This window comes from Bacillus sp. ISL-55, from assembly GCF_018613155.1.
Taxonomy (GTDB): Bacteria; Bacillota; Bacilli; order Bacillales; family Cytobacillaceae; genus Mesobacillus.
The window spans coordinates 1-49,634 of sequence record NZ_JAGGQU010000035.1 but is presented as its reverse complement, the minus strand read 5'-3'; the positions used below and the strand labels follow the sequence as shown (position 1 = coordinate 49,634).

At 34.7% G+C, this 49,634-nt stretch carries 46 protein-coding genes; 40 read left to right on the top strand and 6 right to left on the bottom strand.

Annotation, left to right across the window (positions count from 1 at the left end):
* Window positions 1-65 precede the first annotated feature (65 nt).
* The 3 genes from istB to J7E32_RS16700 all read right to left on the bottom strand — a co-directional run bounded on the left by istB (window position 66) and on the right by J7E32_RS16700 (window position 2,850).
* Window positions 66-785 carry an IS21-like element helper ATPase IstB gene (gene istB / locus J7E32_RS16710; RefSeq protein ID WP_214909521.1) on the bottom strand — a complete coding sequence of 240 codons (720 nt, stop codon included), beginning with the start codon at window positions 783-785 and terminating at the stop codon, window positions 66-68.
* Window positions 785-2,287 (bottom strand): IS21 family transposase, encoded by a 1,503-nt coding sequence (istA, locus tag J7E32_RS16705; protein ID WP_214909514.1) that lies wholly within the window; start codon window positions 2,285-2,287, stop codon window positions 785-787. Before istA ends, istB begins: the two co-directional genes overlap by 1 nt.
* Window positions 2,288-2,508: 221 nt before the next feature.
* The gene (locus J7E32_RS16700) at window positions 2,509-2,850 is read right to left on the bottom strand and encodes a YolD-like family protein (protein WP_214909512.1); all 342 of its coding nucleotides are present in this window, start codon (window positions 2,848-2,850) and stop codon (window positions 2,509-2,511) included.
* A gap of 242 nt (window positions 2,851-3,092) precedes the next feature.
* Between J7E32_RS16700 and J7E32_RS16695 the strand changes: the two genes are divergently transcribed.
* The 16 genes from J7E32_RS16695 to J7E32_RS16620 all read left to right on the top strand — a co-directional run bounded on the left by J7E32_RS16695 (window position 3,093) and on the right by J7E32_RS16620 (window position 22,328).
* Entirely contained in the window at window positions 3,093-4,601 is a 1,509-nt protein-coding gene (locus J7E32_RS16695; RefSeq protein ID WP_214909511.1) for a zinc-ribbon domain-containing protein, read from the top strand.
* Window positions 4,602-4,658: 57 nt separating this feature from the next.
* Window positions 4,659-4,949 (top strand): MazG nucleotide pyrophosphohydrolase domain-containing protein, encoded by a 291-nt coding sequence (locus J7E32_RS16690; protein ID WP_214909510.1) that lies wholly within the window; start codon window positions 4,659-4,661, stop codon window positions 4,947-4,949.
* Window positions 4,950-4,971: 22 nt separating this feature from the next.
* Window positions 4,972-5,487 (top strand): NUDIX domain-containing protein, encoded by a 516-nt coding sequence (locus tag J7E32_RS16685; RefSeq protein ID WP_214909508.1) that lies wholly within the window; start codon window positions 4,972-4,974, stop codon window positions 5,485-5,487.
* Between the two features lie 42 nt (window positions 5,488-5,529).
* Entirely contained in the window at window positions 5,530-5,868 is a 339-nt protein-coding gene (locus J7E32_RS16680; protein WP_214909506.1) for an ASCH domain-containing protein, read from the top strand.
* Window positions 5,869-5,996: 128 nt separating this feature from the next.
* Entirely contained in the window at window positions 5,997-6,731 is a 735-nt protein-coding gene (locus J7E32_RS16675; RefSeq protein ID WP_214909498.1) for a hypothetical protein, read from the top strand.
* A 1,029-nt stretch (window positions 6,732-7,760) separates the two neighbouring features.
* On the top strand, window positions 7,761-8,516 hold the full coding sequence (locus tag J7E32_RS16670; RefSeq protein WP_214909496.1) for an HNH endonuclease: 756 nt from the start codon (window positions 7,761-7,763) through the stop codon (window positions 8,514-8,516).
* A gap of 122 nt (window positions 8,517-8,638) precedes the next feature.
* Window positions 8,639-8,782: a hypothetical protein gene (locus tag J7E32_RS16665; RefSeq protein WP_214909488.1), complete on the top strand. Its 144-nt coding sequence runs from the start codon at window positions 8,639-8,641 to the stop codon at window positions 8,780-8,782.
* A gap of 211 nt (window positions 8,783-8,993) precedes the next feature.
* On the top strand, window positions 8,994-9,230 hold the full coding sequence (locus tag J7E32_RS16660) for a hypothetical protein (RefSeq protein ID WP_214909486.1): 237 nt from the start codon (window positions 8,994-8,996) through the stop codon (window positions 9,228-9,230).
* A 196-nt stretch (window positions 9,231-9,426) separates the two neighbouring features.
* Window positions 9,427-10,563, top strand: coding sequence for a PD-(D/E)XK nuclease family protein (locus tag J7E32_RS16655; protein WP_214909484.1), 1,137 nt, complete (start codon window positions 9,427-9,429; stop codon window positions 10,561-10,563).
* A gap of 380 nt (window positions 10,564-10,943) precedes the next feature.
* Window positions 10,944-11,420: a helix-turn-helix domain-containing protein gene (locus J7E32_RS16650; protein ID WP_214909482.1), complete on the top strand. Its 477-nt coding sequence runs from the start codon at window positions 10,944-10,946 to the stop codon at window positions 11,418-11,420.
* Window positions 11,421-11,483: 63 nt separating this feature from the next.
* Window positions 11,484-12,425 (top strand): hypothetical protein, encoded by a 942-nt coding sequence (locus J7E32_RS16645; RefSeq protein ID WP_214909480.1) that lies wholly within the window; start codon window positions 11,484-11,486, stop codon window positions 12,423-12,425.
* Between the two features lie 195 nt (window positions 12,426-12,620).
* Window positions 12,621-12,860 carry a TIGR04540 family protein gene (locus tag J7E32_RS16640; protein ID WP_214909478.1) on the top strand — a complete coding sequence of 80 codons (240 nt, stop codon included), beginning with the start codon at window positions 12,621-12,623 and terminating at the stop codon, window positions 12,858-12,860.
* A 143-nt stretch (window positions 12,861-13,003) separates the two neighbouring features.
* Window positions 13,004-16,102 carry a DUF499 domain-containing protein gene (locus J7E32_RS16635; protein WP_214909476.1) on the top strand — a complete coding sequence of 1,033 codons (3,099 nt, stop codon included), beginning with the start codon at window positions 13,004-13,006 and terminating at the stop codon, window positions 16,100-16,102.
* A gap of 12 nt (window positions 16,103-16,114) precedes the next feature.
* The gene (locus tag J7E32_RS16630; RefSeq protein ID WP_214909474.1) at window positions 16,115-16,672 is read left to right on the top strand and encodes a DUF3780 domain-containing protein; all 558 of its coding nucleotides are present in this window, start codon (window positions 16,115-16,117) and stop codon (window positions 16,670-16,672) included.
* A gap of 15 nt (window positions 16,673-16,687) precedes the next feature.
* Window positions 16,688-19,612 (top strand): anti-phage-associated DUF1156 domain-containing protein, encoded by a 2,925-nt coding sequence (locus tag J7E32_RS16625; RefSeq protein ID WP_214909472.1) that lies wholly within the window; start codon window positions 16,688-16,690, stop codon window positions 19,610-19,612.
* Window positions 19,599-22,328 (top strand): phospholipase D-like domain-containing anti-phage protein, encoded by a 2,730-nt coding sequence (locus J7E32_RS16620; RefSeq protein WP_214909470.1) that lies wholly within the window; start codon window positions 19,599-19,601, stop codon window positions 22,326-22,328. The genes J7E32_RS16625 and J7E32_RS16620 overlap by 14 nt, the downstream gene beginning before the upstream one ends.
* A 54-nt stretch (window positions 22,329-22,382) precedes the next feature.
* On the opposite strand, the gene J7E32_RS16615 is transcribed toward J7E32_RS16620, so the two are convergent.
* The gene (locus J7E32_RS16615) at window positions 22,383-22,661 is read right to left on the bottom strand and encodes a hypothetical protein (protein ID WP_214909469.1); all 279 of its coding nucleotides are present in this window, start codon (window positions 22,659-22,661) and stop codon (window positions 22,383-22,385) included.
* Window positions 22,645-23,634: a ParM/StbA family protein gene (locus J7E32_RS16610; RefSeq protein ID WP_214909460.1), complete on the bottom strand. Its 990-nt coding sequence runs from the start codon at window positions 23,632-23,634 to the stop codon at window positions 22,645-22,647. The genes J7E32_RS16615 and J7E32_RS16610 overlap by 17 nt, the downstream gene beginning before the upstream one ends.
* A gap of 1,329 nt (window positions 23,635-24,963) precedes the next feature.
* On the opposite strand from J7E32_RS16610, the gene J7E32_RS16605 reads away from it, so the two are divergent.
* The 6 genes from J7E32_RS16605 (at window position 24,964) to J7E32_RS16580 (ending at window position 30,201) form a co-directional block, all read left to right on the top strand.
* Entirely contained in the window at window positions 24,964-26,220 is a 1,257-nt protein-coding gene (locus J7E32_RS16605; protein ID WP_214909458.1) for a hypothetical protein, read from the top strand.
* A gap of 280 nt (window positions 26,221-26,500) precedes the next feature.
* A complete protein-coding gene (locus J7E32_RS16600) occupies window positions 26,501-26,833 on the top strand; it encodes a hypothetical protein (protein ID WP_214909456.1) in 333 nt (110 codons plus the stop codon).
* Between the two features lie 17 nt (window positions 26,834-26,850).
* Window positions 26,851-27,612, top strand: a complete 762-nt coding sequence (locus J7E32_RS16595) for a hypothetical protein (protein WP_214909454.1) — start codon at window positions 26,851-26,853, stop codon at window positions 27,610-27,612.
* A 16-nt stretch (window positions 27,613-27,628) separates the two neighbouring features.
* Window positions 27,629-28,405, top strand: coding sequence for a four helix bundle protein (locus J7E32_RS16590; RefSeq protein ID WP_214909452.1), 777 nt, complete (start codon window positions 27,629-27,631; stop codon window positions 28,403-28,405).
* A 153-nt stretch (window positions 28,406-28,558) separates the two neighbouring features.
* Window positions 28,559-29,344: a four helix bundle protein gene (locus tag J7E32_RS16585; RefSeq protein WP_214909450.1), complete on the top strand. Its 786-nt coding sequence runs from the start codon at window positions 28,559-28,561 to the stop codon at window positions 29,342-29,344.
* Window positions 29,344-30,201 carry a hypothetical protein gene (locus J7E32_RS16580; protein WP_214909448.1) on the top strand — a complete coding sequence of 286 codons (858 nt, stop codon included), beginning with the start codon at window positions 29,344-29,346 and terminating at the stop codon, window positions 30,199-30,201. The genes J7E32_RS16585 and J7E32_RS16580 overlap by 1 nt, the downstream gene beginning before the upstream one ends.
* A 143-nt stretch (window positions 30,202-30,344) precedes the next feature.
* On the opposite strand, the gene J7E32_RS16575 is transcribed toward J7E32_RS16580, so the two are convergent.
* Window positions 30,345-30,863, bottom strand: coding sequence for a helix-turn-helix domain-containing protein (locus J7E32_RS16575; protein ID WP_214909446.1), 519 nt, complete (start codon window positions 30,861-30,863; stop codon window positions 30,345-30,347).
* A 135-nt stretch (window positions 30,864-30,998) separates the two neighbouring features.
* Between J7E32_RS16575 and J7E32_RS16570 the strand changes: the two genes are divergently transcribed.
* The 18 genes from J7E32_RS16570 (at window position 30,999) to J7E32_RS16485 (ending at window position 49,332) form a co-directional block, all read left to right on the top strand.
* The gene (locus tag J7E32_RS16570) at window positions 30,999-31,439 is read left to right on the top strand and encodes a hypothetical protein (protein WP_214909444.1); all 441 of its coding nucleotides are present in this window, start codon (window positions 30,999-31,001) and stop codon (window positions 31,437-31,439) included.
* Window position 31,440: 1 nt separating this feature from the next.
* Window positions 31,441-31,806: a hypothetical protein gene (locus tag J7E32_RS16565; RefSeq protein WP_214909442.1), complete on the top strand. Its 366-nt coding sequence runs from the start codon at window positions 31,441-31,443 to the stop codon at window positions 31,804-31,806.
* 32 nt (window positions 31,807-31,838) lie between these two features.
* Window positions 31,839-32,138, top strand: a complete 300-nt coding sequence (locus J7E32_RS16560; protein WP_214909440.1) for a hypothetical protein — start codon at window positions 31,839-31,841, stop codon at window positions 32,136-32,138.
* 322 nt (window positions 32,139-32,460) lie between these two features.
* Entirely contained in the window at window positions 32,461-33,048 is a 588-nt protein-coding gene (locus tag J7E32_RS16555; protein ID WP_353654062.1) for a recombinase family protein, read from the top strand.
* Between the two features lie 299 nt (window positions 33,049-33,347).
* Window positions 33,348-34,223, top strand: a complete 876-nt coding sequence (locus J7E32_RS16550; RefSeq protein WP_214909438.1) for a TnsA endonuclease C-terminal domain-containing protein — start codon at window positions 33,348-33,350, stop codon at window positions 34,221-34,223.
* Window positions 34,192-36,315, top strand: coding sequence for a Mu transposase C-terminal domain-containing protein (locus tag J7E32_RS16545; protein WP_214909436.1), 2,124 nt, complete (start codon window positions 34,192-34,194; stop codon window positions 36,313-36,315). Before J7E32_RS16550 ends, J7E32_RS16545 begins: the two co-directional genes overlap by 32 nt.
* Window positions 36,308-37,903 (top strand): ATP-binding protein, encoded by a 1,596-nt coding sequence (locus tag J7E32_RS16540; protein ID WP_214909434.1) that lies wholly within the window; start codon window positions 36,308-36,310, stop codon window positions 37,901-37,903. Before J7E32_RS16545 ends, J7E32_RS16540 begins: the two co-directional genes overlap by 8 nt.
* A complete protein-coding gene (locus tag J7E32_RS16535) occupies window positions 37,904-39,742 on the top strand; it encodes a TnsD family Tn7-like transposition protein (RefSeq protein WP_214909433.1) in 1,839 nt (612 codons plus the stop codon).
* A gap of 158 nt (window positions 39,743-39,900) precedes the next feature.
* Complete coding sequence (locus J7E32_RS16530) at window positions 39,901-41,799, top strand: KAP family P-loop NTPase fold protein (RefSeq protein ID WP_214909431.1); 1,899 nt, start codon at window positions 39,901-39,903, stop codon at window positions 41,797-41,799.
* Window positions 41,800-41,816: 17 nt separating this feature from the next.
* The gene (locus tag J7E32_RS16525; protein ID WP_214909429.1) at window positions 41,817-42,536 is read left to right on the top strand and encodes a hypothetical protein; all 720 of its coding nucleotides are present in this window, start codon (window positions 41,817-41,819) and stop codon (window positions 42,534-42,536) included.
* Window positions 42,533-43,945 carry a Qat anti-phage system QueC-like protein QatC gene (gene qatC, locus J7E32_RS16520; RefSeq protein WP_214909427.1) on the top strand — a complete coding sequence of 471 codons (1,413 nt, stop codon included), beginning with the start codon at window positions 42,533-42,535 and terminating at the stop codon, window positions 43,943-43,945. The genes J7E32_RS16525 and qatC overlap by 4 nt, the downstream gene beginning before the upstream one ends.
* Window positions 43,929-44,666, top strand: coding sequence for a TatD family hydrolase (locus tag J7E32_RS16515; protein ID WP_214909425.1), 738 nt, complete (start codon window positions 43,929-43,931; stop codon window positions 44,664-44,666). The genes qatC and J7E32_RS16515 overlap by 17 nt, the downstream gene beginning before the upstream one ends.
* 8 nt (window positions 44,667-44,674) lie before the next feature.
* Window positions 44,675-45,244 (top strand): histidine phosphatase family protein, encoded by a 570-nt coding sequence (locus J7E32_RS16510; RefSeq protein WP_214909524.1) that lies wholly within the window; start codon window positions 44,675-44,677, stop codon window positions 45,242-45,244.
* Window positions 45,245-45,650: 406 nt separating this feature from the next.
* Window positions 45,651-47,003: a hypothetical protein gene (locus J7E32_RS16505; RefSeq protein ID WP_214909424.1), complete on the top strand. Its 1,353-nt coding sequence runs from the start codon at window positions 45,651-45,653 to the stop codon at window positions 47,001-47,003.
* Window positions 47,004-47,162: 159 nt separating this feature from the next.
* Complete coding sequence (locus J7E32_RS16500) at window positions 47,163-47,486, top strand: hypothetical protein (protein ID WP_286183352.1); 324 nt, start codon at window positions 47,163-47,165, stop codon at window positions 47,484-47,486.
* Between the two features lie 152 nt (window positions 47,487-47,638).
* On the top strand, window positions 47,639-47,827 hold the full coding sequence (locus J7E32_RS16495) for a hypothetical protein (RefSeq protein ID WP_214909420.1): 189 nt from the start codon (window positions 47,639-47,641) through the stop codon (window positions 47,825-47,827).
* Window positions 47,828-48,055: 228 nt separating this feature from the next.
* The gene (locus J7E32_RS16490; RefSeq protein WP_214909418.1) at window positions 48,056-48,280 is read left to right on the top strand and encodes a hypothetical protein; all 225 of its coding nucleotides are present in this window, start codon (window positions 48,056-48,058) and stop codon (window positions 48,278-48,280) included.
* Window positions 48,281-48,474: 194 nt separating this feature from the next.
* Window positions 48,475-49,332, top strand: a complete 858-nt coding sequence (locus tag J7E32_RS16485; RefSeq protein ID WP_214909523.1) for an MBL fold metallo-hydrolase — start codon at window positions 48,475-48,477, stop codon at window positions 49,330-49,332.
* Window positions 49,333-49,634: the final 302 nt, after the last annotated feature.

Below are 49,634 nucleotides of genomic sequence, written 5' to 3'. Positions count from 1 at the left end.
TGTATTTGGCAAGCAAAAAATGCATGAAACGGCAGTTAAAAATGTAGCCACCTGCCAACCGTATTCTAATTTTGTAATAATGACTCCTTATAGCGATGACTATCGCCATTAAATACCACCAGATGAGAGTGATGGATCAGTCGGTCAATGACTGCTTCCGTTAGTATGGGATCTCCAAAGACATGGTTCCACTGACCGAACTGAAGATTGGTCGTAATAATAATACTCTTGGACTCATAACACATCGAAATAACTTGGAATAATAGTTCTCCACCTTGCTTGTGCAGTGGAATATACCCCAGTTCATCAAGGATTAATAGATCCAGCTTTTCTATTTGCTTGAACAATTTCGGCAAAGTACCCTTTTCATTTGCCTCTAGAAGCCGGTTTACTAACCCTGCCACTGTGTAGAACTTAACTGATTTGCCAAACCTATGTATGGCATTCAAACCAATTAAGGTCGCTAGATAGGTCTTTCCAACGCCTACCCCTCCGTAAAATATCGCATTCTCTTGTCTTTCCATGAACTCTCCATTTAATAGGGATTCCTTTGTCAATCCTGCTGGAACCTGGACCTCACCCCAATCAAACGGTTTTCCTTTCACTTTTGGGAGGGTGGCCTGTGTTAAAAGGAGATTCATCCTTCGCTCTTCACGCTGCTGGATTTCAGCTTGAAAAAGCTTAAGTAGATATTCTTGATTACTCGTAGCTTCCACTTCATCAAAGTGCTCCTTGATCCAGCTCAACTTCAGTTTTTTTGCATAAGACTTAATTAGGTCATTCATTATGATTCCACTCCCTTATGGAGCTTGTCATAATGTCCTAGTCCTCGTGTCGCATCTGGGAGTTGAGGCAAAGACGACCTCGGCTTTATGTCACTTCGGATTCCACGTCCATTAATAAGTTGATAGAATACTTGTTTAATCGCATCCACGGAGGGATGCCCACGTTCAGAGGCCATGACCAGTGCTTTAGTAATCATGATGAAATCATGGTCCTTTAAGATCGTTGATAATAGTTTCAGTGCCTCCGGCTTTTCTGCCACTGTACATGCTTCAAAATAGTTCTTCCATTCTTCCGGAAGTTGGTCATAAAACCCTGTATATTTAAGTGCCGTAGGCCGTTTGGCCATCAGGTTCAGATACGGCTGCCATTTCATGGACTTTCTATACTGGCCATAAAGCCGGGAATGACTGACGACAAGCTGGTGATTATCATTCAAGATATCCACCTTGTCATATGAAATTTTCACCAGTACCTTGCTTTGCGCATATCGGGGAGAAGTGGAGTACAGATTAAGATCCAACTTGATATATCCATACTTATCAGCTTTCAGGGTTTCATACCTGACACACTCGTACTCTTTAGACGGTAATAAGAGGAAGGCAGACTTATCCTCTTCAAAGAGTTCTGAAATCATCTTCTCCTTCTGGTAATGCTTCCTATCACGGTCTTTCTCTGCCATAGCCCATAATTCCTTATTTAGCTCGTCCAGGTTGATGACATGAAGTCCTGGGAGGAGGAAATTATTTCTGATATACTTGACCATTGCTTCCACATGGCCCTTTTCATTACCACTATTAGGATTGCAGAATTCACACTCGAAACCGTAGTGAAGGACGAAGTTCTGGAACTCGTCCGTTAGTTGCCGTTCACCATTTGGCAAGACTTTCTTAACGGCAGGAGTGAGGTTATCAAACCTAATAGCCTTGGGTACTCCACCCATATGGTGAAATACTCTTTTCATCCCCTCAAGGAAACACTCCTTATTTTGGGATGGGAAAGCCTGAAAATAAAAGCCGTTACTGGAAGGGAAGGACATCACTAGGAACGGTAATACAATTTCTTCTCCTCCATAGATAAATGGAGCTTCACCAAAATCCACTTGGGCGGTTCCTGGAATGGATTTGAGTGGAAGAGCAGCCTCATCCGTCTCGTTGAGGAAGTCTTTTTTCCTTGTGGAAACATAGTCCCTGACCGTTCGGTCGGATCCTTTAAATCCATGATGATCTTTCAATAGTTCCCACATTCTCTTGGCTGTTCTACGAAACTTCTTTTTCTTTTTCAGATCCTCCCTAATCCATTCATCTAGTATGGCTTTCACTGGATCTAATACAGGTGCTGTTCTTGTCTGTTTCTTTTTAGGCTTTTCGTTGAAATCTTCCAAGTCCGCGTATTTCTTAATCGTCCTTGAATCTTTCCCCATTCTTTTAGCTACATCTGCATACCCGCAGCCTTTATTGTTAACTTCATGTCTGATATACTTAATCTCGGCCACAGCCAACATCTCCTTAATACCTCCTGCACGTTTTGTACCCAACAGGAAGTGTATGTGTGTTTTGGAATGTTGACAAGTGGCCTTTTTTAATTTGTGCAGGCCCCTCGGGGCCTGCACAAATTAAATGCCATAACCTACATTTTTATGTTGCCATAAACAGTCATCTACAGGACAATTAGAGGACAATATTGGGACAATGTTATTTTGTTAATAACTTTACCAAGACTATATTAGATATCTTCCACTTCTACACCAACAATTTCATTAAAGTTGATTCTAACAATCCCACGATTCTCTACTTCTAAGTAAACATTTCTGCTTTTTTCATCAAGTCTATGCAATAACCCCTTATAATCTGAGAAAATGCCTTCCCGCCAAACTTTTAATTTTAAAGGAACAACATACTCCATTGAGAAGAGCATATCTCTCTCAAATTCCTCAAATTGGTATTCATCCAGAATAGGCTTGCTTTCTCTTCGAGAGTCTTCCATGAAATCTCTTAGCATTGTAACTTGTTCAGGCATGAAAAATGCTGAATTCCATTTGAGTTTGCCACGATCACGTAACGCCACTATATCACCTCTTGTTTATTATAGAACAAATGTTCCTGTTTATACATATTGATGGTTGATTAAAAAGTTACGCCTACATCGAGTGTCTTCTCTGTTAAAATAGATATAAATTAATGGATATAATTTGAAAAAACAAGTTAGTAGCATGAAGAATAAGAGCTACGTTGGAATTACATCGTAGCCTGTCACTATCTTAATGACATTAGAGTAAAAATTATGGTGTAAATATTGGAGAATTATATATGAAAAATATAAGAGGTTTCATTGCAGATGAACGACCAGAACTTCTTGAAGAGTGGCATACAATAGAAAATAAGGAGAATACTCCACTTAATGTAAGCTCTGGCTCGGACAAGAGTATCGTTTGGTGTTGTAAAGAATGTGAGCATGTTTGGAAAACACAAGCAAAAAGTAGGGCCATTAAGAATACTGGATGTCCGAAATGTCATGAAAGATATAATGTTGGGTTTCCAGAACTGGCTATTTATTTTTATATAAAACAACTTTTTACCGATGCAAAGTTAAATGCCCAAATTGAGGGAATAGGAAACTACAAATCCGTAGATGTTTTCATCCCTTCTCTGAATCTCGTCATTGAATATGATGGTGGACATACCCATAGGGAAAGAATAGTGACCGATAGGGAAAAGAGTCGATTATTAGTAGAAAAAGGATATCGCTTAATGCGTATTAGAGATAATGGATTACCACCTCTTGATATTGAGGGAGTCCAGGAATACCTCTATGAACGTTCTTCGAATAAAACGATTGGTAACATGATAAAACACCTATTATCTATGATTGATAAACAAAATAATGGATTTACAAATGAAATTAATAGATTCATAAATAAGGTCAATGTTGATATTGACAATATCCCTATTCTTGCTCAAATCCCACCTATTATAGAAAAGGATAATTTATTGGAAAAGTGTCCAGAAATAGAAGACATATGGGATTATGAGAAAAACTATCCGTTAAGACCTGAACATTTCAAGCAATATTCAAATTTCAAGGCTTGGTTTATCTGTGAACAAAAGCACTCAACTTTAGCTCAGATAGGAAGCAAAGCACAAGGTCATGGATGTAAGGTGTGTCATGGTCAGGTTGCAACGGAAGAGCATAATTTAGAGTTATTGTTCCCTGAAATCGCAAAAGAATGGAATTATGAGAATAACGATTTTAATTCTCCCGATACATATTTACCTTTTTCTAATCAACTTGTTTATTGGGATTGTCCAACTTGTGGATCGACATACGATAAGATGATTAATGAGAGAACTGGTGGCGGTGAGGGATGTCCTTATTGTGCAGGTAAAAGGGTAAATGATACAAACTGTCTTTCTACTACACATCCGCATCTTGTACAGGAATGGGACTACAAACAGAATGGAGACCTAACACCCTCAGAAGTGACAAAAGGATCTCATGATAAAGTATTTTGGATATGTGAGAGAAGCCATAGTTATCCTGCCTTTGTTTATAGTCGGGTAGAGGGGCGGGGCTGTCCAACTTGCTATGAATTATATGGTCGTTACTTACCGAAAAAGGCAAAGCGAGAAAAGTCATTAGCGGTTAAAAAACCAGAAATAGCTAAACAATGGCATCCAACCAAAAATGGTAGTACAAGCCCTTATGAAGTAGGAGCATACGCAAGAGAAGAACACTGGTGGCAATGTGAGAATGGTCATGAATGGAAGAAAGCACCTAACAGTAGACGAAGTTCTAAGTGCAGATATTGTAAAAAGTAAGATTTTGATTTTTAAAAATACAATCATTTTGCGAGTACAATAAAAGAGGGAGATAAAATGGAGAAGAATATCACGATTAAAGAATTGCAGAATTACATTAAGGCAAAGGATTACAAACCAGAATTAAAGAATGCTTATTTTCAAAAGTTAATTGAAGAAGTTGGAGAACTTGCAGAGGTATTGCGTAAGGATAAAAGATTGGAACAACAAGGAACAATTAAAGGCACAATTGAAGAAGAACTATATGATGTGCTGTATTATGTCATTGGATTAGCAAATGTATATGATATAGATTTAGAAAAGTGTTTTTATCTAAAAGAAGAACTTAATAAAGAAAAATATAAATAAACTCTATAGGGAGGTTAAGGTGATGAAACTTAGACAAATGTCAGTTGCTTTTCTTAAAAATGAAGAACATGAAGTTTTATTTCTTCAAAAGAAGCCAGTGGATACATTTCTTGCGGGATTGATAGTGCCAATTGGCGGTCATATAGAAGGTAATGAAATAAATGATCCTAAAAGAGCTTGTTTAAGAGAGATAGAAGAAGAAACGGGTTTAAAGAGTGATTACATAAAAAATCTTGCAATTAAATACATTGTACTTAGGATAAAGGATAGTCAAGAAATTCGAATTCAATATGTTTTCAATGGAATGGTATCTAAAAATACTACTTTACTTGAAAGTGATGAAGGTTCACTATCATGGATTGGTTATGAAGATATTCTGAATCACAATGTTTCAGCAACAACCAAAGAAATAGTTAAACATTACGAAGAAATAGGAAAGTACAATGAAAAAGTTTATGTGGGTTCAATGAAATCATTAAATGGAAAGCCTGAAATTACTTGGGGACTTTTAGAAGATTGGGAACTGCCGATTCTTTAAACTATGAAGGGAAGTTTATTACAAAACGAGGTGAAATAAAGAATGATACATCAAATGGGTTTGTATGGTGAGTATTTTGATTCTATTAAAGATGGAAAGAAAAAGGTTGAAGTACGCTTAAATGATGAAAAGAGAAGAAAGATAAAAATTGGAGATACGATTGAATTCATAAAGGTTCCCGAACAAGATGAGACTATGAAAGTGCAAGTAACAGACATAAAAATATATGATACGTTTCAATCGATGTATGAGGACATTCCGCTTCAAGATTTTGACTGTGAAGGTTGGTCAATGAAAGAAATGATAGATGGAACATATGAGATTTATTCTCCAGAACAAGAAAAGGAATGGGCAACATTAGCAATAAAAATTAAATATTAAAGCTGATTTTACATCACTAATGGACAATTTTGTTAGATTAATATGATCATTTATAATGACATTATTTCAAATGTGAGAATATCAACAGTGGCTATCTAAAAGGGGATTTTTGAGAAGGGGGGACTAATTTGAAAAATAATGCTCAATCTACCAACTGTGTAATAGAAACTAAAGAAAAAGAGTTTGATCTATTTACCCAACTTCAAGAATCGAGAAAACGTGACAGAGAAAATAAGCTCAGGAACCGAGAAGTAACTTTGTGGTATCGGCAAACACCAGAAGAAACAAAGCAAAGATGGGAAAACGAAGTAAAAAATTTTGAAGAATATCTTATTGAAAATGGTAGATTTCCTACAATGTCTGAATGGGATTCTTTTGCAAAACCAAAAGGCTTTCTTTCTGCATCTGCATTTAAAGCAAGGCTTCGTGCAAGTTGGGAAGAGGTAGCTTTATATTTTAATCGTGATATAAGTAAAAAGAGTTACAGCGAAATTGAACTTATCGAAATATTAAATATGGCAATACGAGAAGTTAGGAAAGAGTATTTAAGTCAAGTGGACTATACTAATTGGGCAAAAGACAAAGGATTGCCGTCAGTATCCCAAATCACAAAACAATTAGGGGGAGGGTATTGGAAAAAAGCACTCCAGGTAGCAGACGTATCAATGGGGAATAGTGAACATGAGGAACTAATTAGTATATTGCAAATAGCAACCAGGGAAACGGGAGTAAGTCACTTGACCATAGCCGAGTATAAGAAATGGGCAGAGGGAAAGAACCTCCCAACGGCATATTATATCTCCAGGCGATTGGGTAATGGTCTATGGTCAGTAGCAGTAAAGAAAGCGGGACTAAAAGAGTAATGTATAAATTCTCCTAATTTATTATCTAATCATGACCTGCTCAGCAGATATAATCAATATAGAGAGTAGATAATAAATAGCTATGATCCCGATAATGAGCAATAAATCTCTTTCTATTAACCACCTAATAAACTACTGATTAGTTGATAGTTGTCCCTCACTATTTAGAACACTCCATAAGAAAAGTGTCTCTCCAAGATAAAAACTCTAATCATTTGATATCCATGTAATTACCAATATATTGAATATAATCTATTGACTTATTAAAATAGGTGGTTTATGATATTCTTTACAAAATACACCAATACAGAACTAATACTTGGAGATATAAGGGAGCAATTTATGAAAAATTGTTTATTAGACCATATTATCCAATTAAATAATGAACACTTTAAAACCGATCAGGAATTTCCTGGTCGGTTTTTTTAATGTTGCTTAGGTAACGGTATTAGAAAAAAGGAGGAAGGTTTATGTCAGGTTTAAACAAGTCAATTAGTAAATTGGTAAAAGAGGATACCATTAGTGATATAACCATGGATCTCTTGATGCTTATTAGTGGGATGATAATAGGAGCTTTTATAAAGATACTTCTCTTTTAACAGTAATATCACAATTCATAAATAATTTTTCACAAACGTATTAGGGGTGATAATGTGCAGAAAAAAACAGGAATTAGTAGAGGGAAGGCAAGAAAGAAGAATCCATACCGACCTGCTTCAAGAGTGCCTGATTTTGGTTTTAGTAAAATCATAAAGAGAATTGATAAAGCTATTGAACTAATAAATCGAAGAAGGTAATGGGTGGTGATGGAACTAATTCAAGTCGTGATGCTTCTCATAATTGGTGGCTTTATCGTTACTATTATTACAATAGATGAACTCCTCAACAGTCATGGTGTAAAGAGAGAGATTAGACATAGTGTGTCAAAACGTATTTTCATGGTAGCAATCAACGTTCATGTTTTGCTCACAATAATCCTAATCATAGAAAGTATAAATACCTAATGTTAAAGGAAGGGAGAAGAGGTTAATGGAAGTTGGAACTGTCTGTATGCTGTACAAGAACTGTACTTTTTGCGGTAAAGAGAAGTATTATACGGAATTTGATAAAAAGTCTTCTCGTAAAAGAAAAGGTGTTTGCAAGAAATGCTTCAAAATCAAGCGAAAGATACATAAAAACAATCCTGATCGCAAAGATAGAGTTCTAAAAAAAGGTGCAGAGATTAAAGTACAACTCGTAAAGGGAAAGTCATACAGTTATAAAACATCCTATGAAATTGCAACCTCATTAGTTAAAGAGGGATTAGCATTTGTCGTAAGTGAAACGAAGATTTTTAAGCCTTTTAGCCATAAGGCTATTCGGAGAATGATATTTGAAAGAGATTCGTACACTTGCTTTTATTGTCGGAAGGAAGGCAATACACTGGAACACATCAAACCCATCTCGAAGGGCGGCCATACAACCTTTTCGAATTGCGTAACGAGTTGTTTATCTTGTAATCAGAAAAAAGGTAATCTTGATTTTTATGAATTTATCAATAAGGTAAATACGGACTTGGCATTAATAAGGTTAAGAGAATCGGAGAAGCTAATGATTGAGAGGAAATTTGGAATCATAAATCTTTTACTTCAGAGAGTATCTGAACAAATTGAAAATTTATGTAGTGAATCAAGTGATAGTGAAGTAATTGCATTTAAAAGACTATTAGAGGTTGAAAATGAAGTATATAAAATTAAGTCAATCATACAACAGGGATCTAATTTTTACCAACAGATGGATATTTAGATTGGTATGTAGTTAAGTTGAAAAACTCCTTTAGAAACAGACTTGCTACGAGTAAAAGAAATGTGGCCTTTTGCTATTGTATAGAGTGGGGTGGCTTTTCATCTTAATTAGGAGGATTGCACATGAATAAACCAATAAAACCTAAAAAGATAATCACACCAATTAGAGGAACAACTAAGTTGAGTGAAACTACAAAATCGAAAATTGAACTCCAAAATGAAATGGCATTGAAAGTGATACGTGCAATAAAAGGTTGTTTTGGTTAATAGGTGAAGAATATTAGCCTGTTGTAAATTTAGGTTGGTTCAAAAAATAAAGATTGTAGGAGAAGTATGTAATAAATAATAGAAAGCTAATGACTGGCGTCAAGGGCCTTTTGGGGGATATGTGAAATTAGAATTGGTAATTTACAAAAAAACATTCTGGACATTAGCGTGGATAATATAGAAAAAGGGTGGTAAGGATTTGATAAGGAAATTGGATGAAATCATAAATGGTCTTGCAAACATTGCATTGGATAATACCTTTTGTTACAGAAGGAGAGAAGAGTATAATTCTACAACTGATTACCTTCTTTCCTTTGTCAATGAAGATGACTATGAAGATGAAATATGGAGCTATCTGAACAATGAGGAAATCGAAACATATAGCATAATAGATATCTGGGTTAGGGTAAAAGAATACATAATTGATGAAGCGATTAATAACTTCTGATAGTGCTTTAGAAATAAATTGACGGTTAATAATGCGATATATTAAAACTACTGAACAATGGAGGAGTGGAAATATGTATCTGTTATATAAGAAACAACAAAATTCAGTGAGTAAAGATAAGGCATTTTCCGATAAATGGAGAGTGTCTTTTTAATGCTGTTACATAGACAACCCTATTAAAAAAGGAGAGAGATAAATGCGTAATAAATACGGGTTCTGGTCACTGTCAAAACACAAGATGCTAATGGAGTGCGAAATGAAGTGGGCATTAAACTATTATATTGCTAAGAGAGGTGAGTTTGAGAGTAAGCCACCATTCCTCCAACTTGCATGGCGATTGAAACACATAAAAAATGTGTTTTTACTCTTTGGAGAATTGCTTCACCAAATCATTGAAGAAGAAGTTAATACATTTATGGAAACAGGAGAGGTCTTATCTGAAACTAAAATAAGGGGAAGGTTGAGTGATATGCTTGAACAGTCGTTTAGAAAGTCCAAAAGTGATTTAGACCTGTGGTACAAAGATCCCAAAGCAAATACTATGCTTTATGAGATTTATTATGATGGTGGTTTGGGTAAGAATACTACTCAGTTTATCAAGCAAAGAATAGACAAGTGCGTTAGCGGATTTATCCATTCTACAACAATTAATGAACTTATTGTTAAAGGAAGTGTAAAAATAATGGAGGCGGAAAAATTCCGTTCATTTTATGTGGATGGAGTTAAAGTGATTCTTTCAGCCGATCTAATATATCATGACCAAGATAATGATATATGGGGAATTATTGACTGGAAGTCGGGAAAGAAGAAACCGCAAGATGCACAACAGCTTGCTCTCTATGCAATGTATTTAGAAAATACATATGGAGCGAACATACAAGACATCCTGGTGAGTAATGAATACTTAGAAAATGGCACAAGCAAATCATATGTTATAGATACATACGATACTGATAGTCTACGAAATATAATTCAGCAAAGTGCGAAGAGAATGGCTGAGTTAGAAGAACACATAAATATACCCGACACAGAAGTTATGGGTGTGTTCCACAAGACAGAGAATAAAGAGCAATGTGATAAATGCAATTTTAAAGCAATTTGCTTGGAGGAACAAAAGGATATGCATATTAACAACTTCTTACAAGGCATTGGGAGGAAAAAGAAGGAGAGAACGATGAAAGAGCGAGATATTATTATGATGCGAGAATTTGTACGAAGCGGTATGCCAGTTGATGAAAGGGTTGTAGAATTTCTGGAAGAAAGCCCTTATGAAACTGAGGATAGCTATAATTCAAAATTGGAACGAATGTCTGAGGTTTTGAGTGGGTATTAACAATGAAGGAATAGTAGAGTGAGCATAAGTATCGTTTCATAAATATAGACCACTAAGAACGTGAAAGGCATATAATCTCTAATTTTTTCATTATGATTTCGATAACATTATGAATATCAACTTTAATCAAATCGGAAGCACTTCTTTCTTATAAGAAGCAGAGTGAAAAGCCCTTAATAGAGGGCTTTTTTCTTACGTGTTAAATGCTTAAAATGACCTCATTAACATTAGAAACTATAAAAAAAATGTGCCATTCTCTTTTGAATTTTCCGAGGATCTAATAACTATAATCTAAGGTTAGAGCTTTTAGAACAGGTGTTCTTTTTGGACTAATAAATAGGCTGAATCGATTTGATTCATATTTAAAGGGAGGATAATCAATGATCAAAGATGCAGAATGCCCAACCGAATTAGATAAAGAAGGGCTATCAGAAGACTTCGGGAAATTAATCAAGGAGTATAGAATAGCAAAAGGCTATAGTTTAGCTCAATTGGATAAGATGGCGAAAGTTAGTCCATCATACGTTTCAAGAATTGAACGGTCTTTGCGAAACGAGGTCAGTTTTTCAAAGGTTCTACGAATTTGCTTTATCCTGGGGATTCCTTACGAATTAATGATAAGTAAGGCATTTGGTGAAATTGACCAAGTTGAAATTGAAAGGGAGAAACAATCCATAACGGAAATCTTGCTTCATAATGACTTTACAGTAAAAGGTAAAACAGTTGATGTAAATGTGAAGGAAGTTTTAGTCTCCATAATAAACAATTTATTTGAATGCCCTTGGGATAGTAAAACAAAGATTCATGACTTGTATCAACTATCAAAGAAAATCGAGAAAATTAAAGAACTGTTGTAAGGTAAGTGGGGAAGGAAGGATTATCTTCCTTCTATCTTTCTATTAAAAGGGAGAGAGAATATTATGAGCAAAAACGGATCTGATAAAGAACGAACGTTTACTTTCTTTCAGAAATATAAAAAGGATATCATGACTGATGTACTCGGTTTTGAAATAGATAATATAAAATTAGAAAAGCCATTTGGAAAATTAAAAATTGATTTCTTTGCGGTAGATCCTCTAAGGAGGTTGGAAATTTATATTGAGAATCAGATTAATCCGAGTGACGAAGCACATCTTAATAAAATAATACATCTCATTAACGGGATGAACGAGGGCATAATCGTTTGGGTTGCTTTACGATTCAATCAGGATCACTTGCTTGTGATAGAAGAGGAGTTAAAGAGAAACAAACAAAAATATATAGACTTTTATGCAGTTGAGATATCATCTGATGTAATCGAATATGTATCGTGGTTGGATAAACAATTCAAAATGCATATATTGAATAATTTGGGAATAATTAGTCAAGTAGATGAACCAATGAGGTTAGTTTATAAGATAGAGCAAATTCCTAAAACATTTGTCGGAAATGCTACTATAGGAAAGAAAATTTATGACTTTGATAGGATTGAAGATTTAAGGGATTATACTTTGGGGAAATTACAGGATAAGATTCCGTATTTTCCAAATATTCATTATGAAAAGCGATCAAGTAAATATGGTTCTTCTATTCATATTGGAGCAGGGCAAGAAGGGATAACTTATATATTATCCGTTAGAAATGGTAGGGGCCAAGCATTTGTTGAGTTACATTTTGATAGAAGTCGAGAGGAACTGTTTAATGTATTTAAGTTCCATTTATCCTCTATGCAGGGGCATATTCATCCAAATATACAATTCAAGGAGAGGAAAATAGGTGTCTACTTTAAACCGTTAGCTGAATTAGATGAAACTATAGATATGATTGCTGTGATTTTTGACAGGATGCTAAAATACTTCTCACCCTACACTTATAAATGCTAAGCATATTAATATAAGAGTGACTGTAGACCTTTGTGCTTTATGGCTAATGTCTACAGTCACTTTTTAGTTTAATTGGGTTTTGTCGGTTCTTGTCAAACGATATTATCATAGCGGGGGAATCTACCATTGTTATACCTAAAAAGTAAGAGTAAAATAAAAGATAAGTAAAAGTAAGGTGAAAAGGGAGGGGCGATTTTGGAGTTGAAGTTGTTTCATCGAACGCAAAGAGACTTAGCTTCCGCAGTAAATGAAATAATCGATGATCATTGGAATAATGAAATTTCAGAACAGCAGATGATAGAATTCATTAAAGCACTACATGAGAATAATCCCAATAAATTTGTGAAAAATCACAGATTCACGACTATTATTCAACAACAATGTGGAAAACGGCGTTTAGAGATTGTCAAAAAAATACTCAATATAGATTGTTAAGTAAAATAGATTCGTTTTTTTGACAGAGAATATACGTTTTGAACTTTATATTTTTATCTTTTATATTGTTTTTACTTTTGATTTTCTTTTTTTTACTACTATTTTAATAGAAAATTTGAATACTGACTTGCGGGAGGAAAAAAATGAAAACCCTTTTTGAAGCATGTAAGCCAAGACAAAGTGTTTTTGATGAAGCGAAGAGAGATGACACGTTAGATTTAGCAAACTTAATTGATAATTCGATTGACTCAGAAGCATTTTTTAATGAGACATATATTACAGAAGGTATGCAATTGGTATTTGAAACTGCATTTAAAAGGTTTGAAGGAAAAGCACCAAGCGGATTAGTAAAGTTGACTCAAAGTATGGGGGGCGGGAAAACCCACAATATGGTTGCTCTTGGGCTATTGGCTCAAAATCCTTCGCTTAGAAAGAAAATATTAGGTGGGACATCTACATTTGATGAAGAGATTAGGGTTGTTGCATATACAGGTCGAGAAAGTGACATTCCTTATGGTATTTGGGGTGAAATAGCAAGACAGCTTGGTAAAGAAGAGCTGTTTAAGGATTATTATGCACCTTTAAAAGCTCCAGGACAATCGGCTTGGATTAATCTACTAAAAGGTCAACCGACATTAATTTTGCTTGATGAACTACCTCCTTACCTCGAATATGCAAGAACAATGACTGCGGGTACAGGAACACTTGCGGATATTACTACTAATGCTTTATCTAATCTTTTTAACGCCCTTGGTAAAGCAGAACTGCACAATGTATGCCTTGTAATTTCAGACTTACAAGCAACGTATGAAACGGGTTCAGGCTTAATACAAAAGTCATTTAAAAACTTGGAAAATGAAATTGGCCGCAGTTCCATAAATATTGAACCTGTTGGAACAACTTCTGATGATTTGTACCATATTTTAGAAAAGCGATTGTTTGAGACTACTGCAACAGAAGATGAAAAACATGAAATTGCTATGGCTTATAAGGAAGCAGTTAAAGAAGCGAAGCAAATGAACTATACGAACTTATCTCCTGAGCAGGTCTATACAGGTATTAAGGATGCGTACCCTTTTCATCCTTCTATAAAAGATTTGTTTGCTCGATTTAAAGAAAATCCAGGATTCCAACAAACAAGGGGTTTTATTAGGCTTACAAGGATTATGGTGAAAAACTTATATAATGGGAGCGAACCAAAAGCTAAATCAAACTATCTGCTAAATGCATTTGATATGGACTTGAATAATACTGAAATGTTCTCTATGGTACGTAGTATTAAGCCAAGATTGACAAATGCCATTTCACACGATATTGCCCAAAATGGAAAATCGGTATCCGAAGAAATTGATTCGTTGTCAAGTGGCCATGATATGCAAGATCTTAGCAAATTACTCTTAGTTTCATCTTTAGGTGATGTAACGGGAGTAATTAACGGACTATCCCTACAAGAAGCAGTTGGGATTATGGTGAGACCAGGTAGGAATATTACTGAGATTAAAAGTTCGTTGGAGCAATTCAAGGTAAAAGCATGGTATTTATATTCTGATCGTGATAATCGTCTATTTTTTAAAGATGTAAAAAATGTTAATGCTGAATTACTATCATTAGTAGACACATATTCAGACGAGATTGCAAAACAAGAAATTAAAAAGGTACTTGCAGAAAAATTCACACCAGAACTAAAGGACTGTTACCAGGAAGTTGAAGTTTTCCCTGCGATTGATGAAATTGAAATAAAACAAGATAAAATAATTCTAATTTTATTTGAACCTAATCCAAATGGCATTGGGCTAAAGAAAGATTTAGAAGAATTTTATGAGAGTGTTAAATACAAAAATAGAGTTATGTTTTTAACAGGCCAAAGTAAAAATATGGAAAATTTATTAGAGGTTGCTAAACAGTTAAAAGCAGTTCAATCTATTATTAACCGAATGAAAAATGAGGATAAGATTTCTGAAAGTGATACACAGTATCAACAAGCCCAAGATATCCTTCATAAAGTTGAGTTGAATTTAATACAAACTTCAAGGGAAACATTTATGACATTGTACTACCCAACAATAGATGGTTTTGATTATAGTGACTTTAAAATGGAGTTTAAGAATAATAGATTTGATGCAGAAGAGCAAATTCGAAATGTATTAATTGAGGTAATGAAATTTGTTAAAGATACCACTACAGAGGAATTCAGAAGAAAATTTGAAACACGTATATTTTCTTCTCGACAAATGCGATGGGTTGATCTAAAAGAGCGTGTAGCGACAACTACTTCTTGGTCGTGGCATCATCCGAAGGCATTAGATGATTTAAAAAGTGAATGCCTGAAAAAAGGGGTTTGGGTTGAAGAAGGAGGATATCTTGACAAGGAACCTCCTGCACCTGAAACATCTGTAAATGTGAGAGAAGCATATAGAGACGAACAGACAGGTGAAGTGACTTTAAAAATTACTCCACAAAATGGAGATAAAGTCTATTATGAGATAAATGGAGATGCGACCACTGGTTCATCTGAAGTACCAGACTTAAACGCATTCAAGACGACTGAGTTGGCTTTAACGTTTTTGTGTGTAGATTCAAAAGGAAAGCATTCTACTGGTGCAATAACACGATGGGAAAATAATGTTCAGTTACAATATAATTCATTTGATAAAAATGGAAAGAACTATATAGAATTAAAAGCATCGTCACCAAAAGTTACAATTAAATATACCACTGATGGTTCTAACCCCAAAAATAGTGGTGGGGTATATGAAGATATGTTTGAAGTGCCAAATGGAACAAAGTTTGTACAAGCAATCGCTGTACATGAAGATTTAGGAATATTTTCTGAGCCAATATCAATTCCGATAACGGAAACAAAATTTGAAATAAATAAAGAGATTCCATTAATACTAACTAATTCGCTCAGAGCCTCTGTTACGGCAGATGTGTATAAGCAACTTGAAATGCTGAACAAGCATAAAGCAAAGGTATCGGGTGTTAGTTTACAAGTATTTGAAAAGACTAATACAGTGCAACAAAGTTGGTTAGAACTCTCACTTGACAATTATGTTTATCATGAAACGGAGACTTTTGTTAAGCAATTAGATGAACTACGTAATGTATTCTTTAAAGAAAAGAATGTTGAAATATCCATGAGTATTGAAAAATGTAGATTTGAAAAAGGTCAATATTTTGAAGATTGGATAGCAGAAAATAAATACAGCTTGGAGTCACATAAGAATAGTATAAGCCAATAAGGAGGCAATCTTATGGCAAAAAGAAAGGCGTTAGGTTTTGGTTATACTCCTGATGAGTCAAAACACCATTTTTTACTTGTAACGCCAAAAAGCCCAAAGGAAGATATTGCGGTTTATGAACGCTTTGAATGGGATGAAGCAGAGGAACAGAATACAGGTATTGTGGAAGAAAATTTGAAAGTAACGTTAGATAGGCATAAGTGGAATTTAATCAAAGATCCTTTAACTACAGCCTTTAATAATAGGCTTAAAGAAAAGGATGTTACAGTTGGAAGGTTTAAAATCGGTCATGTTCCAGTTGAACGGTTATTGGGAAAAGAGATGGTATTGCTAATGTGGGCTATAGAGGACTCAGATCCTCAACTCATTCCAATGGCATTGAAGAATTGGATGGGTTTGAGTAGAGAAGAGCGATGGTGGTTATTTACAATGGCGAATGCTATTACGGGACATGCTGACGATAAAAGAGGGTGGAGAAAGGCAATTAGGTATGCTTTAACCGAAAACCCTGTTGATGACGAAGATAAAAACCAAGGAAGTATCTTAGAGATGCTATATAAAAATGTTTAGGCAGGGGGTAGTCTTTTGTTAAATTACAGTAAGTCATTTATAGAAACACAGTTTCCTGTATCAAAGGTGTCAAAAGAGAGCTATAAAGAACGTAAAGCTAACTTGGGACAGACTTTAACAGGTCTTGGAAAGTGGTGGGGCCGTAAGCCTCTTATCCTTGTGAGAGCTACTATACTTGGTGTATTGCTTCCTGTTTCTGATAATCCCAAAAAGGATAGAGAAATCTTTTTGAAATTATTAACAATGGATGATGAGGGTTTGTTTTTAAGAAGGTCAAAAAACTTAACAACCAAAGCTGTATATAAACTCCTTACTGATCGAGAAAAGGAGAAGTATTTTAGTACATCATCAACTGAGGATAAACCAACTTACAAAAAGGGAATAACAAAAGCTGAAAAGGATCAATTACAAGAATTAACATTTAATCGATTGTCTTACGATGAAAAACTAACATTTTGTGATAGACCTGAACACGTAATTAATCTACCTGAAACTTCATGGATAGAGATAAATGATCATTTAGAAACATCTGCTTCAAGTCTTCAGGAGTTAATAAAGCAATTGGGTGAGAAGAGGTACGGGCATACACCAAGAATTGGAGACTGTTTTTCGGGTGGTGGAAGTATTCCCTTTGAATCTGCAAGAGTAGGAGCAGATGTCTACGCATCGGACTTAAATCCAGTAGCGTCACTTTTAACATGGTCGGCATTAAATATCGCTGGAGCAACAGCTGAAGAAATAGAAAGTGTAAAGAGCTTTCAGCAGAAAGTATATGAATTAGTAGATAAACAAGTAATCAACTGGAAGATAGAACATAATGAAAAAGGGCATAGAGCTGATGCTTATTTATATTGTCTTGAAGCTGAATGTCCTGAATGTAGTTACTATGTTCCCCTTGCCCCATCATGGATAATTGGTAAAGGCACTAACACTGTAGCTTTATTGAAAGATAATGGTGTTGGTGGCTTTAATATTGATATAGTTCAAGGGGCAACTAAAGAAGATATTAAACAAGCGAACGATATGAATACCATAAATAGTGGGAATTTAAAATGTCCTAATTGTAAAAGAGAAACTCCAATTACTGTTCTTCGCCGAGATAGAAAAGATGACAAAGGTAATACAGTATATGGGTTAAGAAGATGGAATAAAAGTGAATTTATACCAAGGGATAATGATGTATTTCAAGAACGTCTTTTCTGTGTTAGGTATGTAGAAGAGTATGTTGATGACAATGGTAATAGTAAGACAAGGAGATACTATCAAACTCCTACAAAGGAAGACATAGAGAGAGAAGAAAAAGTGAAGCTGTTGCTTTCTGAAAAATTCCTGGAATGGCAAGATAAAGGATATATTCCATCATCAGTTATAGAAGAAGGTTCTGAAACTTCAAGACTTCAAAGAGAACGAGGATGGCAATATTGGCATCAATTATTCACTCCGAGACAGTTACTTACTCATGGTTTATTCATGAAGGTAGTCGATGAAATTGCAGAAAATGAAAGAGAAAGAGCAATAGGGATTTTAGGGATTAATAAATTGTCAAACTGGAATGCTAAATTATCTCAGTGGCTATCTGATGGATCTAATGAAAAGGGTGCTCAGACATTTAGTAACCAAGCCTTAAATACATTATATAATTATCTTTCAAGAACAATGTTATCTTTGCAAACTACTTGGTTTTTCAATATAAATAATTTTTTGATTTCAAACCACAATAGAATAGTTAAGGTAATGGATGCAAGGAATACCGTGGATAATTGCGATATCTGGATTACAGATCCACCTTATGCTGATGCAGTTAATTATCATGAATTGACGGAGTTTTTCCTGGCATGGGATAAGTCATTGTTAGAAAGGACTTTCCCTGATTGGTATTCAGATAGTAAAAGAGTTTTGGCTGTAAAAGGTACTGGTGAAACATTTAATAACAGCATGATTGAGATTTATAAGAAACTTGGGACTAATATGCCAGATAACGGTACACAAGTTGTAATGTTCACTCACCAAGATGTTAAAGTTTGGGCTGAGCTGGCCATGATTTTATGGTCTGCGGGGTTAAAAGTAGAATCTGCATGGAATATTGCAACTGAAACAGATGCTAATGGATTAAAGCAAGGGAATTATGTTCAAGGGACAGTTTTGTTAGTTTTAAAGAAACAGATTTCAAATGATATTGCTTTCCAAGATGAACTTTATAGAAAAATTAAGAATGAAGTTCAGTTCCAAATTGATAGTATGAAAAATCTCGATGATAAAGAAGATCCGAATTTTACTGATGCGGACTACTTATTAGCTTCATATGCATCATCTCTTAAAGTCCTAACGGCATATAAAGATATTGAAGGGATTGATGTTAAATATGAATTATCAAAATCGAGAAGTTCTAATGACGAAAGCCCAATTGAAGCATTAATTAGAAAGGCGGTAAAAATAGCCTATGATTATTTAATTCCAGAAGGATTTGATAATCTTGTGTGGAGGGATTTGCTTCCAGAAGAGCGATTCTTTATTAGAGGTCTTGAATTGGAAATGGGAAACATATATCAAGTAAGTGCTTATCAAGAGTTAGCAAGAGGATTTGGTGTTGGCGATTATAGGGATATGTTTGAAAATTTCAAAGCAAATTCAGTCCGATTAAAGACTGCATCTGAATATCGGTCAAGAGGAATAGATAGGGACAACTTTGGTCGTTCTTTAATGAGACATATATTGATGTCGCTTTATCAAAGTGTTCAAGCTGAATCAACTTCTGAAGGAAAGAACTATTTAAAGGCTACCTATGATCAGAACAATGAGTATTGGGATAAACGTTCCGCTATTATCGAAATTCTTGACTTTTTATCAAGATTTGAAAACATCTCACATATGCAACATTGGCATCGAGACGCATACTACGCAAGGTTATTAAAAGAAGCTATCAGAAATGATGGGATTTAAGGTAGGTGCAGAAAATTTGATAAGAAGGTATTCTACAAGGAGAGAGGCTATTAATGCCTCTCTTTTAAACAATAGATTAAAGAATGCTAAAAGTTACGATAGGATTGCGGGTTATTTTAGCTCCTCGATTTTAGAGATTGCTGGTGAAGCAATTGAAAAAATAGAGGGGAAAGTTAGAGTTGTTTGTAATTCAGGACTTCATATTAAAGATGTGGAAACTGCAAGACTTGCTCAGTCAGCTATTAGAAAAGAATGGTGTGAGTTTAAGCCAGAGGAAATACCCGATTCATCTAATAGATTCAAAAAGTTGTATGAACTTCTATCATCTGGAAAACTTGAAGTGAGAGTGATTCCAGATGAAAAATTTGGTCTTATCCATGGTAAAGCAGGCATTGTAACTTTAGCTAATGATAAGAAAACAACCTTTTTAGGGAGTGCTAACGAAACATATAATGGGTGGAAACTAAATTATGAATTAGTTTGGGAAGATGACTCAGATGATGCGGTTGAATGGGTGCAAGAAGAGTTCGATGCACTTTGGAATGATCCGAGTGCAATTCGGTTATCAGAATTTATTATTGAGGATATAAAACGAATATCTGAAAGAGAAATAATTGATTCAGTTGAGGAGTGGAAAGAGAATCCTGATCCTGCCTCAACAGCAGTAGAATCTCCAGTTATTAGAGGAGAATTTGGATTATGGGAACACCAAAAATATTTTGTGGATTTAGCCTTTAGAGATCATCAACGTAGTCATGGAGCAAGATACATATTGGCCGATCAAGTTGGACTTGGCAAAACAATTCAACTTGCGATGTCAGCACAACTAATGGCACTTTATGGAGAAAAACCAGTTCTCGTAATAGTTCCTAAGACTCTTTTATGGCAGTGGCAGGATGAACTAAAAACTTTATTGAACATACCATCTGCTGTTTGGAATGGTAAAGAGTGGATAGATGAAAATGGTTTTAATTATCCAAACAGAGGACTTGAAGATATTAAAAGATGTCCAAGGAAAATAGGGATTGTTTCTCAGGGACTAATTGTGTCGCAGTCGCCGATTGTTGAACATTTACTTTCGAAAGAATATGAATGCGTAATTGTAGACGAATCACATAGAGCAAGAAGAAAAAACTTAGGAGAGAAGAAAGAAAACCAAAGCCCTGATCCTAATAATTTGTACGAGTTTCTACTCAGTATCTCTACACGAACAAAAAGCATGTTACTGGCAACTGCAACACCTATTCAGTTGTATCCAATCGAATTATGGGATTTGATGAATATTTTATCTCAAAAAAATGATAGTGTTCTCGGTAGTAGGTTTTCATTGTGGCGTAAAAGGGAGCAGATTCCAAGAAGTCTAAAACTTATCACTGGTGAAGAAAAGATGGAGTTCTTTAACCCTGAAAATTGGGAGTGGATAAGGAACCCTTTTCCACCATCTAAAGAAGATGAAATGACATTTGGGATGATTAGAAGAAAAGTCGGATTAAAAGATGATCAATTCGTTGTAAATACTAATCTACTTGATCTTTCAAAACCAGATCAAGCAAAAATAGGGCGAATTTTAGACAATAACTTTTATCAAAAATACAACCCCTATATTCGGCATGTTGTTCGGAGGGAACGTGGATATTTAGAGAATACAATTAATCCTGAAACGGGTGAACCTTTTTTACAGAAGATTGAGGTAGAATTACATGGAGAGTCTGATGACGATGCTCTAATTTTATCAAGTTATTTAAAGCAAGGTTATATGTTTGCAGAGGAATTCTGTAATTTATTAGGGAAAAGGAATAAAAGTAGTGGCTTTCTTAAAACACTACTGCTCAAAAGAATAGGAAGCTCAGTGGTTGCAGGTTTAAATACAGGCAGAAAGATGCTGAATGAATGGAACACCTCATTTTCTGATTGGGCAGATGAAGAAGACGATCAATATGTAGAGGAAGATATTAAAAACCTCACACCAGAAGAAGAGGAACTACTTGTAAAGTATGTAAAGTCCTTGGAGACAAATGAAACCACAGATCCTAAATTCGAAAAGGTTGTACAGTTATTAACTGATTGGAAATGGCTTGAAAAGGGTTGTATTATTTTCTCTCAATACTTTGATACTGCAAGATGGGTTGCACAGTCGTTATCAGAGAAATTTCCAGGTGAAAGTGTAGGATTATATGCAGGTGGAGATAAGTCAGGTCTATTCATTGATGGTAGTTTTACTAAAAAGGAGAAAGAAGAATTAAAATCATTAGTAAAACAGCGACAATTAAGATTATTAATAGGTACTGACTCTGCAAGTGAAGGGCTAAACTTACAAACGTTAGGCACTTTAATTAACCTCGACTTACCTTGGAACCCTACAAGACTGGAGCAAAGGAAAGGGCGTATCCAACGTATCGGTCAAGTAAATGAGGTAGTGCATGTCTACAATCTAAGATACAAGGATTCGGTTGAAGACAGGGTACACAGCTTGCTATCAGAACGTTTTAAAAACATTCATGGTGTGTTCGGACAACTACCAGATGTATTGGAAGATATATGGGTTGATATTGCACAAAACGATATCGAAAAAGCGAAGCAACGTATAAACGAGGTTCCCCAAAAACATCCATTTGAAAATAGGTACAATAACTCGGTGGATAAAATTGATTGGGAAAGCTGTTCGAAAGTTCTGGATCGAAAGGAAATCAGGAAGTATTTTGAACAGGGTTGGTAAACGGAATTTTTTAACATTAAAACTGAAATAGACGGCCGCGGCCGTCTATTGTTGTTAGAAGTATTCATTAATAATACCAATGTCATAATCAGTTAGAGTCTCTTCGTTAGCAACCTTTTTTGATTCATTAAGAGTAATATCCTTGTCGTTAAGGATTTCCAAGATGATTGCTTTTATCGTCTGTTTTAAGGATGCATCGTCTTCTCCTTCCATGTCCTTTTGAATGAGTTTTAATATATATGCACTTTTATTGCTTTGTTTCCTTGTAAACTCATACAAGTGGATTGCTTCGGGCTTGAAACTGATTGTAATACTTTTATAGTCTTTGGGCATGGAGTTTAGCCTCCATTATGCGGTAGAAGCTATTTAAGGAGCAGAATTGAGGATCAGGTTCGAAAGTGGCTTGTGGTACGAGTTTCTTTAGCTGTTCGTATAGAAGGATAGAACCGCCCCCTACAAAGGAAATCTCAGTATTGTTCAAGGAAACTTGTGCTTTAACACTTGCCATGATTTGTTTAGCATGGTTCTCCATAATTTCTTCAATAATTACAGAACTATCAAGCATTCTCTCTCCTTCTACTATTAAAACCCTATCTTTAATTATTTGTTCCAGATCTTTGTAATGGACAGTCACACCATAATCCATCGATAGTCGTTCACGTAATGTTGAGAATAACGAGTTTGTTCCATAACTATTCGAAAAATTGGAATCGAGCTGAGGAATTAATGATAAGAAAGAGTTTACGGTGACATTGAGGGTTCCGATATCAATTTGAACAACATTTTTATTTTTATAATCAGGTCGAAGAAAGAGAGAACCGATTCCCTCCTGTAATAGAAAAAGGTTTTGTATTTTAAATAGGAAATGCTCCCCATTTAGAGTGAAATGAATGGTTCCTCCATTTTGTCTGATGAATTGTTCATATTCATCCTTCAATTTCTTATTTTTGAAGATGGTGAGTGGGGTATTTAGCGAAAGATTAACCCTATAAATTCCTGCCTTTTTACTGTTAGACAACTTTATGGCATTAACCACTGAAAGATAAATACATAATAAGTGTTCCTTTGTTTTCTTTGTTAAATCAGTGTTCACTAAGTTCGTTAGCATGTCTCCAATCAGATAGATCTCACCATCATATTCTACCTGATAAGAATTGGTTGATAGGTCAAAGCCGATATTGTTTACCTTCTGGATCTTAGTAGGAAATACTGATTTTTTATATTCTTTTGTAACAGCATCTCTAACTAAAAATTTGCTGAATCCTTTTCCTGAGTCTACTGCTACATTTACTTCTTCAAATAACATTATTAAAAACCTCCTTTGATTTTTTTAAAAAGCTACTATATCATATAAAAAATTTCGTGAAATATAACAAATTTGATGTCGAATAAAGAATTATTCTCAAGAAATTTAAGGAGTTTCTTGAATTAATTATGCTACCTCTTACTTAATGGGATTAAAGCAGACAAGGTAGAATGTAAATGAACCCCTTCTTCAAAACATTAAAGTTATCAAATTGAAAAGTGGGACAAATACTGCTATATGCCTATTGCATGCATCCAGGTAGATATCGGATTTGATGTTCTTTTTAAGACAAGTAAGCGTTAGAGGTATTGAAAGTTGCCCTATAAGGAGCCGAGAGTAGCCAGTGGAATTTGGAACGAGATTAATTACGAAATATCTATTGCAAGGATAAGTATTTTTCCCTAATTGAATTAATAGATGAAAGTGTATTTAAAACCATTGTAGTTACTGCGAGTGCAGACACTTGTAGTTTTTAATTGCCTATATATAGATTTATGTGTTTTGACTAAGTTGTTCTTATGCATAAGAGTTATGGGTGATTTAGTTTATTTATGTCTTTTTCCATTTGTTGAGGGTAGGCATGTTACCTATTTATCTATGTTTTTGAAGCGTAAGCGACAATTAAAAGTTACCTCTAAAGGAATCGAAAAAAATCTGATGAAACCGAAAAAAATCATTTACAAAGCTCTAATAGATATTGGAAGGGATATGCAATTTTAAAAGGCATTGGGTACTATTAAACTTCAATCAATGTTTTAGGAGTAGATAAATTAGGGACAGCTACGATTTATTGGATGGAGTCTCTATCACAAGCGTAGCTTGTCAGTTAAAAGTATGGTTTTCAACCTATTGATTTTGAATATATCCTATTGAAACTGAACAAAGGGAATTTGCATATCACCCATTGTTTACCACAGTTCGAAATCACAGATAAAATTTTTTGTAGTCGCATATATAGGAATTATGTTTTGACCAAGTTGAATGATGCACCATCATATTGCACTTATGAGATATGATCCAAATTAAATATAGTTGTTTTAAGCATTAAGTTTAAAGTTATCTCTAAGAAGGTAGTAGGTTATGCAAAATGATATATGGTTAAGTCTAATTGGTTTATTCCTTGCAAAACAAGATGTTAATTATGCATTAGTTTACTCACATAACATTTAGTTTTTATTGCGGAACTTTTTTGTGTTTCAAGTTCTTCATCCATCTATCTGCCTCAATTCAAAAAGGTAATAGTCAAACACTATAGAGCATTGAAGCTATTGTTTTGTAAAAGAATAGTAGCTATACTGAAAACCATCTAATTAAGAGGAGGGTTTCAGTATGAGTGTATGGGATTGTTATTTCGAATCTCCAAAAATAAATTATAATAATGTCAATTACAACACAGAGAAGAACCACATTCAGTCTTTACAGAAAGGTTATGAAGAAGATGATCAAGATTATTTAACACTATTTGCAAGTGGGGAATTGTCGGAAATAGGTATATATCTTCAAGGGAAAAAGAGAATGTCTTCACTAATAACTCGAAGGACTAACCATAAGCTACCACCAACAGTAAAATCCCATAAGCAGTTCATATCTTATGTAACCAGAGCGAACCTATTCAGTGATGTTTTTATCAATCTAAGTGAGTGTAAAGAGAAGGAATACTTTCCATGCATCCTTTTTAAGCACCATTTTGCTTGGATTGACAAGGATCAACAAGAAGGAATTTATCGCTATTTTACCATGGAGAAAGGTGGGCTATGTAGGAGTTTTAGTGTATTAGATCTGGTTAGCGTGGCGAATCCAGACTTAACAAGTATCGAATTAGTCAGAGTGGGACTCTTAGAATTATTAGGATGTGAGTATGAAGAATACGCTTGGGCAGTGGAACAGAAAGCTCGGCAGAAGAAAAATCAAGCCACCATCCAGAACTCAGGGAAAGAATGGAAGAATCATTTTCCTGCTTTATATAAGCTAACTAAATCGTATATGAATGTATTGTATGAAATGATGAAGAATGAAGCAATTCACCCCTTACTAATGAAACACTCGTACAAAAAAATGCATGCTGTATATATATCAACACGTCATCTAAATCAACTAATTGGTACAGATGCAAGCACAATCTCTAAAGCCATCAATTTATTCTCCTCAATCGGATTAATCCACAAAATCCCACCACATGATAAAGATTTCCCTTTAGAATTATTGAATATCGGAATGAATATTAGAGCTTCTACCATAGAAAAGTTAGAATTGCAGAAACTTAATAGCAAAACAATAAATAAAAAAGAAGGCGAGATTAATTGTAGGCTCATAACATTCTACGCCTTCCCCTTATATACCGATGAACTCCTTACTAAAGTTGAAGAAAATGCAAAAAAACTCCTTATGGCTAAAGTGACTAATATAAAAAAAATCAATGAAAAGAACATTGCAAATGCACTTGGAAAGGATATTGCTAAAACTATTTTTTTTGAACACAAGGAAATAATGAAAGAAGTATCAAAAAGAGTGGACAGAAGCAATTTACAAAAAGAAATCGTTGATACAGATGGTCAAGTTATGTTAGATGAAGAAATCCCTTTTTGATAAGTCAAGGGTAACAGCTGAATACAGTTTATCATCCGATTTCCAGAAACTCTTCTTTATCTTTCCTCAACCACCCACAACACCATATTTTAATTACTGCATTTAGTTCCTTACAAGTAGATAGTTGCTATAAAACAACCCCAATAACTATAGAACAAGGTACGACAAGTAATGCGTAGAATAATACTTGCAATTCTAATAGAATAGGTATATGGCATTGATGAATGATGGAATGTAGTCGGATAATGTAGCGACAATCTTATAGAAAGGTGGAACATGAGTGAATAGTACAGTAAGGAAATTACAACTATTTGAATGCAATGAGGAAGTAGGGTTTGCTATCTTCAATTGGTTAAATAAAAACCAAAGGTCATTTAGTCGTTTAGAATTAGATAATCTACGAAAAAAAGCGATATCAATTCATACAAGAGTTGGTAATGCTCTAAAAATGACAAAAATAACAGACTCCTTCGAGGAATTGAAACAAGCCAAGGTTGAACTAAATGATTTGCTTCTGGATTTTAATAGTAAAAATGTAGATTCAGGGTATGTGGGAAAAGAGATTGATGAATACTCCATGAAATTAATGAAAATGATAAATGATTATCAGTAATGAAGGAGGGATTGGAATTGTACACCCAAAACCACAATAGTCAATTAGAACAAACGAATTATCAAGACTTCGATTTAATTTACAAAGCAATTAATAGTAAAGGAATTTATTTGTTGGAATATCATGATTCATACTTGAAAGATGCTTTTGTTACTCAACTGACTGAGCAATTTATCGGCAAAGGATCACAAGCCTTGTTTGTTCAAGAAGAGCAACAAATATACAAATTGAAAGATTTATTTTTGAGTCGAATGTTATTCAAGCAAAATCCACATAATAATTATTTTTCCGTATCAGAGATAAAACAAGAAAGTCAATCTTTACTATTCCCCTTATTAAACACCCAAGTAAAATCCTTTATTTCTAACACAAAGATAATAACACCGCACTCACATCAACCACATGTTTGCGATCAACATATAACACAATCATTGGAGCAAAATCATGATATTAAATTTGTTATATGGGATAGCCATACAGACTATTTCTACAAATCAAACCTTGTACCTGAATTATTAAGGATTATGTTCAATTATAAGGTTACTGTTCTAATTACCTCGAAAATTTCCATTGAAATTTTCATTAATAAGTATCCATTCTTACCTGCATATCTACAATCTTCCTTATATCTACACTCGAAACACCCCAATCTGTTTTCCCTATCAAATTTAAAAGATGTTGCTTATGAATTTCAACTTGATGTAAGAACTGCTTTAAACAACCAAACAAAGAATCATTTCACATTACGCCCTGCAAGTGCATACTGCCAGGTAGGATAAAGGAGAATAGAAGTCAATGCAAGCACAAAGGAAGCCTTTTAGAAGTAATCCAAAGAAGTCAAAGGTTTATGAAAAATCCCTTAGTTTTGCTAAGGAGTTACATGTCATATCGGAGAAGTTCGATGACGACATCATCCGCAAAAGGCTTCGAAGTTCAGCCGTTGCAATAGTAGAAAATATCGCTCAAAGTCGTGTAACAATGTACTATTCTAACGAATTTAATTATCTCAACATTGCGATGAAATGCATTAATGAGTGTAGATCACTGTTTCAAATGGCTCATGTTCGTGGTTATTTACCTTCTGAGAATTTTCACCAGGCTGATGCAGATGCAATTGAACTTCTGAAAATGTCGTTTAGTCTGATAAAGAGGCTTAAACAATATCCTACTAATATCATTGTAGATAAGTGGCAAGTAGAAGACTTTCACAGATTTCATTTGTATAATCGCTCAATCGACCTAATGCAGTCAATTTACTGGTTAGTAGATAGTGTGGGTTTTGAAATTAATGATGAACAGGTAGAAAAAGCATATCGATTGGCGATAGATACCCCATTGCGAATTGCTTCTGGCATCGGACAGTTAAACATGAAGATACGGAATAAAAAGTTCAGTGAAGTCAACCAAAATTTGAAGAGTCTGAAAGTGATGTTGGATCAATTCCAAGTTCTATCGCATGAGCATAAAGATGATTTGAACAATATTGAAGTGTGTCGGGTTCAGGTATTAAAACTATTGAACTATTATTTTGGGCGATTGAAAAGCTCGAACAGGGTAGAGCAAGGAAATTAGATTCAAAATATAATAAACCCCGTATAATAGCCATATCGTACCTGATTGGTGATATCCTCAAATAATACCTCTTAATCACCATTTATTATATCCTCTGATTTTAACTAAATCTCAACTAAACATTGATACAAATAATAGAGAAAGGAAGTTATTATGGCAACAAAAAAGGAATATGTAGGGAACTTTCGGGAATTAATTGCCTATAAAAAGGCACTCCTTTTCCGAAGGGATGTTTATACAATAATAAAAACCATTCCATCTTCTGAGAGTTATATAAAGAATGGTATGAGAAAAGCAAGTTGTGCAGTCCTGGAGAATTTGGCAGAAGGAAATGGCAACTTTTACTACGGGAGAGAATACGAGCATTTCGATATCGCATTGTGTAAGTTAGCAAAATATCAGGCATTATTAGATTTATCATCTATGCAAGGCTACGTAACAAAAGAAAATAACAATAGATTGCAAGATAATGCAAAGGAAATAGCCAGAATAATTAGTGCGTTAATGAAAAGGATAGAACACTTTCAGTCAACTAATGTTGAGACACATATACATTATTCAATCAAGGATGTAGGTTTTTCGCCCTTGGAAACTACGATTGAAAGAGTAAAGATATTTCAAAGGACTATTGGAAATATGGTTAGGACACTTCCTGATTTTGAGGTTGACAACATAGTTGATCAGCTTAATAGAGCAGTGAGTAGTGTATATAATAATTTGGTTAAATCAAAAGGTGTCATTTCTAATGGTAGATTTCAAGAATTAAATTACGCCCTCGGCAGTATTTCTGAGATTTGTTGCTTTTTAGAAATTTCATTTATGGAAAATTATATTTCAAAATCGGATTATCGTAGTTTGGATGAAGAAGCGGAAATAATTCGAACAGCAATAATAAAAGAAATGAAACGAATCAACTATCAATTAAAGGAGGTAATATAATGCCACTATTAAGTTCGAGTAAGCGGCCGTATAACGTTGCAAATGTAAACGAAAAAATAAAACTGAGGAAAGCGAAGGGACACATTCAAACAAAGGAGGTAAAAAAGGTATCTAACAAGATAGAGGTTCCGAATAATATTAAGACCAATAAACAGTTTGTTGAGTATGTTTTAAGTATTAACGTCTTCAACAGAATTTTTATCGACTTAACTAAGATTAATGATGGTGAAGAATTTGCATGTTTATTAAAGAATAACAATATAGCATGGATTGAGAGAGACGTAGTAGGTAACTACCGTTACTTTACGAGAACTGCTAAAGCACAAAATGCTGTTGCATTCACAATTATTGATTTCTTAGTTGTGTTAGGTGATGTTGAAGTAGATTCCCGAAGAGCATTCTTGTTTGCTCGAAGAGAATTAGCATCTCTGCTACAAGCAGAATATGAAGAATATGCGTGGGAAAAGAAGCAGTTGGACAAATACAAGAAGAACTTTCTTTGTATTCATAAACATTTGTCAGATCAAAGAAAGGATAACCCAATCATTGATGAACAAGGTCTATCTCATATGCGAGTTTTTCAAATGCTAAATCAAGTCGGTCTTTATTATTTATCGACAAGATCAAGCAGTATCGCTGACGAAGCATTGTTCTCATGCTCTATTGAAGAATTAATGAGGATATTGAAGGTAGATTACAAGACTCTTGATAAATCGATTAACTGGTTGATAAAAGCTAATTTCATTAGAAAGTATCATATAGAAGACAAGGGATTCCCCATTAAGTTAAAACAAAAACTCCAAAATGAACATGTAAATAACAAGACCTTTTTTACAATCCCCTTATTCGCTCTTTGATCCCAAAGATAATTTATGAAGTAAAGTAAATAAAGATATTGAAGAAATGAACTTTGATTGTAGAATATTCAATTACTAATAAAGGAGATACGGGCAAGACAATATATGATACCCCTATTATTACTCTTTCAAAACCTAAACTGCTATTCTATTGAGAATATAGTTTTTTCACCATATTTGCTTAATTGTTCGTCAATTTCATAAAATGAATAAATCTGTTTTTTTATAGCGAATCCTAAAATAGCCTCGAAGTTAGTAAGATCTGTTGCAAGACTGTACCCTGCAATTTGTAACAGTTTTTCGGTATCTTCAAGAGATAGTTTCAAAATGACTGCTAAGCATAATAACTTTCTTTTCGAAGGATGTATCTTACCATTTGTTGCCTTATGCCAATACTCCTTTGATATTCCAGCTCTTAAATGAAGGTCATCCAATTTTTTTCGGCTTTCTTCCATTAAATCATGTATGTAATCCCCAATCTTACGTTTACCCCTAACATTTCTTATTGCTTCATCTAATCCAGAAAAAGCGTTATGGAATGTAGCTTTATCCTCGATGTAGAGAAAATCATCTTGAATGTTTAGCTTACTTATTAAATGAATTATCTTCTTCGTTTGGATGAATTGTTCGAGTTCATTTGAATCAAAAGTAGTGTAACTCATGGTGTAATCTCCTTCAATAAAAGTGACTTCGTAGGCAACTTTTTTTATTCGTTGTCTATATACAATGTAATTATACAAAGGAACACCAATTACAACAATAGAATCCTTTGTAAATAATTCATGAGGTGATTAGTAATGACCAGAGAAACAGTTACTCAATTCAGTGTACTGGAAAAGTTTAAGCAGGAAGAAGTAGTTGAGCGTCTAATAGGTCTTCAAATTATGGACACGATTGAATTGTATGAAAATACTACGTTATATCTGAAGAATGAAAAGCAGGATAGCTTGATAAGTTCTCTCAAACAATTAGGAGAGCATCAATATTTTGACAATGAGTTTTCAATTGAGGAAATGGATAGTCAATATTGGTACGACCTATGTAATGCTGTTCTCCACTTGAATGACATGATTGAGGTTACTCTAAAAATGATAGAAATTAGTAGTGAACGTAACGTGAATTTAACCTACTGCAAAATGTTTCTAATAGTAATTGCATTCATCCAAGAGAAAGTTGAGTTCTTATACACTGAATTAAGCAAAGGGTTTAGTAAAGAAACTATTAAGGAGGAGGTATAACATGGGTTATCAAGAGTCTTTCATTAAATTTAAAGATAAGAAAACGTTAATTGAGCAATTAAGGCGATATGAAAAACGAGAAAAAAGTGATCTTGTAGAGATTATTTGCGTTGATAGAGTCAAGAAGGCAATCTACCCGTTTAATGAAGGTGAATTAGTTGCAGTCATTGGTGGAGAGCGTAGCGAGCAAAGAGAGCGAAACAGGTTAAGAAGAGGCTTGGGAATAACCAAAATTCAAGATATCGTATTCATTGACAATCCTTTCTATTGGGAAATGGCAATGGAAAGGGATGCTGATTTAGGTGATATCTTATGGGAACATTTTGAAAGATTATCGGATGAAGAATATGCTGAGTTACTTAACTAAAGGTATCCAAAGTAAGAAGGGGATGAATAGATATGGACAAAACAATTAACAAGCATTCTGAAGAGGCAAAAAATGAGATTGAAGAAGTTGTGGTTGGATTATTTACACATGGGGTAAACATTGAAGCAGTCAAAAATGCATTAAATAGTGTCAATCAGAAACTTGAAACGATGCACTGTGAAATATATAAAAAAAAGTTGGATTGGGCAAGAAGGTTGGCGAGTGAAAATTATAAATACAACCATTCGATTGAATTTATCGAAGATGTGTGCATGGTCGATAGAAAAGAGTTTATCGACTATATCAATAATGGAAAAAAAGAGGAAGAATAATTGATATTGTAGGCGAAGAGCAGACCAAGATTAGGTCTGCTGTTTTTTATTACAACTTAACAATAATAAAGATAAAAGGTTAAAAAACGTATCCAGAAAATATATTTAATAATATTATGTGGCATAGCAAATCCCAACTTGGAGACAACATTCATTTATCTTATTTCTTATGTCACAAAATCATACTTTTTGGGAGTTGAAAAAAATATGTTTCAAAAACTCCTAATCGTACTTTTGGAATGTTTCAGGCCCTTCACATACGTTTTGAAACGTTTTATAATTATATCCAAACGTATATTCGTAAAGTTGGGGGGAGTTTAGTATAAAAATTGGATATTGTCGAGTTTCTTCTTTGTCACAAAATCCAGAGAGACAGATTAAAGCACTTGAAGAACAAGGTGTAGAAAAGTGCTTCATTGAAAAATTGAGTGGTAAGGATAAAAATAGACCGAAGTTGCAAGAGATGATGAATTTTATACGAGAAGGAGATACTCTTGTTATCGAGTCTATTTCAAGGCTTGCTCGTAATACGAAAGACTTTCTGGAACTTGTTAATGATTTAACGGATCGAGGGGTTGAAGTTGTAAGTTTAAAAGAAAGCATAGACACCTCAACTCCCCAAGGGAAGTTCATCTGCACCATTTTTGGAGCCTTATATGAACTTGAACGGGAAAGTATTAAACAACGACAAATGGAGGGGATAACCATAGCTAAAGAAAAAGGAATTGCTTTTGGAAGGCCGCCTATTCAAATTGATCAAAATTTTATGCGAGAATACAAGCGTTGGAAAGAAGGAAAACAAACAGCGGTTTATACCTATAAAAAATTAGATATATCTCGTACATCTTTTTATCGAAAGGTTCAGCAAATTGAACAGGATAATGAAGGAGTAGAAAGTAAGGCTTTTTAGTCGTTATACCGAGTTTCTTCTATTAAATAGTTTTTTATTGTAATTGAAAGGAGAAAGAAGAATTGAATAAAAATTTGAATATATTGAAAGAAGCCACGATTTCTTAGGGCATAACCTCAAAAAAAAACTTTGGGTGTTGCCTTAAAAGAATCGTGGTTTTTGTTTTGCCCATAGTAAATGAGGTGGATTAATGATTCGAGAGTGGAGTGTTACGAAAATTTGGCAATTTTAGGTAGAAAAAACTCTGATTTTGACGAGTTTCTTCATATTATATATGTGCTTTGAAGGGAGTGTGGAAAATGCCTGTATTGAAACATGAGCAAACGGCAAAGAAATTAGCATCATTGCTTGAACAGGGATACGGTCAGGGAGAAGGAAAAGATTACAAGCCTTTTCTGGATGTTATTCGAGTACCAAGTAAAGGGCGAGTTAGTCGGATCAAGGGATGGAAGACGAATCGAGTACATCATTTTCTCTCTGACTCGGAGACTCGCTACTTCTACCTATTAGAGTATGGAGAATTTGGGGGCTTCCGAATTTTGGAAGTTAGGGAGCATTATCCCTTGATAGAAGGAATGAATGAAATATTGCCAACCTTGGATGAACAGCTAATCAAACGATTGTTTAATCAGAAATCAGGAGAACCAATGGTATTGGTGACAACCTTCCTGATCACTTTGCAAAATGCTGATGGTGATATTAGCTATTATGCAAGATCAGTTAAAGACTATCGACAATTAGAGAATAGCCAAGTTATCGAACGTTTTGAGGTAATGAATAGGTATTGGAAATTTAGAGGGATAGACTACGGCATCATTACAAATAAAGAAATCCCGATTGTTCCTGCAAAAAACATTGAATTTATCCACTCTGCTTACCATCTGGATGAATATGGAATCAAAGATGAAGAACAGTTAATGTACAAAGATTACTTGCTAAAGCTAATAGCAAATTTCCAAGATAGTCCCGTAAAAGAGGTTGTAAACCGATTTGATAATCAACTTAATACTGAAAATGGGACTGGACTGCTCATATACAAGCATTTGTTAGCAAGAAAGATTTTGAAAATAAACATGAACAAGCCGATTAGTTTAGAACAGTCTTGTTCAGAAATATCTTTTGTGGATAGAGGAGAGGATATGGATGCTTTCTATCAACATGTTAATTCAATGTGAAAATGATCCTAAAAGTATTGAAAGAGTAATCTTTATTGATGACAGCTATCAAACTTGTTTTCTCATAAATGTGTTTGATAATTCCTTTCCAATAGCAAAGGAGATTAAAGAGGTTGAGGAAAGCATAAATAATGGGACAGCTCAGATTATTCATCATGATCCTTGGGCTTTGTTACTTTCTGAAAACGATATTAGTGAAAAGGCAAGATTATCACAAGAAAAAGCATGGACAGTTGTCTCTCGGTTATTAGAAGTAGGTGTGGATAACTTATTTAAACCGACGAAAAGGAATGAGGTTATCAACACAATTTCTATTAATATGGGGATAAATAGAAAAACTGTTGTGAAATATTTGAAAAGGTACTGGAAAAGAGGCACGTATCCTTCTTCGTTGCTCCCTGATTTTAGAAACAAAGGATGTAAAGGGCAAGAAAAGCAAAGCGGAGAGAAAAAGAGGGGGAGACCAAGAAAAGTGAAACAAATAATGGGTGAAGGAGTCAATATTGACGATGAAGTTAAACGGATATTCAGGTTAGCGGCCCATAAATATTATGAAACGAAGAAAAATGTTAGTGTTCGTTTTGCCTATGAGCAGATGATAAAGGAGTATTTTAGAGAGGAACTGGAAGATTCTCCTGAAAAACTCCCAACATATAACCAGTTTCTCTATTGGATTAGGAAGGAACAAGATTTAACAAAGGAGATTATACGAAGGACTGGTAAACGAAACTATGATCTTACATACAGACCTGTTTTGGGAAGTGCTACTTCTGAGGTTCGCTCACCTATGGAAAAAGTACAAATTGATGCAACCGTAGCGGATGTGTATTTGGTTAGTGAGTTTGGCGATAGAGAGTGGGTTATCGGTCGCCCAATCTTATATCTGTGCAAGTGCGTATTTTCATCCATGATCGTAGGCTTTCACATAGGATTGGAAGGGCCGAATTTCGAACAGGCAAGACTCGCTTTAATGAATATGGTTGAGGATAAGGTAGAGTTTTGTTCGCAGTTTAATATAGAGATTGATGAATCTCAGTGGCCGACTGCTCACTTACCTAATTGTATAGTGGCAGACAGAGCGGAGCTTCTTTCAAATGCATCTAATGTCCTTACGGAGAAATTGAATATAAAAATAGAGAATTCTGGAAGTTGGAGAGGCGACCTAAAGTCGCTTATTGAAAGGCAATTTGGACTCTTAACCAACGAAGTTATTAAGCCTATATTACCTGGGGCTGTTGATAAGGACTTTGGAAAGCGTGGAGTCCGAGACCACCGTTTAAGCGGAAAATTATCCTTATCTGACTTCAAAAAAATTATCATTAATTACATTTTATACTTTAATAACAACTATGTATTAGAAAATTACGTGATGGATGAAGAGATGGTTAAAGCAGGAGTAAAACCAATCCCGATTAATCTTTGGCAGTGGGGGATACAGAATAGAGCTGGAAGACTTCGAAAAATTTTAAAAGAAAAAATGATGTTGTACACATTACCAGACGGAATGGCAACCGTAACTGAGTCTGGAATCAAGTTTCGCAATATATATTACGGTACAGATATGGCATTAAAAGAACAGTGGTTTGTACAAGCACGTTACAAGAAGAGTTGGAAGGTTGCAATCAAATATGATCCAAGAAATCTCAGTCAAATCTATTTACAGGGCATTCACGATAATGGTTTTGAAAGGTGTTATCTATTGGAACATCAATCTCGGTATAAAAATAAAACTCTGGAAGATATTAATTATTTGCAAGAATACGAGAAGATGCAAAAAAGTGGCTATAAACAAAATGAATTGAAAGCCAAAGTTGATCTTCAAGAAGCAATAGAAGAGATTGTGAAAAATGCTGAAAGACAAGCAAAGTTGGATGGAGTAAAGGAAAGCAACAATAAAAGAATAAAGGACATAAAGACGCATCGTAAATTTGAACAAGAAAATATAAGACAGCAGGAACAAAGAGAGTTCCAGAATCCTAAAAATAAAATGGAAGGACAGAAAGCCAAAATCATTCCAATGAGTAGTTCAACCGATGATGATTTAACATTACTTAAAAGGATGCAGAAGAAAGGTATGGATAAGCGTGAATAGTAGCCAATTTACCCAAGCTCATTATCATGAACAGGTGGTAAAAGAGTATCAGAATAATCCATTAATTGAGTCACTTCCCAAAATCTTGTCAAGGGAAGAGGTTATTGAAAGAATAAGTTACTATCCTCACTTTGATGAAAGTGAACGTCAATTAGATAGTCAATATCGATTTCATATTATTCAAAGGCTCTTTTCTCTATTTCAGTGTTTGCCCTTACACATTGATTTGGAATCCAGGTTATCCAGGCTTCTCAGGCAGGGGTATGTTGGAAGAAATCCATTTAGTCCTACATATGCTTCATCATTAATTCAGGGGCATGAGAATATACAGAATCAAGTAGAACAAGGGTGGTTTAATCACTCAATTCCAAGAGGGCTAACAATAATTGGGCCGAGTGGGACTGGAAAGAGTACGGCTATTGCGAAACTTTTCGACCAATTACCACAAATCATAAATCATTCAAGCTATCGGGGGAAAGATTTCTTGTTTACACAATTAGTTTGGCTTCGCCTTGAATGTAGCCATGATGGATCGGTAAAAGGTTTAGTGAACCAGTTTTTTATGACGGTTGATGGTCTTTTAGGAACAAACTATTTTGAGAAGTTTGGTCGATCTAACAAACTGTCAGTAAATACATTAATGCCAATTATGACGCAGATCATCAATTCAGTCGGTGCTGGAATTTTATGTATCGATGAAATCCAACATCTTAGCATAAGAGGAGTTGGTTCTAAGCTAATGCTTAATTTCTTTACCACACTAAGTAATATGATTGGAATACCTATCGTACTAATTGGAACTCCTTCCGCAATGAATGTTTTGCAAAGTGAGTTTCGGCAGGCACGCAGAGGGAGTGGTCAAGGGGACTTGATTATGGACAGAATGGCTAAGGATGATTATTGGAGGCTGTTCCTGGAATCAATGTGGGAATATCAATGGGTTAGAAATCCAGTGAAACTAACTGATGAATTTGTAGATATATTGTACGAAGAATCACAGGGGATTATTGACATCTGTTTGAAGCTCTTCTCTTTGTCACAAATAAGAGCTATCTCTTCTTCAAGTGAGATTCTTTCAGTATCCTTAATTAGACAGGTAGCAAAGGATCATTTAAAACTCGTTCAACCTATGCTTACAGCTTTAAAGTCTGGCGATATGAGTAAAATTGCTCAATATGAAGATATTTATTTTCCTTTTCAAGAAGCAGTAGAAAGGGAAAGGATCGACTTAGAGAAAAACGACTTTATTAAAGCGATGAAAAATAAACAAAAGTCAACTGATGTTACAAAACTTAGAGAAGAAGCTCTATTCCGTCTTAATTTACTGGGATTGTCGAAGGAAAAGGCTAAAAAAGCAATAAATGAAGTATGCAGAGCAACGACCTTTACCGATTTGCAGGAGTTGGTGAAAAGTGCGTATCAATATTCGGTACAAATAGCTGTAGAGAATGAAGGTATAAAAGAAACAAGGGTAAATGCAGAAAATGATCTGAGAACAATTGTGAAAAAAGGAAAGGAAAATGGGCTTTCAGCTTATGCATCTTTAAAGGAATCAGGTTTTATCAAGCAGATTAAGGAGGTAGTATAAATGATGCTGTTCTTCCCCACTCCGTATCCTGATGAACTCCTTTTTTCGTTATGTTCCAGATATTTCGTTAGAAGTGGCAATATCAGTTACAAAGGAACACTTGATGATCTTTTCTCTAATCGGAGCCTAACAGCTTCGATTTCTTTGCCTTCTGGCATTAGCTCTTTGATAAAAAATATGCCACCATATTCAAAGATGAATGAAGAACAGCTTATTCATCAGCACACTTTATATTTGTTTAATACTGCGTTTTTAAATGACCAAGCTAAGACGATATATCAAGAAATGTGTAGTGATGACGGCAAAGGGATTTATGTTCGTTCAGGTTTGATTGCAAGTGGTGTACCGCAAAATGAGTTTCTCCGTTATTGCAAAGAATGTTTGCAGGAAGATAGAGATACTTATGGGGAACTGTACTGGCATAGGAGCCATCAGTTAAGTGGGGTACACTGTTGTTTAAAGCATTTTACTCCTCTTCATGACAGTAACATTAAAGTAATCGGCTCAAATAAACATCGATTTCAAATTCCTACATTAGAGAATTGTTCCATTGGGATAAGTGTTCTTGATAGTGTTGCTGAGAGAACAAGAACAGAATACATAGAGCATTGTAAGAAGTTAGCAAACAGTATTTTGCAACTATTGAATCAGTCATTTAAACATCAGTCGTTGAATTGGTTTGATCAGAAGTATAGAAATAAGTTAGCTGATTTGGATTTGGCTTATTATACAGGTCGTGTTAAACAAAAAGATTGGAGAGATTACTTTCTTACTATTTATAGTGAGGAAGCATTGCAACTGTTTCATTCCCCACTAAAGGGCGAACAAGATTGGCTTTCGCTTATTGTTCAAAAGAATCGTAAGTCCTTTCATCCTATAAGACACCTTTTAGTAATGTCAGCCTTAGAGATGACAGTAGAAGAGATTTTTAACAATGAGTTACTTCAGCCGTTTGGTCAACCAAACTACCCATGTCAGAATATTATTTGTGATTACTTTAAAGTTACGATAATCGATAACGTGTCTATCACTCTATGTGAAAAAACAAAAAAAACTATCGGAACGTTTACATGCCCTGTATGTGAATTTAGTTATACGAGGCGAGGCCCTGATCAGAATGAAGCTGATAAATTACGAAGAACAAGGGTTAAGACCTATGGATCGTTATGGAAAGCGAAGTTGCAAGAGTTTTCAAAGTTAGGTCTTGGATTAAGAGAGCTTTCTCGAAAAATGGGGGCAGATCCGAATACAATTAAACGTATCCTAAATGATGAAAAAGAAGGTAGCTTGAACATTGAACAAACTAAGGATTCTGTAAAGGAAGATCGTCAAAGTTGGCTATCATTGCAAAGGCGGAATCCACAAAAGTCTATCAAGCAACTAAGGGAAGCGAATAAAGCCCTTTATATGAGGCTTTATAGAAATGATAGGGAATGGTTGAAAGTGAATAGTCCCAAAGCAATCAAAAGAACATCATCTGTCAAAGTTGATTGGAATAAGCGGGATGAAGATATGTTGGAACAAGTATCAAAAGTCGTTGAGAGCCTTCTGAATCCAAAAAATAAGCCAGTTCGGATTACCATTAGTAAAGTTGGATTTCTGATAGGACAACGTGCATTATTAGAGAAGAAATTAGACAAACTGCCAAAAACAAAATTTTATCTTCAAGAAAAGATTGAAACGGTTGAGCAATTTCAAAAACGACGTATTTATTATACAATCAAGCAGAATAAAGATATAGGTGAAGTTTTAGTACCATGGAAGATATTGCGAGGTGTAGGAATAAAAGACACCAGTAAGTGGACTGAAATTGTTAATAGAATTTTAGAGGACTTGTAATATACATTTTACTGATAGAAAATTACATTTGGAAATGGACATATCTTTGATAGATGTGTCCTCTTTGTGTGAATTTTTAGAGTACATAGACAAATAAGTAGAAATAGGTCAAAATATGTATAAATATGGATTTATATTTAAGGATTGGAGGGGTTTAGATGTGGGCAGATAATGCTTCAAAGATAGATATGTTGTCATATGAACCTTATGCTGAGCTGTTGCACGATATAGCATTAAGTGAGCGAGTGAATCCATTAACAATAGGGCTTTTTGGTAATTGGGGTAGTGGAAAGTCTACGGTACTAAATTTAATAGAAGAAAAGATCAATAGGGAAAAAGATCCAAAGATCGTTTCTGTTTTTGTTAATGCTTGGATGTTTGAAGGATATGATGATGCAAAAACGGCTCTTATGGAAGTTATCCTTAGAACATTGGAAGAAAACGAAGATATCAAGAAGAAGGTTGGAAAATCACTTAAACGCCTAAGAGATAGAGTGGATTGGTTTAGAGTGGGTGGTTATGCAGTAAAAAAAGGTGTTCCATATTTATTAAGTGCGACTCTTGGAAATCCATTTCCACTACTAATTGATGGGTTAAAATCATTTGTACCTAAAGATGAAAAACAGGCTGAGGAAACAATGGCAGGAATGATGAAGGCAAAGGAATTCCTCAAAGAACAATCTGAAGAAGAGAATGTAGTTCAAAATATTAGGTTGTTTAGAGAGGAATTCGAGCAAATGATGAATGACTCGAATTTAAAGAATCTCATTATTATTATAGATGACTTAGATCGGTGCAGTCCTGAACGTATAATTGATACATTGGAAGCAATCAAATTGTTTTTAGCAGTAAAAAAGACAACCTTTATTATCGCAATAGATGAAGATGTAGTTAGTTATGCTGTGCAAAGGAAATATCCCAAAATAGATGATGCCACACTTGATATTTCAAAAGACTATATAGAAAAGATTGTACAAATGCCAATTAGAATACCAGAGTTATCAGATATTGATGTGAAAAACTATCTATTACTTTTAGTCTGTGAAATGTTTTTAAGTGAGAGTCATTTAGAAAGATTATTGTTAGGATTGAGAGAACGTAAGGTTTTTGTTAAAGGAGAAATAATTAGCCAAGAAGAGATCCATTCAATCTTAGATTTTGGAACTAATAATATAGAAGCAATTTTAAAGCCAGGATTTAGTAAATCAGACTTTGAATTGCAATTAGATGTCTTTGGAAGCGTAGCAGAAGTGATTTCATCTACTTTAAAGGGCAACCCTCGTCAAGCTAAAAGATTCTTAAACTCATTCTATATTAGAAAGAAACTATCGGAAATTCAGAATCTTAATCTCGATTTGAGAATTCTGGCAAAATTGATGGTGCTTGAATACACACATATTGAACTTTTTCGAGAATTATATACGTGGCAGGTAAAAAATGAAGGATATGCAAGTGAGTTAGAAGAATTAGAGAAGATTTCAATGGATGAAAATGTTGATGAATCAAAAATTGATACAGTTAAGAAAAAGTATAACAGTTTATGGTTTAAACCAATTGTTCAGCAATGGGTGAAAGTAGAACCGTTAAATCTTTACAATCAAGATCTGAGGCAGTATTTCTATTTGGCTAAGGAATCCATTAAAGAAAAGGGAATCTCCTTACTTAACCTAACCTCTATCGAAAGAAAATGGGTTAATGATATCAGTGCCGAGGAATTACAAGAATCGTTAAGGAGACAAAAAGTAGTTGAATTTAACAAAGACCAAAGCCTTGACCATTCAAAAATTATCAAAGGTATTGTATCAAAATATCAAACTAACAGAGAAGCATATATTAAAGTGTTAATTTTAATATATGAGCAATTTCCTAATTATAGAGATGAACTTGTCAAGGAGTTTAAAAAACTAAGAAAAGAAGAATTTAGCCCTGGAACAATCTTAACGTTTAACGCAGTAAAAATGGTGAATGCTGACCATTACCAAGAGGTTAAGAATCATTTTATTAAAGAAGAAGTAGTAGGTGTAGGGATTTGGGAAAGAGTTGAAAAACCGAACTAAGTATTAGGGGGATAAGTATGGGTACATCAAAAGGGTATTTACCGCCAACTGGACATTTATGGGCTGATACGAAGAGAGCTGTCTCGAATATGAACCGAAACAATTATAGCGGTAGCTCTATCGGTAAGGCTATGTCAAATTTTTCAAAGGCAACTGGTGGAAGTAATGGTTCAAGAAATGAAGGGAATACAGCAATAGGAGCATCTGGTTCCAAGGCAATAAGTTTTGGAAATTTAGTAAGAAGCATCGGTTTAAATAACGCTCTTGATCAAGTGGGTTTATCCCACCTAATAGGCAAAGGGCCACAAGCAGTATTTGAAGGTTTAATAGATTATTTTTCAGAGGGTACAAATTCTCTTCAACAATCCATTGCAAACCAGGCGATGCAAGAGTATATGGAAGAGATGATGGGAAGTGTAAGAAGTGAAGAAGAACTCGAAGAAGCCTTTGCAAATATAGAGACTGATGTATTCATAATGGATTATTTAACAAAATATGTAGAGGTTTCATTTTTTACTAACTTTGCTGAAAAAATAAATTCCATGTGTAAGGATATTACAGAAGCTATAAGAATGCAGGAGAGGATAAAAGAGTTTATTAGACTTGAAGTTTCGGAGAGTTACAAACCTGATGCCTTGAAGAATATTGATTGGAAGGGAAGAGAAGGAAGACAATATCTCGAAAATAAGTGTGAAGAAATATGGGGAATCTTTGAAATGTGGGGTGATTCAGAATGAGCAGTATTTGGTTCGTCAAGAATGAACAGCAAGTAGATACGGGCAGTAGTGTGGTATTTAATTTAACATCAAAAAACAACAAATCTAATATTAAAACTGACGTAGAAAACCTATGGAGAATGTTCAGTAAACTAAGTTTATCAAAGGTTGTTGAAGATTTATTGTTAGTGGGAATAGCTGTTTTTACAACCGACAAAAAAATCCCAAGAAAAACAGCAAAAGACGGGTGGAGTAGAGAATTAAATCTACATATCCCTGTTTTGGAGATTGATAAATGGATATCTGTTAAAAAAGAATTGGAAGAAACCCTATCCTTTCTGAGCGGTGACACATGGAATATTTCTTTTTATCGTACAGAGGAAAGGCTTAGAGGGGATAAGGTTAATAAAAAATATAATATCAAAGATCCTTCCTCTTATGATTGTGTCTCTTTGTTTTCTGGAGGGGTAGATTCATTCTGTGGAGCTTTAACGCTTATGGAAGGTAGTAGAAACCCTTTATTTGTAGGATTTAAAGAATACCCATTACTACTAAGAAGACAATCTTCTCTTATCGAATCAATTCAAGATCAATACAGTCAGAAAGAGATGGATTTTATCCAATTTAATGTCTCCCCAAGAAGACCTTCTAATGTAGGTTCAAATAATATATTTGGAGAAAGCACAAGTAGAAGTAGATCATTTCTTTTTATTACTGGTGCGATTGCAGTTGCTTCAATAATTGGTAAAGACACACCCGTTTATATACCTGAAAATGGATTTATAGGTATAAATGTTCCTTTGACACAAAGTAGAAGTGGAAGTTGTAGCACAAGGACTACACATCCTTATTTCATCGGCTTAGTAAATGAGTTACTAAATAAATTAGAAATAGATCATAGGGTAGAAAATTTCTACTCTACAAAGTCTAAGGGTGAAATTATTTCTGAACATCAGAATAATGAGGTATTTAAAGGGATGTATAAAGAAACATTGTCTTGCTCCCATCCTTGTCAATCAAGATATGACGGAATTAGTCCTCCATTAAATTGTGGTTATTGTTATCCTTGTTTAATTAGGCGAGCCTCATTTGTTGTAAATGGGTTTACTGATGATCATTATAATTCTAACTACTCATTGGATAGTGAATTTTTAGAGGGAAACATAAAGTTTGATGGAAAAGCAAGCGACCTAAAAGCTGTGTTATATACAATAAGAAGATTCGTAGACAATGAACAAAACTCAGTTTTTATTAGAAAATTACTTCGACAGCAAGGGCCACTATCAAATGCGGAATTAGACTCTTATGAACGTGTATATCGTACTTCTATAAAAGAGCTAATCTCGATGGTAGAGTATGAAGATGAAAAAAATAATGGAGAGCTAAAGAAATACATGGGATTAAAGGAACGACATGCAGAATTACGTTGATTTTCATGTCCATATTGACTATTACGAAAACTACAAGGAAGTTTACGAATACTATCACACGAATAAAATTTACGCTCTTTTCGTTACAAACTTCCCCGAAGTTTATAGGAAGTCTAAAGAAACCTTCTCTGATTCAAAGTATGTCAAAATTGCTTTGGGATATCATCCAGAAATGGTTGAAATAAAACCTTTTAACAGAAAAGAATTTGATAGACAAATAGGTGAAACAAGATATTTAGGTGAAGTTGGACTGGATTTCTCAAAAAGATTTTATAAGTATCGAGATGAACAAATCAAAGTCTTTCGCTACATTTGTCAAAAAGCTAACGAATGCAACAAAATAATGTCGATTCATTCAAGGTGTGCAGAAAAGGATGTATTGATAATCTTAAATGACTACCAAGTAAAATATGCAGTATTTCACTGGTATTCAGGTAGCATTAGTTTATTAAAAGACATCCTTGCATCTGGTTATTACTTATCTTTAAACCCTTCAATGCTTAAATCAAAAAAGGGAAAAGAAATCATAAGCAATACCCCGTTGGAACGGATATTAATTGAAACAGATGGGCCTTACGGCAAAGTAAACAACCGTCATATTATTCCTGGTGATATTCCATCTGTATATAGAGATTTTGAACATTTCTTGGGAGTAGAAAATTTGAGAGAGATTGTTTTTCAAAACTTAAATAGATTGCTTGTTAATCAATTAAAGGGATGATAGAGCTGATTACTAACTTGTACTTTGTAAGGCATGCACACTCTACTTATACACCAGAAGAATTAGAAAGACCATTATCAAATCAAGGTGCTTACGATGCTAAAGTTGTCACCGAATTATTAACGAAGGAAAATATTGAATTTGTTTGTTCAAGTCCATATAAACGTGCATTTCAAACTGTTGAAGGAATTGCTAAGCATATAGGAATTGAGATTGAAATAGTAGATGACTTAAAGGAACGAAAGTTGTCTATAAGTCCTGTGGAGGATTTTACCCATGCTATTACAAAAGTATGGGAAAATGAAAACTTTGCATTCGATGGTGGAGAGTCAAATATTATTGCTCAAAAAAGAGGTGTTAATGTCACACTTCAAATATTAGAAAAGTACCAAGGGAAGAATATTGTTGTTGGAACACATGGTAACATCATGGTTTTAATAATGAACTACTTTGACAGGAAATTTGATTTTCATTTCTGGAAAGAACTTGGAATGCCTGACATATATAAACTATCTTTTCTGGAAAATAGGTTGATTAATGTTAGTAGGGTATGGAAAGATACTAACTATATGAAGTAACTATGAAGTCTGATTGATAAATATAGGCACTAACAGGGCTGTTTGTTAGTGCCTTATTACATACTATAAAATTCTTAATCGTTAGATTTACATGACAAAGAATATAATCAATTTCAAGCACCAATAAAATAGAGATCACGAAAGTAGAGGCGTATGAAAAAAGCAAAGAATTGTTTGAGATACAGCCCTACTATGTCTATGACTTTGAGCAAAAACGATATGTTTTATGCGGGAAATTGGATTGTCAATTTGAAGTGAATACAGGAAACGGTGAAGTGATTTCATTAGATGATTTGGATTAGTCCAGGGCCTTATTTATGTAGTAAATAGAATAATTCTTTATTAGGTTAGTGTATTTAACAATAAAATTTATGATGATAATTCATCTCAAAAATGTGGTGGTTAGTTGGACAAGAAATTACTTGATTACTATATTGAACGATTTAAGCCCGACTCAAAGGAGGCGGAATTAAAGAAGGGACAAGAGAATAGATTAAAGCCCTTGATAATGAAATTAACCAATAAAGAAAGTGTATTTAAAGACTTTCCTTATGAATTATTGGAGATGAAAGAAAAAGCAGAACTGCTGAATTATCTGTTAAATATTTCACCAGAAAGACAGATTGTTTCTAATATCGGCAAAAATGATTTGGATAGAAAATTTGATAATTTTCTTATCACTGATGATATAACTGAAGGATTTACGAACGAGTTCATGAGTGAACACCCTGGCTACAAACTTTTGGATTTGTCATTGGAACTTGTAAAGAATCGCAAAATGATAAGAGATTATTCATTTTCTACTCAAAACGTCTTAATGGAATTAAATAGACTAAATGAGACGATTGTAAGAGTAATGTTTGATGAAGTGAATGCATTTAAAGCAGGTGGGATAAGCTACAGGAACCCCAGATATATAAAAGACTATATAGATTATGCATCTGACAGTCTCCTTCAAATTTTGGTGTATCGGGTTATAGTAAACTCGAATATCAACGATAAGCAGGTAATCTTTAATAATCTATCTGACAAAATTGATACGTTGTTTGGCTTATTTAATAAACAATTGGAAAGAAAAAGAGCAGAGCAACAGTCACATAGTAGTCTTAGTTCAAATATACTTACGGAGTATTTTACAGCATATAGAAATCACTGCAGTAGATACTACGAGGAGTTAGATATTCTGGATATTTTGATGTTAGAGATAGAGGAAGATGCTAACTTATTTTGCCCGTTAAATGAAAAGTATAGAGCAGACAAGATTCTCCTGTCAGAAGAAGAAATAGGATTATCAAAGAATATGATCACCGAGGGACATTCAATTTATGAATATGAAAAGAAGTTAGTAGAAACCCGTAAAATCATTAACATTATGGGTTCCTTTGGTGGAAGGTACTGTTTCTCAAATTGCTTGCAGGATGTCAAAGTATATTTCAGAGAGATTTTTATGAGTAAGGCGAAATACAAGGGGAAGCAGACGATGGCTATTGTGCGGGATTTTCTAACTCTTGTTGAGAACAAAGATATTCAGCCGTTCGAAAAAACTTCTCATTATATGTTTTTTAGAGAAAAGATTAGCAGGGGTTATTTCAGAGAAAAGGGTTTGTTAGACCTCTATGTTGCTAAAATTGGTTTTCATGAGCAATTGTATAACCTTTTACTTAGAACATACTTGTTTTACGATTTCTTGGATAGTGTAGAATTTATTTATTCAATAAATCAGCAAATTCTAAAAGCATTTCAATACGAAATGGATTAAAGGTATAGTTATTCAGGAAATTTCAAAAACTGTTTCCAAGATAAGCAACTTGACCTCCGATATATTAAGAATATGAGTTCACTCATAATGATTTGAAAGGAGCAGGTCGCTATGTTAGCAACATGTTTAGAAGTTAGATATGAAGAGGGAGAATTTTACTTGTCTCAACGAGTCAAAAAAGGAACCAGAACCAAATACAAGAATGGGTACACTCATTCCCCAAGAGGGTTTGGCTGGGGAGACAATTTCAAACCATCCCGTCTTATTCTGTACATTGAGGTAGATGGTCAAAGTGGATACTCTTGGATTGACCGCTATTTCAAGGATACGGTTGGGCGTTTGACAGAGAAACGTAGGAAAGAAATAATTTCCACTATGCCTTCAATTGTAAAAGTGGAGGAGATTCATAATTCAAACGGCGAGAAGTATTATGTAGTTTCTGATGCAGACATGGATAGTTGGTTAAGTAAAACAGGTTTATAGTAGAAGAGCCAGAGCTTCCAAAGTTACATCGATGAAAAAGGCTATAGTGTATGTTTATTAAACAATTCGTAAGACAAAGCAGATAGCTGATTATAGTCTGCAATTCATGGATACATTGAGGATGAATAAAGGAAATAGGAGGATTGGCTTTTATGAAAGGCAGAGTTTATAACGAAAAAACAGGTAAGTGGATATCTGGTGGAGCATTACAGTTGCATGTTATCAAAGAAAATGGTGGTTGGGATCAACACCATAAGAAGATTATAGAGGAGACTTATGAGATAATTTCGGCTCGAATGGAGAATACCGTTAGAAGAAAACCAATCCGTAGAGTAAAGTAGTTCCATTTTTACTATCTATGTAAAGAAATTGAAGACTTTAAAAAACTAAACCCTTATCAACTACTATGTCCCAAACTAAAATTACCGTTCCTTACACAAAAATAACGGTACTTAAATAAAAATAACATTCCTAAACCGAAGGTTTCCTGATCTGATTCAGCAGACCTTCGGTCTTTTTTTGCCTGATAAAGCGAGGGATAAAAGGGCGAGAAAAGCATGGGAAAAAGCATGAAGAAAGGCGTGAGAAAGCAAGATACAACGAGATTTCGCAACGAAAAAGAAGAAGAAAATGCAGGAGCAAAAAAGGGAAGAAAGCGGGAAAAACCAGCCCTTTCATCCTTAACCCTTATCCCTATTATCCCTGTTATTTTTATGTCAAATTCAGTGCAAAATCGGTACACAAATGAGGAAAAAAGCGTGAAAAAGGCAGGAAAGTTATTATTCTTTAAGTGAGAGTAGAGTTAAGGGTTAAGGGGGCGTGAGCCTTAGAGGGAGAAGCGATTGAGGGGAAAAGGGGGAGGAGGAGCGGGGAACCCTGTTATTATTAGATGGGGACAGCTTTTCCAAGCAGTCCAATCATAAATTATCTATGGAGAGAGACAATAACTCTGTATGGAATGAGTTTTTACGGAGGTATTGGGATGGAAATAGATAAGGAAATGAACTATGGCAGTGATTATAAATATATTCCTGCTACTTCTATAGGCAGCGGTGTGGGTATGGAGGTTTTGCCAGACCTATTTAATTATACTGTCCAGATCGTCAATATTCATATGGTTGGAAATCCGGAAACAAAGGATTTTGTTTTAATCGATGCGGGAATGCCTGAATCTGCAGAAGAGATTATTTCTGTAACAGAAGAGCGTTTTGGGGCAAACAGCCGTCCAAAAGCGATTATTTTAACCCATGGTCATTTTGATCATGTTGGAGCAATCATTGAGTTGGTGAAACATTGGGAAGTTCCTGTTTACGCACATGAACTTGAAATGCCTTATTTGACAGGGCAAAAGAGTTATCCTGAACCAGACTCTTCCGTTGAAGGTGGCTTGATAGCAAAGTTGTCACCTCTTTTTCCAAATGAACCGATTGACCTTGGGAATAATGTTGAAATGCTTCCTTCTGATGGAAGTATTCCACATATGCCGGAATTTAAGTGGATTCACACACCGGGGCATACGCCCGGCCATGTCTCTTTATTTAGGGAAAGAGATCGGGTACTGATTGCAGGAGACGCATTTGTGACCGTTAAACAGGAGTCACTGTATAAAGTTTTAACACAGGAACAGGAAATAAGCGGTCCTCCAAGATATCTGACACCCGATTGGACTTCTGCCAAGGAATCAGTCATTAAGTTAGAAGCATTGAAACCAGCCGCGGCGGTAACAGGACATGGACTGCCGATGTCTGGTGATTTATTGTCAAACAGCCTGGAAAAGTTAGTGCGGGAATTTGACAGCATTGCGGTACCGGACTACGGGAAGTACGTGGGGAAGGATAGGCACTAAACCAAATAGACAAATAGCCTGCTGGTTTCTCAGCGGGCTTTTGCGCGCCAAAGGAAAGCCTCTGCATTACCCGAAAATGCAGAAGAGAAGCAAAAAGGGTAAAAGGAAAGCCTCTGCATTACCCGTAAATGCTGAAGAGAAGCAAAAAGGGTAAAAGGAAAGCTCCTGCATTACCCCAAAACGTCGCAGAGAAGGAAAAAGGGTAAAAGGAAAGCCTCTGCATTACCCCAAAACGTCGCAGAGAAGGAAAAAAGGTAAAAGCAAAGCTCCTGCATTACCCCAAAACTCCTAAGAGCAGGAAA

What these genes read in the sequence shown, in the direction of transcription:
- istB (WP_214909521.1), bottom strand. Translation starts at nt 785, where the DNA reads ATGAATGACCTAATTAAGTCTTATGCAAAAAAACTGAAGTTGAGCTGG.
- istA (WP_214909514.1), bottom strand. Translation starts at nt 2,287, where the DNA reads ATGTTGGCTGTGGCCGAGATTAAGTATATCAGACATGAAGTTAACAAT.
- J7E32_RS16695 (WP_214909511.1), top strand. Translation starts at nt 3,093, where the DNA reads ATGAAAAATATAAGAGGTTTCATTGCAGATGAACGACCAGAACTTCTT.
- J7E32_RS16690 (WP_214909510.1), top strand. Translation starts at nt 4,659, where the DNA reads ATGGAGAAGAATATCACGATTAAAGAATTGCAGAATTACATTAAGGCA.
- J7E32_RS16685 (WP_214909508.1), top strand. Translation starts at nt 4,972, where the DNA reads ATGAAACTTAGACAAATGTCAGTTGCTTTTCTTAAAAATGAAGAACAT.
- J7E32_RS16680 (WP_214909506.1), top strand. Translation starts at nt 5,530, where the DNA reads ATGATACATCAAATGGGTTTGTATGGTGAGTATTTTGATTCTATTAAA.
- J7E32_RS16670 (WP_214909496.1), top strand. Translation starts at nt 7,761, where the DNA reads ATGGAAGTTGGAACTGTCTGTATGCTGTACAAGAACTGTACTTTTTGC.
- J7E32_RS16665 (WP_214909488.1), top strand. Translation starts at nt 8,639, where the DNA reads ATGAATAAACCAATAAAACCTAAAAAGATAATCACACCAATTAGAGGA.
- J7E32_RS16655 (WP_214909484.1), top strand. Translation starts at nt 9,427, where the DNA reads ATGCGTAATAAATACGGGTTCTGGTCACTGTCAAAACACAAGATGCTA.
- J7E32_RS16650 (WP_214909482.1), top strand. Translation starts at nt 10,944, where the DNA reads ATGATCAAAGATGCAGAATGCCCAACCGAATTAGATAAAGAAGGGCTA.
- J7E32_RS16645 (WP_214909480.1), top strand. Translation starts at nt 11,484, where the DNA reads ATGAGCAAAAACGGATCTGATAAAGAACGAACGTTTACTTTCTTTCAG.
- J7E32_RS16635 (WP_214909476.1), top strand. Translation starts at nt 13,004, where the DNA reads ATGAAAACCCTTTTTGAAGCATGTAAGCCAAGACAAAGTGTTTTTGAT.
- J7E32_RS16630 (WP_214909474.1), top strand. Translation starts at nt 16,115, where the DNA reads ATGGCAAAAAGAAAGGCGTTAGGTTTTGGTTATACTCCTGATGAGTCA.
- J7E32_RS16620 (WP_214909470.1), top strand. Translation starts at nt 19,599, where the DNA reads ATGATGGGATTTAAGGTAGGTGCAGAAAATTTGATAAGAAGGTATTCT.
- J7E32_RS16615 (WP_214909469.1), bottom strand. Translation starts at nt 22,661, where the DNA reads ATGCCCAAAGACTATAAAAGTATTACAATCAGTTTCAAGCCCGAAGCA.
- J7E32_RS16610 (WP_214909460.1), bottom strand. Translation starts at nt 23,634, where the DNA reads ATGTTATTTGAAGAAGTAAATGTAGCAGTAGACTCAGGAAAAGGATTC.
- J7E32_RS16605 (WP_214909458.1), top strand. Translation starts at nt 24,964, where the DNA reads ATGAGTGTATGGGATTGTTATTTCGAATCTCCAAAAATAAATTATAAT.
- J7E32_RS16590 (WP_214909452.1), top strand. Translation starts at nt 27,629, where the DNA reads ATGCAAGCACAAAGGAAGCCTTTTAGAAGTAATCCAAAGAAGTCAAAG.
- J7E32_RS16585 (WP_214909450.1), top strand. Translation starts at nt 28,559, where the DNA reads ATGGCAACAAAAAAGGAATATGTAGGGAACTTTCGGGAATTAATTGCC.
- J7E32_RS16580 (WP_214909448.1), top strand. Translation starts at nt 29,344, where the DNA reads ATGCCACTATTAAGTTCGAGTAAGCGGCCGTATAACGTTGCAAATGTA.
- J7E32_RS16575 (WP_214909446.1), bottom strand. Translation starts at nt 30,863, where the DNA reads ATGAGTTACACTACTTTTGATTCAAATGAACTCGAACAATTCATCCAA.
- J7E32_RS16570 (WP_214909444.1), top strand. Translation starts at nt 30,999, where the DNA reads ATGACCAGAGAAACAGTTACTCAATTCAGTGTACTGGAAAAGTTTAAG.
- J7E32_RS16565 (WP_214909442.1), top strand. Translation starts at nt 31,441, where the DNA reads ATGGGTTATCAAGAGTCTTTCATTAAATTTAAAGATAAGAAAACGTTA.
- J7E32_RS16560 (WP_214909440.1), top strand. Translation starts at nt 31,839, where the DNA reads ATGGACAAAACAATTAACAAGCATTCTGAAGAGGCAAAAAATGAGATT.
- J7E32_RS16550 (WP_214909438.1), top strand. Translation starts at nt 33,348, where the DNA reads ATGCCTGTATTGAAACATGAGCAAACGGCAAAGAAATTAGCATCATTG.
- J7E32_RS16545 (WP_214909436.1), top strand. Translation starts at nt 34,192, where the DNA reads ATGCTTTCTATCAACATGTTAATTCAATGTGAAAATGATCCTAAAAGT.
- J7E32_RS16535 (WP_214909433.1), top strand. Translation starts at nt 37,904, where the DNA reads ATGATGCTGTTCTTCCCCACTCCGTATCCTGATGAACTCCTTTTTTCG.
- J7E32_RS16530 (WP_214909431.1), top strand. Translation starts at nt 39,901, where the DNA reads ATGTGGGCAGATAATGCTTCAAAGATAGATATGTTGTCATATGAACCT.
- J7E32_RS16525 (WP_214909429.1), top strand. Translation starts at nt 41,817, where the DNA reads ATGGGTACATCAAAAGGGTATTTACCGCCAACTGGACATTTATGGGCT.
- qatC (WP_214909427.1), top strand. Translation starts at nt 42,533, where the DNA reads ATGAGCAGTATTTGGTTCGTCAAGAATGAACAGCAAGTAGATACGGGC.
- J7E32_RS16515 (WP_214909425.1), top strand. Translation starts at nt 43,929, where the DNA reads ATGCAGAATTACGTTGATTTTCATGTCCATATTGACTATTACGAAAAC.
- J7E32_RS16495 (WP_214909420.1), top strand. Translation starts at nt 47,639, where the DNA reads ATGAAAGGCAGAGTTTATAACGAAAAAACAGGTAAGTGGATATCTGGT.
- J7E32_RS16490 (WP_214909418.1), top strand. Translation starts at nt 48,056, where the DNA reads ATGAAGAAAGGCGTGAGAAAGCAAGATACAACGAGATTTCGCAACGAA.